General features: G+C 62.1%; 59 protein-coding genes, 1 pseudogene and 2 CRISPR repeat arrays (1 of these 62 running past the window's edge). Of the genes and pseudogenes, 15 read left to right on the top strand and 45 right to left on the bottom strand.

Features of this window, described 5'->3' with window-relative positions; translation table 11 throughout:
- From ALVIN_RS15865 to ALVIN_RS15855, 3 genes are all read left to right on the top strand, one after another.
- Positions 1–252 carry the 3' end of a 3-keto-disaccharide hydrolase gene (locus tag ALVIN_RS15865; protein ID WP_148217637.1) on the top strand. The gene continues 327 nt to the left of window position 1, outside the view, so the window shows 252 of its 579 coding nt (coding positions 328–579); the start codon falls outside the window, past its left edge; the stop codon is at positions 250–252.
- Between the two features lie 90 nt (positions 253–342).
- Entirely contained in the window at positions 343–591 is a 249-nt protein-coding gene (locus ALVIN_RS15860; RefSeq protein WP_012972345.1) for a WGR domain-containing protein, read from the top strand.
- A gap of 44 nt (positions 592–635) precedes the next feature.
- Positions 636–1,316, top strand: a complete 681-nt coding sequence (locus tag ALVIN_RS15855; RefSeq protein WP_012972344.1) for a M15 family metallopeptidase — start codon at positions 636–638, stop codon at positions 1,314–1,316.
- A gap of 148 nt (positions 1,317–1,464) precedes the next feature.
- Here ALVIN_RS15855 and ALVIN_RS15850 read toward each other — a convergent pair whose 3' ends face one another.
- The 3 genes from ALVIN_RS15850 to ALVIN_RS15840 form a co-directional block, all read right to left on the bottom strand.
- Positions 1,465–1,860 (bottom strand): lysozyme inhibitor LprI family protein, encoded by a 396-nt coding sequence (locus ALVIN_RS15850; RefSeq protein ID WP_012972343.1) that lies wholly within the window; start codon positions 1,858–1,860, stop codon positions 1,465–1,467.
- Positions 1,861–1,883: 23 nt separating this feature from the next.
- The gene (locus ALVIN_RS16760; RefSeq protein WP_012972342.1) at positions 1,884–2,930 is read right to left on the bottom strand and encodes a COG3904 family protein; all 1,047 of its coding nucleotides are present in this window, start codon (positions 2,928–2,930) and stop codon (positions 1,884–1,886) included.
- Positions 2,931–3,081: 151 nt separating this feature from the next.
- Positions 3,082–3,561: a cupin domain-containing protein gene (locus ALVIN_RS15840; protein WP_012972341.1), complete on the bottom strand. Its 480-nt coding sequence runs from the start codon at positions 3,559–3,561 to the stop codon at positions 3,082–3,084.
- On the opposite strand from ALVIN_RS15840, the gene ALVIN_RS15835 reads away from it, so the two are divergent.
- Positions 3,560–8,830 (top strand): RecQ family ATP-dependent DNA helicase, encoded by a 5,271-nt coding sequence (locus ALVIN_RS15835; protein ID WP_223295316.1) that lies wholly within the window; start codon positions 3,560–3,562, stop codon positions 8,828–8,830. The two genes, ALVIN_RS15840 and ALVIN_RS15835, sit on opposite strands and share 2 nt — an antisense overlap.
- An 11-nt stretch (positions 8,831–8,841) precedes the next feature.
- Here the strand turns inward: ALVIN_RS15835 and ALVIN_RS17320 are convergent, their stop codons facing one another.
- The 6 genes from ALVIN_RS17320 to ALVIN_RS15815 all read right to left on the bottom strand — a co-directional run bounded on the left by ALVIN_RS17320 (position 8,842) and on the right by ALVIN_RS15815 (position 17,157).
- Positions 8,842–9,708: a hypothetical protein gene (locus ALVIN_RS17320; protein WP_148217636.1), complete on the bottom strand. Its 867-nt coding sequence runs from the start codon at positions 9,706–9,708 to the stop codon at positions 8,842–8,844.
- 63 nt (positions 9,709–9,771) lie between these two features.
- On the bottom strand, positions 9,772–11,118 hold the full coding sequence (locus tag ALVIN_RS17315; protein WP_012972338.1) for a restriction endonuclease subunit S: 1,347 nt from the start codon (positions 11,116–11,118) through the stop codon (positions 9,772–9,774).
- Positions 11,115–12,578: a class I SAM-dependent DNA methyltransferase gene (locus ALVIN_RS15830; protein ID WP_012972337.1), complete on the bottom strand. Its 1,464-nt coding sequence runs from the start codon at positions 12,576–12,578 to the stop codon at positions 11,115–11,117. Before ALVIN_RS15830 ends, ALVIN_RS17315 begins: the two co-directional genes overlap by 4 nt.
- The gene (gene hsdR / locus ALVIN_RS15825; protein WP_012972336.1) at positions 12,575–15,961 is read right to left on the bottom strand and encodes a type I restriction-modification system endonuclease; all 3,387 of its coding nucleotides are present in this window, start codon (positions 15,959–15,961) and stop codon (positions 12,575–12,577) included. The genes ALVIN_RS15830 and hsdR overlap by 4 nt, the downstream gene beginning before the upstream one ends.
- A 48-nt stretch (positions 15,962–16,009) precedes the next feature.
- A complete protein-coding gene (locus ALVIN_RS15820) occupies positions 16,010–16,924 on the bottom strand; it encodes an HNH endonuclease (protein WP_012972335.1) in 915 nt (304 codons plus the stop codon).
- Between the two features lie 41 nt (positions 16,925–16,965).
- Complete coding sequence (locus ALVIN_RS15815) at positions 16,966–17,157, bottom strand: hypothetical protein (protein ID WP_012972334.1); 192 nt, start codon at positions 17,155–17,157, stop codon at positions 16,966–16,968.
- 162 nt (positions 17,158–17,319) lie between these two features.
- Between ALVIN_RS15815 and ALVIN_RS15810 the strand changes: the two genes are divergently transcribed.
- Genes ALVIN_RS15810 through ALVIN_RS15780 form a run of 7 tightly spaced genes read left to right on the top strand, consistent with a single transcriptional unit; the run spans position 17,320 to position 20,804 of the window.
- Positions 17,320–17,937: a 3'-5' exonuclease gene (locus tag ALVIN_RS15810; RefSeq protein WP_043796456.1), complete on the top strand. Its 618-nt coding sequence runs from the start codon at positions 17,320–17,322 to the stop codon at positions 17,935–17,937.
- Between the two features lie 37 nt (positions 17,938–17,974).
- Positions 17,975–18,409 (top strand): DUF4124 domain-containing protein, encoded by a 435-nt coding sequence (locus ALVIN_RS17310; protein ID WP_012972333.1) that lies wholly within the window; start codon positions 17,975–17,977, stop codon positions 18,407–18,409.
- A gap of 50 nt (positions 18,410–18,459) precedes the next feature.
- Positions 18,460–18,639 (top strand): hypothetical protein, encoded by a 180-nt coding sequence (locus ALVIN_RS17695; protein ID WP_043796454.1) that lies wholly within the window; start codon positions 18,460–18,462, stop codon positions 18,637–18,639.
- Between the two features lie 26 nt (positions 18,640–18,665).
- Positions 18,666–19,064: a YbaK/EbsC family protein gene (locus ALVIN_RS17690; protein ID WP_223295315.1), complete on the top strand. Its 399-nt coding sequence runs from the start codon at positions 18,666–18,668 to the stop codon at positions 19,062–19,064.
- Positions 19,061–19,627, top strand: coding sequence for a DUF2939 domain-containing protein (locus tag ALVIN_RS15795; protein WP_012972331.1), 567 nt, complete (start codon positions 19,061–19,063; stop codon positions 19,625–19,627). Before ALVIN_RS17690 ends, ALVIN_RS15795 begins: the two co-directional genes overlap by 4 nt.
- A 1-nt stretch (position 19,628) precedes the next feature.
- Positions 19,629–20,348, top strand: a complete 720-nt coding sequence (locus tag ALVIN_RS16755) for a ProQ/FINO family protein (RefSeq protein WP_012972330.1) — start codon at positions 19,629–19,631, stop codon at positions 20,346–20,348.
- Between the two features lie 3 nt (positions 20,349–20,351).
- Positions 20,352–20,804 carry a hypothetical protein gene (locus ALVIN_RS15780; protein ID WP_012972329.1) on the top strand — a complete coding sequence of 151 codons (453 nt, stop codon included), beginning with the start codon at positions 20,352–20,354 and terminating at the stop codon, positions 20,802–20,804.
- Positions 20,805–20,820: 16 nt separating this feature from the next.
- Here the strand turns inward: ALVIN_RS15780 and ALVIN_RS15775 are convergent, their stop codons facing one another.
- The 12 genes from ALVIN_RS15775 to ALVIN_RS15720 all read right to left on the bottom strand — a co-directional run bounded on the left by ALVIN_RS15775 (position 20,821) and on the right by ALVIN_RS15720 (position 29,259).
- Positions 20,821–21,480, bottom strand: coding sequence for a hypothetical protein (locus tag ALVIN_RS15775; protein ID WP_012972328.1), 660 nt, complete (start codon positions 21,478–21,480; stop codon positions 20,821–20,823).
- A gap of 8 nt (positions 21,481–21,488) precedes the next feature.
- On the bottom strand, positions 21,489–22,157 hold the full coding sequence (locus tag ALVIN_RS15770) for a hypothetical protein (RefSeq protein WP_012972327.1): 669 nt from the start codon (positions 22,155–22,157) through the stop codon (positions 21,489–21,491).
- Between the two features lie 7 nt (positions 22,158–22,164).
- A complete protein-coding gene (locus ALVIN_RS15765) occupies positions 22,165–23,361 on the bottom strand; it encodes an RtcB family protein (RefSeq protein WP_012972326.1) in 1,197 nt (398 codons plus the stop codon).
- Positions 23,362–23,398: 37 nt separating this feature from the next.
- Positions 23,399–23,689, bottom strand: coding sequence for a YebG family protein (locus tag ALVIN_RS15760; RefSeq protein ID WP_012972325.1), 291 nt, complete (start codon positions 23,687–23,689; stop codon positions 23,399–23,401).
- 107 nt (positions 23,690–23,796) lie between these two features.
- On the bottom strand, positions 23,797–24,441 hold the full coding sequence (locus ALVIN_RS15755; RefSeq protein ID WP_012972324.1) for a class I SAM-dependent methyltransferase: 645 nt from the start codon (positions 24,439–24,441) through the stop codon (positions 23,797–23,799).
- 197 nt (positions 24,442–24,638) lie between these two features.
- Positions 24,639–24,995, bottom strand: a complete 357-nt coding sequence (locus ALVIN_RS15750; RefSeq protein WP_012972323.1) for a DUF1622 domain-containing protein — start codon at positions 24,993–24,995, stop codon at positions 24,639–24,641.
- 33 nt (positions 24,996–25,028) lie between these two features.
- The gene (locus tag ALVIN_RS15745) at positions 25,029–25,466 is read right to left on the bottom strand and encodes a hypothetical protein (protein WP_012972322.1); all 438 of its coding nucleotides are present in this window, start codon (positions 25,464–25,466) and stop codon (positions 25,029–25,031) included.
- A gap of 53 nt (positions 25,467–25,519) precedes the next feature.
- On the bottom strand, positions 25,520–25,822 hold the full coding sequence (locus ALVIN_RS15740; protein ID WP_012972321.1) for a hypothetical protein: 303 nt from the start codon (positions 25,820–25,822) through the stop codon (positions 25,520–25,522).
- 43 nt (positions 25,823–25,865) lie between these two features.
- Positions 25,866–27,017 carry a hypothetical protein gene (locus tag ALVIN_RS15735; protein WP_012972320.1) on the bottom strand — a complete coding sequence of 384 codons (1,152 nt, stop codon included), beginning with the start codon at positions 27,015–27,017 and terminating at the stop codon, positions 25,866–25,868.
- A gap of 13 nt (positions 27,018–27,030) precedes the next feature.
- Positions 27,031–28,188 carry an HNH endonuclease domain-containing protein gene (locus ALVIN_RS15730; RefSeq protein ID WP_012972319.1) on the bottom strand — a complete coding sequence of 386 codons (1,158 nt, stop codon included), beginning with the start codon at positions 28,186–28,188 and terminating at the stop codon, positions 27,031–27,033.
- Positions 28,185–28,697: a hypothetical protein gene (locus tag ALVIN_RS15725; protein ID WP_012972318.1), complete on the bottom strand. Its 513-nt coding sequence runs from the start codon at positions 28,695–28,697 to the stop codon at positions 28,185–28,187. The genes ALVIN_RS15730 and ALVIN_RS15725 overlap by 4 nt, the downstream gene beginning before the upstream one ends.
- A gap of 52 nt (positions 28,698–28,749) precedes the next feature.
- Positions 28,750–29,259 carry a hypothetical protein gene (locus tag ALVIN_RS15720; RefSeq protein WP_012972317.1) on the bottom strand — a complete coding sequence of 170 codons (510 nt, stop codon included), beginning with the start codon at positions 29,257–29,259 and terminating at the stop codon, positions 28,750–28,752.
- Between the two features lie 82 nt (positions 29,260–29,341).
- On the opposite strand from ALVIN_RS15720, the gene ALVIN_RS15715 reads away from it, so the two are divergent.
- A complete protein-coding gene (locus tag ALVIN_RS15715; protein ID WP_012972316.1) occupies positions 29,342–29,926 on the top strand; it encodes a class I SAM-dependent methyltransferase in 585 nt (194 codons plus the stop codon).
- Between the two features lie 79 nt (positions 29,927–30,005).
- Complete coding sequence (locus ALVIN_RS17850; RefSeq protein ID WP_190275548.1) at positions 30,006–30,167, top strand: hypothetical protein; 162 nt, start codon at positions 30,006–30,008, stop codon at positions 30,165–30,167.
- 1,025 nt (positions 30,168–31,192) lie between these two features.
- Here the strand turns inward: ALVIN_RS17850 and trfA are convergent.
- Positions 31,193–31,972, bottom strand: coding sequence for a plasmid replication initiator TrfA (trfA, locus tag ALVIN_RS15705; protein ID WP_263053334.1), 780 nt, complete (start codon positions 31,970–31,972; stop codon positions 31,193–31,195).
- A gap of 379 nt (positions 31,973–32,351) precedes the next feature.
- On the opposite strand from trfA, the gene ALVIN_RS15700 reads away from it, so the two are divergent.
- Entirely contained in the window at positions 32,352–32,846 is a 495-nt protein-coding gene (locus tag ALVIN_RS15700) for a DUF4124 domain-containing protein (protein ID WP_012972313.1), read from the top strand.
- Between the two features lie 58 nt (positions 32,847–32,904).
- Here ALVIN_RS15700 and ALVIN_RS15695 read toward each other — a convergent pair whose 3' ends face one another.
- Positions 32,905–33,846: a DNA/RNA non-specific endonuclease gene (locus tag ALVIN_RS15695; protein ID WP_012972312.1), complete on the bottom strand. Its 942-nt coding sequence runs from the start codon at positions 33,844–33,846 to the stop codon at positions 32,905–32,907.
- Between the two features lie 134 nt (positions 33,847–33,980).
- Between ALVIN_RS15695 and ALVIN_RS15690 the strand changes: the two genes are divergently transcribed.
- Positions 33,981–34,298, top strand: coding sequence for a helix-turn-helix domain-containing protein (locus tag ALVIN_RS15690; RefSeq protein WP_012972311.1), 318 nt, complete (start codon positions 33,981–33,983; stop codon positions 34,296–34,298).
- A gap of 5 nt (positions 34,299–34,303) precedes the next feature.
- Here ALVIN_RS15690 and ALVIN_RS15685 read toward each other — a convergent pair whose 3' ends face one another.
- From ALVIN_RS15685 to ALVIN_RS15585, 22 genes and pseudogenes are all read right to left on the bottom strand, one after another.
- Positions 34,304–34,654, bottom strand: a complete 351-nt coding sequence (locus ALVIN_RS15685) for a hypothetical protein (protein WP_012972310.1) — start codon at positions 34,652–34,654, stop codon at positions 34,304–34,306.
- 49 nt (positions 34,655–34,703) lie between these two features.
- Positions 34,704–35,000, bottom strand: coding sequence for an H-NS histone family protein (locus tag ALVIN_RS15680; protein ID WP_012972309.1), 297 nt, complete (start codon positions 34,998–35,000; stop codon positions 34,704–34,706).
- Between the two features lie 77 nt (positions 35,001–35,077).
- Positions 35,078–35,800: a CRISPR direct-repeat array (repeat unit 36 nt; unit sequence GTCTTAATCCCCTCGAAAGCGGGTCTCAATGCGGAC).
- A gap of 263 nt (positions 35,801–36,063) precedes the next feature.
- On the bottom strand, positions 36,064–37,104 hold the full coding sequence (gene cas1, locus ALVIN_RS16750) for a CRISPR-associated endonuclease Cas1 (RefSeq protein ID WP_012972308.1): 1,041 nt from the start codon (positions 37,102–37,104) through the stop codon (positions 36,064–36,066).
- The gene (gene cas2, locus ALVIN_RS16745) at positions 37,101–37,472 is read right to left on the bottom strand and encodes a CRISPR-associated endonuclease Cas2 (RefSeq protein WP_012972307.1); all 372 of its coding nucleotides are present in this window, start codon (positions 37,470–37,472) and stop codon (positions 37,101–37,103) included. The genes cas1 and cas2 overlap by 4 nt, the downstream gene beginning before the upstream one ends.
- Before the next feature lie 26 nt (positions 37,473–37,498).
- Entirely contained in the window at positions 37,499–37,783 is a 285-nt protein-coding gene (locus ALVIN_RS15665) for a CRISPR-associated endonuclease Cas2 (RefSeq protein ID WP_012972306.1), read from the bottom strand.
- 94 nt (positions 37,784–37,877) lie between these two features.
- Positions 37,878–38,396: an SHOCT domain-containing protein gene (locus tag ALVIN_RS15660; protein ID WP_012972305.1), complete on the bottom strand. Its 519-nt coding sequence runs from the start codon at positions 38,394–38,396 to the stop codon at positions 37,878–37,880.
- Between the two features lie 79 nt (positions 38,397–38,475).
- Positions 38,476–38,793, bottom strand: a complete 318-nt coding sequence (gene csx16, locus ALVIN_RS15655) for a CRISPR-associated protein Csx16 (RefSeq protein WP_012972304.1) — start codon at positions 38,791–38,793, stop codon at positions 38,476–38,478.
- A 507-nt stretch (positions 38,794–39,300) separates the two neighbouring features.
- Complete coding sequence (csm6, locus tag ALVIN_RS15650; RefSeq protein WP_012972302.1) at positions 39,301–40,428, bottom strand: CRISPR-associated ring nuclease Csm6; 1,128 nt, start codon at positions 40,426–40,428, stop codon at positions 39,301–39,303.
- A 45-nt stretch (positions 40,429–40,473) separates the two neighbouring features.
- Positions 40,474–41,106, bottom strand: coding sequence for an EcsC family protein (locus ALVIN_RS15645; protein WP_012972301.1), 633 nt, complete (start codon positions 41,104–41,106; stop codon positions 40,474–40,476).
- 140 nt (positions 41,107–41,246) lie between these two features.
- Positions 41,247–42,272 (bottom strand): radical SAM/SPASM domain-containing protein, encoded by a 1,026-nt coding sequence (locus ALVIN_RS15640; RefSeq protein WP_012972300.1) that lies wholly within the window; start codon positions 42,270–42,272, stop codon positions 41,247–41,249.
- Positions 42,262–42,834: a hypothetical protein gene (locus tag ALVIN_RS15635; protein ID WP_012972299.1), complete on the bottom strand. Its 573-nt coding sequence runs from the start codon at positions 42,832–42,834 to the stop codon at positions 42,262–42,264. The genes ALVIN_RS15640 and ALVIN_RS15635 overlap by 11 nt, the downstream gene beginning before the upstream one ends.
- Positions 42,835–42,849: 15 nt before the next feature.
- Complete coding sequence (locus ALVIN_RS15630; protein ID WP_012972298.1) at positions 42,850–43,035, bottom strand: hypothetical protein; 186 nt, start codon at positions 43,033–43,035, stop codon at positions 42,850–42,852.
- 45 nt (positions 43,036–43,080) lie between these two features.
- The gene (locus ALVIN_RS15625) at positions 43,081–44,826 is read right to left on the bottom strand and encodes a radical SAM protein (RefSeq protein ID WP_012972297.1); all 1,746 of its coding nucleotides are present in this window, start codon (positions 44,824–44,826) and stop codon (positions 43,081–43,083) included.
- Between the two features lie 233 nt (positions 44,827–45,059).
- Positions 45,060–45,563 (bottom strand): IS630 family transposase, encoded by a 504-nt coding sequence (locus ALVIN_RS18100; RefSeq protein ID WP_263053333.1) that lies wholly within the window; start codon positions 45,561–45,563, stop codon positions 45,060–45,062.
- Positions 45,564–45,669: 106 nt separating this feature from the next.
- Positions 45,670–46,077 (bottom strand): annotated as a pseudogene (locus tag ALVIN_RS18095) (helix-turn-helix domain-containing protein); the annotation flags it as partial.
- 275 nt (positions 46,078–46,352) lie between these two features.
- Positions 46,353–47,008: a CRISPR direct-repeat array (repeat unit 36 nt; unit sequence GTCTTAATCCCCTCAATTCGGGTCTCAGTGCCGAAC).
- Between the two features lie 159 nt (positions 47,009–47,167).
- Complete coding sequence (gene cmr6, locus ALVIN_RS15615) at positions 47,168–48,202, bottom strand: type III-B CRISPR module RAMP protein Cmr6 (RefSeq protein ID WP_012972296.1); 1,035 nt, start codon at positions 48,200–48,202, stop codon at positions 47,168–47,170.
- 2 nt (positions 48,203–48,204) lie between these two features.
- Positions 48,205–48,609: a type III-B CRISPR module-associated protein Cmr5 gene (cmr5, locus tag ALVIN_RS15610; protein ID WP_012972295.1), complete on the bottom strand. Its 405-nt coding sequence runs from the start codon at positions 48,607–48,609 to the stop codon at positions 48,205–48,207.
- On the bottom strand, positions 48,606–49,484 hold the full coding sequence (gene cmr4 / locus ALVIN_RS15605; RefSeq protein ID WP_012972294.1) for a type III-B CRISPR module RAMP protein Cmr4: 879 nt from the start codon (positions 49,482–49,484) through the stop codon (positions 48,606–48,608). The genes cmr5 and cmr4 overlap by 4 nt, the downstream gene beginning before the upstream one ends.
- Before the next feature lie 38 nt (positions 49,485–49,522).
- On the bottom strand, positions 49,523–50,821 hold the full coding sequence (locus tag ALVIN_RS15600) for a type III-B CRISPR module-associated Cmr3 family protein (RefSeq protein WP_012972293.1): 1,299 nt from the start codon (positions 50,819–50,821) through the stop codon (positions 49,523–49,525).
- Entirely contained in the window at positions 50,818–52,635 is a 1,818-nt protein-coding gene (cas10, locus tag ALVIN_RS15595) for a type III-B CRISPR-associated protein Cas10/Cmr2 (protein WP_012972292.1), read from the bottom strand. The genes ALVIN_RS15600 and cas10 overlap by 4 nt, the downstream gene beginning before the upstream one ends.
- A gap of 3 nt (positions 52,636–52,638) precedes the next feature.
- Positions 52,639–53,883, bottom strand: a complete 1,245-nt coding sequence (cmr1, locus tag ALVIN_RS15590) for a type III-B CRISPR module RAMP protein Cmr1 (RefSeq protein ID WP_223295314.1) — start codon at positions 53,881–53,883, stop codon at positions 52,639–52,641.
- A complete protein-coding gene (locus tag ALVIN_RS15585) occupies positions 53,855–55,000 on the bottom strand; it encodes a putative CRISPR-associated protein (protein ID WP_012972290.1) in 1,146 nt (381 codons plus the stop codon). Before ALVIN_RS15585 ends, cmr1 begins: the two co-directional genes overlap by 29 nt.
- Between the last annotated feature and the right edge of the window lie 22 nt (positions 55,001–55,022).

Raw genomic sequence — 55,022 nt, 5'->3', positions numbered from 1 at the left:
GATCGGCATCCGAAACAGGAATGGCGCACCGGGGCGCTGGTCGGGATCAGTCCTCCGTTGAACCATGTCGACACGCTCGGGCGCTGGAACCGGCTGGAGATCCTGATCGAGGAGAAGCGGATGCGGGTCTGGATCAACGACACCCTGACCGCCGACTGGATGACCGAAGCGCCCCGCACCGGCCGTCTGGCTCTCCAGTTCGGCGGCGCGGGCGCCGTGCACGTTCGCCATCTGACCCTGGAGCAACCCTGAGTGCCACCCGTCGCGTCGAATGCCCAATCATTGCCCAAGGAATCTAAGCGGAGCCGCCCGAACGCAGAGACGGTACCGAGCCGGCCGGTCATGTCCCGCTCTGATCGCGCGCCGTCTCCATGCCGTTGGATTCACCCCGAGAAGCAGCGTTACTACAGCGTGGTCCTGGTCCGCGACCTGTTCGGTGACTGGACGTTGCTCCAGTGCTGGGGAGGGATCGGTTCGCAGCTGGGCGGACAGCGCATCGTATGGGTCGAGTCGCATGAGGCCGGACTGAAGCAGATCGCGGCGATTGGAAAGCGACGCCGGCAGCATGGCTATCGGGAGACAGTGGCCTGAAGGCCGGACAGGCGACAACGCCGTTCACACAGGAAATCCGAACGATGCAAACAGCCTACGCACTCGATGACTATCTGGCCCTGTCGCCCTTCGACCGGTTACGCACCTACCTGGATGAACCTGCCGCCAACATGATCCCGACCGTCGAAGGCGGTGAGCAGCTGGTCGATCTGCGCGAAGTCGATACCAATCGGCGACTGGTCTTTGCGCCCCAGATGACCGATTTCCGGATGCGTGCCGGTGCGGCCCTCCGGTTGCTCCAGGCCGCCGAAGCCTTGCACCTGTTGGGCTATCAGCTGTTCATCCTGGAAACCCTGCGCCCGAAAGCCGTGCAACAGCAGCTGTTCGAGGACATTTCCCGGCAGTGCGAAGCCGATTACCCCGATCTGGATGCGGCCGAACGCTATCGCCTGATCACACAGTTCATTGCCGATCCGCACCGCTCCATCCCGCCGCACCTGACCGGCGGCGCGGTGGATCTGGCGTTGATGCAGAACCAGGAACTCGTCGACATGGGATCGGGCGTCAATGCGCTTGAGGAACGCTCACACCTACTGTCCGAACAGATTCCGCCGCTCGCCCAGGCACAGCGCCGATTGCTCCTGCTGGCGATGCTCCAGGCCGGCTTTGCGCCCATGCCCTCGGAATGGTGGCACTATTCCTATGGCGATTGCTATTGGGCGGCGTATGCGCAGCAACCGCAGGCGATCTACGCTCAGGTTTGAGCGGGCGATTCAAACTGGCCTGGCCGCCATGAATTCGATAGCGACCAGCAGCAGCACGGTCGCCACCACGCCCCAGCGCCGCCGAGCGCGATATTGCGCTTGCGCGGCAGATGGAGCGGTTGGCGGCGACCGCTGAAATGCACGTCACTCAGTGACCGTAGACTTCGGCCAGACCTTCCAACTCCTTCGCGCGTTCGGCCGTTTCCCGCAACACGCAGTCGGCGGCCATCACACGATGGAGCGTCCCACCTTCGGGGTCGAGGTAGAAGTCGCAGTTCGCATCCCGATACTGAATCCACAACCGCTGCGCCGACTGAAGCGCTTTCCGGCGTTCAGCCGACAGCTGAGCCCTCAGCTTCTGATACGCGCCGTTGAGCCGCGCGTCCTGCGTGTTCAGTTCTTCGCCAATGCAGTCCAGCATCTCAACGGTCACGCCGCCCGCTTGGTCCATGCAGCTTGAGTAACGTGTCGTATAAAGCTCGTTGTTGGCATGCGAGATCATGCAGGTGCTGAGCAGGACGGCGGACAGGGCCAGTCTACGCATGGGATAAGGTCTCCGATGTGGTGTCAGGGCAAAACCGCCCCGATGAGCTTCAATTCCATCGCCCGACCGGGATCGATCCAGCGGATACCATCGCTGGGCATGGTCGCCGCCAACGCCACGACCTCGGCATCCACCCCCATGCTCTGGAAGTAGCGGATGTAGTTGCCGACCAGACGCTGACCATCCTCCAGGCTGCCGCCACCACCGGGCGTATAGGACTGATGCAGGCCGATGCGTGCTCCATCGATAGCCAGCCGATCCACGCCGCCGGCCAGCGCAAAGGTGCAGGCACTGGCGCACATCTCGCCCGCGATCGTAACGAGGTTGTGGCTGCGCAGATAGTAGCCGACCATCTGCGCTTCCGAGACCAGCCCGCCGACGCTGTTGAGTCCGAGTGCCGACGCGCCGGTTTCCTCCAGTGCCGCGATGATCCGTTGCCCATCCCCAGCCTCGAACTCGCCCGCGAACATGACGATCACCGTCCCGTTCTCCAGGTCGATGCGCGAGAGCTTGTCGGGCGCCGACGGCTTGGTGGGGGCCAATGCCTGCTCGGCGTTGGGACGGCTGCGGCTCGGTTGCAGTGTGGTCTCCTGGAGCATGAGCCGACAGTTGCCGTAGGCGTTGTTGAACGCCAGGGCCGTGCCCGTGAGTCCCACGTTCAGATTGCCCTGGTCGGTGCGCACGCGCAGGATCTGGCCGCGCTTGAGGTCGTAGAGCGCCTGGTCCGAGAGCGGGAAACCGATCAGCGGCGTGCCGTCACCGGCATCGATGGCTTCGACGTCGAGCGTGTTGTATTGGCTCTGGTCGATGGTGAAGGTCATCGACTTGACCTGATCGTTGCCGATAAGACCGAAGTAGGCGGTATCGCAGTCGTCATCGGGCAGAAAAGCAATCGCAATGGCCAGCCCATTGTCGAAGAAGGTCTTGGCGACGTTCCCCTCCCACTGCCATTGTCCACGTCCGCCCTGATAGGTTGGTGGATCGAGCTGGGCCGTGGCCGCGAACGCGGTCAAGGCCAGAATCAACCCCGGCAGGAGCCGAGCGATGGGGTGGCGGTGCATCGAGAGCATGTCTGGAGCCTCCAAGCGGATCATGCGTAAGAACCGCGCCCGGACGACGTCCGATGAGGGGTGCGGGAGCCGGATGGAAGGATACACACGAAGCCGCGATGGCGTCCGAGAACCCGGTCACGATCCATCAGGCGCGCGACCGGCTGAATCCTCAGTGTTGATGGCCAGCCGCTCCATCGGCCAGTTCCATGATCGGCTGCTCGACGTTACCCGCATAGAACACGATCAGATCGACCGGCTCGGTGCCCGCGTTGTAGCCGAAGTGCAGCTCCCCGACCAGTTCGATCAGCGCCTCGCCGGCTTTCAGGTGCAGGATCTCGCCGGCCTTGGACTCGACGGTCAGCTCACCCGAGAGCAGCACGCCTGCGTTGATGACCGGATGCTGATGCAGCGGCAGCCGGGCGCCCGGCGCGATGCGAAAGCGCAGAAGGGTGATCTCGGGTTGCTCTGGTCGATAGGCCGGGAGCGGATGCCCGTTCCAGCTTTGGCTGGAGCGCGCGAGCCGCTGGACTTCGACGCCGGGAATGGTGGATTGGTCAGCCGCCACGGGAGCGGCGATCAGGCCGCCGAGCAGGCTGAAGAGCAGGCACGCGCGGACGTGTCTCGAACACCAGGATGACAGTTGGCTCATGGCAGTCCTCGATGCGGGCGATGTCCGGCGGATCGTACTCCCGATCGCCGCATCAACGCCACGTCCTGTAATATTCCTGAGACAAATCGCCTGGACCCTGCCCGTTGCTCAAGGAGACTGGATGGAGCCGACCGCGCCCTCCGAACCCGCTTTGCTCTGCCTCGATATCGAAACCGACCGCCACGACCGGCTGAAGCTGCGCGAGATCGGCCTGTACCGTCCCGACACGGGCGCGAGACTGAAGCTTTCCGGCCAGGATCGGAGTCTGGTCGCCAAGGTCGATGCGCTGACCGACGGGGCGACCGGCCTGCTCGGTCACAACATCATCGCCTTCGATCAACCGGCGCTGTCCGTGCTCCATCCCGATCTGGCCCTCCATCGCCTGCCGCTGATCGACACCCTCGAACTCTCGCCGATCGCCTTCCCGCGCAATCCCTATCACAAGCTGGTCAAGGACTATCGGCTCTGCACCACTTCGCGCAATGATCCGGTGCGCGATGCGGAACTGGCCTATCAACTCTTCCGCGATGAGTATGCGGCGCTGAAGGCGCGGGCGGCTGAATCCCCCGACGAGCTGCTGTGTCTGCACGCGCTCATGGGCGGCGAGGAAAACGCCGGTCTGGCCCGGATCTTCCGCGCCGTGCGCCACAGCGCGCCGCCATCGCTGGAGGAAACTGTGACCGCCTGGACACGGGCGACAGCGGACCAGGTCTGTCTCACGGCGCATCGCCGGCTTATTACAGACTGGCTCCCGGATCCCGCGTGGCGCAAGCCGCTGGCCTATACGCTGGCGTGGCTCGGCGTGGCGGGCGGAAACTCAGTCCTGCCGTCCTGGGTGCGGCACGCCTTTCCCAAAACCGGTGAGGCCATCGCCGCCTTACGCGATCGGCCCTGTGACGATCCCGCGTGCGCCTGGTGCCGCGAACAGCATGATCTCGACCGGCTGTTGCCCCTCTACTTCCCCGGCATCACCCGCTTTCGCACCAAGCCCGCGACGCCTGACGGACGCTCGCTGCAACGGGCCATCGTCGAGAACGGCTTCGGCGGACGACCCACACTGGCGATCCTGCCCACGGGCGGGGGCAAGTCGCTGTGCTTCCAGCTGCCGGCCCTGGCCCGCTACGAGCGCACCGGCGCGCTGACGGTGGTGATCTCGCCGTTGCAGTCGCTGATGAAGGATCAGGTCGATAACCTGATCGCGCGCGGCCTCACCTGTGCCGGCTATCTCAATGGGATGCTGACCCCCATCGAGCGCCGCGCCATGCTCGACCGGCTGCGGCTGGGCGATCTGGGGCTGATCTTCGTCGCCCCCGAGCAATTCCGTAGCACCGCCTTCGCTCAGGCGCTCAGCCACCGCGAGATCGCCGCCTGGATCTTCGACGAGGCGCACTGTCTGTCGAAGTGGGGCCACGACTTCCGGCCCGACTATCTCTACGTCTCCAAGTTCATCAAGGCCACGCAGAAGGATCGCTGTTCGCCGGTCTTCGGCTTCACCGCCACCGCCAAGCCCGATGTCGTCGACGACATCGCCGCGCACTTCCGCGAGCGGCTGGGCCTGGAACTCGACCGGCTCGAAGGCGGCGTGAGCCGGGACAATCTGGTCTATGAGGTGCACGCGGTTCCGGCCCAAGCCAAGCTTGGTGAGGTGCTGCGCCGGCTGAAAGAGGCGCTGCGCGAAGAGGGCGGCGCCATCATCTTCTGCGCCCGCCAGAAGACGGCTCAGGAAACCGCTGAATTTCTCACGCAAGCCGGGATCGACTGCGCCTACTTCCACGGCGGCCTGGATTCCGACATCAAGCGTGCGGTGCAGGAGGATTTCATCGCCGGCCGTCGGCGCGTGATCGCCGCGACCAACGCCTTCGGCATGGGCGTCGACAAACCCGATGTGCGGCTGGTGATCCATCTCGACACGCCGGGATCGCTGGAAAACTACATCCAGGAGGCCGGACGCGCCGGGCGCGATCAGGAGCCGGCCCAATGCGTGCTGCTCTACGATGATGCCGATCTCGACATCCAGTTCAACCTGCTCAAGCGCTCGCGTCTGAGCCAGAACGACATCCGGGCCATTCTCAAGGCCATCCGGGCCATCGAGCGCAAGGATCGCAGCGAGGGCGAGGTGGTCGTCACCACGGGCGAAATCCTGCTGGAGACCCCGGAGTCACACCGCATCGAGGCCGACGACCGGCAGGCCGACACCAAGGTCCGCATCGCCATCGCCTGGCTGGAGGAAGCGCGCCTGCTGGAGCGGCAGGAGAACCACACCCGCGTCTTTCCCGGCAGTCTGCGGGTCACGGCCCTCGATGAGGCTGTGGCGATACTGCGCAAGCGGCTCGGCCCTCAGACCGAGATTGCGCCCTATGAAGCCATCCTGCGCGAACTGATCGAGGCCGGAGACGATGAAAGCCGCTCGACCGACGATCTCATGCTGGCCACCGGGCTGGATTCGCGCCGGCTCCGGGCCATGCTGCGCGAGCTCGACCAATGGGGACTGCTCGCCAACGAAACCGAGATCGGCGTCACCCTCTATCGCGACCCGGCCACGCGCGACCGGCTCGACGAACTCACGCGCCTGGAAACGGCCCTGATTGCGCAGTTGCGCGAGGCCGCGCCGGACGCCGACCAGGATGAAGGGTGGCAGATCCTCAATGTGCGCCGCCTCTGCGACACCCTGCGCCGCGAGACGCACACCGACCTCGATCCCCAGCGCCTGACACGCCTGCTCAAGTCCTTCGCTGAAGCCTTTGGCGACGGAGACGGCGACGGACAACGGGCCTTCCTGAAGCTGCGCCCGGCCGGGGCCGACAACCGCTACATCAAACTGCTGCGCCCCTGGAGTTCGATCGAGTTGATCAGCGAGCGCCGCCGACGCTTCGCTCAGGCGCTGGTCGAGTATGTCTATCGCGTCCGCCAGGGCAACAACCTACAGGTGGTGTTCAAGCAGCGTGACCTTGAGGACTCTTTGAAAGGGGATCTCACGCTCCAGGATCTGGAGATCAAGGATTGGGACCGGGCGCTCTCGTCCGCCCTGCTCTATCTGGACGCCAACGAAGTCCTCAAACTTTCGCGCGGCAAGGCGCTCTTCCGCTCGGCGATGAACATCACGCTCAACAGCGAGGCCCGCCGCCGCCAGTTCAGCAAGGGCGATTACGCCGAACTCGACCTGCACTACCGCGACAAGATCGTTCAGGTGCACGTCATGGGCGAGTACGCGCGGCTCGGGGCGGTCAAGGTCCAGGCCGCGATGCAGTTCATCGCCGATTACTTCCGCCTGGAACGCGGCGAGTTCATCCGCCGCCATTTCGCCGGACGCAAGGAGATCCTGGAGATCGCGACCTCGGAAGCGGCTCATCGGCGCATCCTGGTCGATCTGCGCAACCCCGCCCAGCAAGCCATCGTCGCCGCCCCGCCCGAGGGCAGTCTGTTGGTGCTCGCCGGTCCCGGCTCGGGTAAGACGCGCGTGATCGTGCATAGGGTCGCGTGGCTGTTGCGCCAGGGCATGGCCCATCCGCAGGACATCATGGTGCTCGCCTACAACCGATCGGCGGTCTCCGAGATCCGCCACCGGCTCTGGGCGCTGGTCGGGCCGGAAGCCGTCGGCGTCAGCGTGCAGACGGTGCATGGTCTGGCCATGCGCCTGACCGGCACCAGCTACGCCGTGGCCCTGGAACGCGGTGAGAAGATCGACTTCACGACCGTGCTGCGCCAGGCCACGGCGCGGCTGAAACAGGCCGAGCGCGAGGATGTCAGCGAATCGACCGAGCGGGATCGGCTCTTGGCCGGACTGCGCTTCCTGCTGATCGACGAGTATCAGGACATCAACGGCGAGCATTACGACCTCATCAGCGCCGTGGCCGGGCGCGCGCTCGACAGTGAAGAGGATCGCCTGTCGCTGATGGCCGTGGGCGACGACGACCAGAACATCTATGCCTTCGGCGGGGCCGATATGCGCTTCATCCGCCAGTTCGAGACCGACTACCAGGCCCGCCGCCATCAGCTGATCGAAAACTACCGCTCGACCCGTCACATCATCGCCTGCTCCAACCGCGTCATCGCCCCGGCGCGCGACCGGATGAAGACGGACGAAGCGATTCGCATCGACCACGCCCGACGCGAGCGACCGGCCGGCGGCGACCTGGAAGAGCGTGATCCGGTCACGGGCGGACGGGTGCAGGTGCTCGACGTCTCCGCCGATCCCCGGCTCGAAGCCCAGATCGCGCTGGCCGAGCTTCAGCGTCTCTATGCGGTCGAGGACACCACGCCCGAAGGACGCTGGGGGCGCTTCGCGGTGATCGCGCGGCAGTGGAAAGACCTGGAGCCGCTGGCCGCGCTCTGCCGACGGCGCGGTGTCCCGGTGCGGCTGCTGCGTGACGACCATCAGCCGGACCTCCATCGCACGCGCGAAGGCCACGGGCTGCTCGATCTGCTGCGCGGCGAACAGCGCCGCACGGCCAAGCGCCGGGTGCTCGTGCGCGCCCGTACCCTCTCGCGCTGGTTCCGACGCCGTTACGGCCTCCCGGTTGACGGACTGATCGAGCATCCCTTTCGCGCCGCGCTGGCCCAGTTCATCGCCGAGACCGAATCAGCCGCGCCCGAAGGTCGGCGCGTCGTCGAGGATCTGATCGAGGCGCTATACGAGTTCGGCAGCGGGGGCCGGACGATGGCCGAGTCCAGGGCCAATGGCCCGATGGTGCTGATGACCGCGCACCGCGCCAAGGGACTGGAGTTCGACCATGTGCTCATCCTCGATGGCGGGGGCTGGTCGAGCGGGGACGACGAACGCCGGCTCTACTATGTGGCCATGACCCGCGCGCGGCGCAGTCTGACGCTGTGCGAGCGGCTGGACGGGCGGCATCCCTTCGTGCGCGCGACCGAGGGGCTGGCCTTGCGCACGCGACCGACGGTGCCGGAGTTGGAACCAGGGCTGGATCACCGGATCTGGGTCGCCGATCCCTCGATGGTCTATCTGGACTGGCCGGGCCGATTCGCCCCGAATGCGCCGATCCATCGGGCGCTGGCGGCCCTGGAGGTCGGCGATCCGCTCGAACTGCGTCCGATGAACCGGCGCGACGGACAGCCGGGCTGGGAGTTGGGCGATCGCCACGGGGTTGTGGTCGCGCGGATGGCGGCGAAGTTCCAGCCGCCAGTCGGGGAGATCGTGACGGTGCGGGTGGCGGCGGTGTTGGTCAGGACGGCGAAGGGGGATGAGGGGTTACGGTGTGAGCGGTGGGAGTTGGTGTTGGCGGAGATTGAATACAGAGATACAAATTAAAACTATCAAATTCAAATGCTGTTTTCTATTCTTTCTTTTAGTTCAGCTATTCTTTCATTTGATAGCCTTGGAAATAATTTATCATCAATCAAAAATTCCAATTTACTTACGCCATTACTCCATACGCCTGGAGTTAATTTTAAAGAACACCATAAAGCAGCAAGATTTTTATCTCTAGTACAGTAGGATAAAGTGCTTGAACCCAACCCATTAGACAAAGCCAAAATTTCTAAAGCAAAAATATCAGATAAAGAATTGTAAGCATCTAATTCGGAGTAATTTTCTTTAGGCTTTATTATTTTTCTACCTATCAGCGGTTGACTTCCATCTTCTTTTTCGTAAAGGCAAGATAGCGCCAAGATTAAAGCTATCGAAAAACCGTTCAATCCGCAACTTTTATAAACTTCAACTATCTTATTTTCTATTTCAATGATTTTTTTCTTGGAAGTTCTATTTTTCAATAACTGAGAAACATCAACAAGAAACTGGCTTTCTTTTGAAAATCTATTTGATCTTTCAGAAATAGCCTCGAAAGCTGCAAAATAATTTATATCATCGTAACTAATGATTTTCGATTCAGGCAGAACAGATTTAATAAGTTCGCATGCATTGTCAAAACTAAAACGAAATTCTGAAAAAATTGGATGCCTCCTATATTGACTTTCAATTTCGCACAAAACAGGATTTAAAATCAAATCAGAACGATTCAAAAAGTTTAGCCAGTATTTGTTGTGATGATCTCTTTCACTTTTAATCTGAATGCCTTTTTGCTTCAAAAGATATAGCTTGCTTAACACGCATCTATCTAGCAAAACAACTCCGCTTGGAGTAAAGCAGGTAGGATACCAGCCGCCCATAACTAAAACATAAGCAGTCAATGGTTTATCAAAATTTATTGATATGTTTGCTGTTATATTGGCCATAGCTTGCGATATAAATTATCAATTTTTATTTTTCCGAATCTTTACCTGCTTTTCACGATCCGCGTAAATCTGCTCAAGTAACACCGATGCTGGCTCATCACTCGGATCTTGCGGAACCAGCTCGCCACGAAAGGCTTTAGCGAGGTTAGCTTGGTCAAGGTGATCGAGGAGGTGCGAAGCTTGTCGTTCCTCTATTACCAAAGAATCTAGCCAATCTAGCGTTTTTTCGATGCGAAAAACAATCTCTTTCTGCTCATCATGCGTTGGCAGCAAAAATGAAAAATCTGCAAGTTTTTTAGCATTTATATTAGACTGACTGACGCCATCCGATTTAACGCGCCAACAATAAGATCGCCCTAATGGACTATTAAGGCAGTAGTTCAAGTATTCGGGAACCAATCGATTTCCACATTTTATTTTTATCAGATAGCCCGCATAAATAGCAGGTCTCTCGCCTTTATAAATAGCGGTTTTGCCAACAAGCTCAGGACTGTTTGTTCGATTAAAAAGCACATCGCCAGCATTTAAGCTATATTTTTCAATTTCTTCGACATCTGATGTGTAAACAAGATCCTTCCAATCTATACGCATATTCTGAATATTACCCATTCTAAGAACAGGGACATCTCCAGATTTAGAAGATTTTGCAGAAGTACCATAAGATAATTTTTTGGCCACCTCGCCAAGCTTAACTTCTTTAGGCATTGGCAACCCCCTCTTTTCACGCCAATCCTTCGTCAAATCCCCGCGAAAAGCCGCCACCAAAATCGCTTTCTTGTAATTCTCGATCAGTCGCGGAATATGCGATAGCTCCTCACGCGCACGACGGGTACGCTCGAAGAGGCGATCCAGCTTGGCGACGATGCGGCGTTGTTCGGCAAGTGGCGGTAGAGGAAATGGTATCTTTGCAATTGTCTTTGATGACAAATGCTTTACGGTTATGGAATGAGTATGATCGTTTATCAGGCGCAAGTAGGCAGGAAGAACGTAGGAAAGAAATTTCTTATCCAAAAAATCCTCATGCGGCGTCAGCTTGCAAACACGCTGATTGAGCAAGCTGCGCTCTGAAGACCAAAGACGACAATTGAAATCGCCGTCCATACCGACCACCATGTCAAAAGGTTCCACCCAGTAACCTACCGGAATATCCCCACTGTAGAAAGTTTTGCAAAACCCAGAGGTTACATCACGAATACGAATTACTGGTGCACCTTCACTGTTGTTAAAGTGTTGGGATTTGAATGGAAATCCGTTCAAAATGTCACAGACATCCCCTAATGGGACTCGCTCCCACCAGTCAGCAGTAGCGTGCAGACGATCATTCGAGTCCGCGACCAAGTCTTCAACATCGTGACTAAAACTCACGCCGCCTCCTCCGGCACCAAAGCCTCCACCTCGATCTCCTCCGTCAATCCCTCAATCTCTTCCAACGCCGCGCGCAGATGGCCCATGATGGCCGCCGCAATATCCTCCGGCTCGGTCAGCCGCTCCTCGATGTCGTCGTTCTCATCGCGCAACCACGCAATGTCGAGGTTGTCGTTGCGTTCCTTGATCTTCTCGCGCGTGAAGCAACGGAAGCGCCCGCTTTCGCCCTGGTCGGTGCGCTCGGCCTTGCCGTAAGGATCATTACCGAAAGCCGCTTCGAACTCCTCGAAGTCCTTCACGGTCAGCGGGCGGGTCTTGCCGAAGGCGGGCATGTTCGCGCGCAGGTCATACACCCAGACGGACTCGGTATTGGCCTTGTCGGTCTGGCCGCGCGTGAAGAACAGCACGTTGGTCTTGACGCCCTGAGCGTAGAAGATGCCGGTCGGCAGGCGCAGGATGGTATGCAGGTCGCAAAGCTCCATCATCCAAGTCCGTAGCCGTCGCCCGGTGTTGTCCTCGAACAGCACGTTATCGGGCACGACCACAGCGGCACGTCCGCCTTTCTTGAGCGCCCGGACAATATGCTCGACGAATGCCAACTGCTTGTTCGATGTATCGCTCGTGATCGAGAAATCAGCCCGATTCGGCTTCCCGCCGCCCTTCTTGGTGCCGAACGGCGGATTACTGAGGATCAGATCGGCCTTGCCGAGTGCCAGCCCATCCGGCGAGAGCGTATCGGAGCATGTCACCGTCCCCTCGATGCCATGCAAAATCAGGTTCATCAGGCACAGGCGGTGAGCGTCGGGCACCAGTTCAGCGCCCTTGTAGGCGCTGTACTGCTGGAACAGGATCTCTTTCTCGTCGAGATCGAAGAACTTGTCGTTCTGTTTCATGTAATGGTCAGCAGCAACCAGAAAGCCGCCGGTGCCCGCTGCCGGGTCTTGGATGACCTCGCCGGGCTTGGGCTTCATCAGCCGGACCAGACAGTCGATCAGCGGGCGCGGAGTGAAATACTGCCCGGCGCCGGACTTCTTCTCGGCGGCGTTCTTCTCCAGCAGACCTTCGTAGAGGTTGCCCAAACCCTCTTCACGCGCCTCGAACCAGTCGAGCTTGTCGATGGCCGTGGTCAGCGCCTTGAGATTGGCGGGCTTGCGGAGCTTGGTGTTGGCGTCGGCGAAGATCGACAGGATCGTCTGATCGTGGGTCTTCTTGGTGCTGCCCAGATTGAGCAGCAGGTCGCGGTAATACTCAAGCTGGTCCAGGCCCGTGCGGCTGGCGAGTTCTTCCCAGCGATAGCCCAGCGGCAAACGGCTCTCGTGTCCGGTCTCCCGCATCATCTTGAGAAAGAGCAGAAAGGTCAGCTCCGTGACGTACTCGTTATAGGTCACGCCGTCGTCGCGCAGGATATGGCACAGGTTCCAGAGCTTGGCGACGATGTCGCGGGTCACGGTTTCGCTCACGCGGTCTTTCTCCACACTTCTTCGCTAAATTCGGTCAGAACGGCCTCAATCTGGCCGTCGAAAACAGTATTGAGGCGCTTGAATCCTCCAAAGCCCGCGAACGGCTCGCGGTCCAGCGCCTCTCGATCGACCACCAACTCGCGCTCGATCTGCTTGGCGATGCGCTGAATCCACTGGCGTTGCGGATCGGTCCAGGCGTGCTTGGACATCAGCCGCTGCGTGGCGGCGCGAACGCGCTCCTCAAAGGGTACCAGGGCATCGCCGATAGCCGCCTGCCGGATGAAGCCGATGATCGAGGCGGCGATCTCCTCGTTCTTCGCCTCCTGCCAAGCACGGCGTAGATTGGCCTCGGAGTAGCCCAGTTTATCCAATTCCAGGCGCAGTGCGCGCAGATCGGCGCGTGTCAGCGCGCTTGGACGTTGGGCGATCACCTTCAAGGCCGCCACTTGGTTCAGGTTGTTTCGGATATAGCCGACGAAGCCCTCAAGGAAGTCCTCGGGCTTGGCCGCCTCCCCGTAGCCGCGCGTCACGTCGATGACCTGATCGTCGTGCGTCGAAATCGGGACCAGCACGGGGCCGGACTCGGGCGTCCAGTCGAGCAGTGGCCCGATATTCGGGCGCTCGGCTACCCAAGCGGCAGTCTCGGCGAGCGGATTGTCGGCGAGCCGCTTCAGGGTATCCTCGGGAGTCTCGCCGGTCTCTTGCTGGTACTTCAGGCGAGCTTCATCCGTGAACCGGCTCAAGCGCCGGCGCAGCTTGACGAGGATCTGATCGCGGATCTCGGCGCGGTGCTCATCATCCTCGACGCTCGCCAGTTCGGCGAACAGTTGCTCCAGACTGATCGAAGGATTGACCACCACCGGACGCATGTCACTAAGCGCCTGGAGGTTGGCGTACAGATCGACCGCATCGAAGATCCTGAAGGTTTCCTTGCCGATCTCGTCACAGCGGCGCGTGGCGCGTCCGAGCATCTGGGCATAGAGGATGCGGCTGTTGACCCGGCGCAGAAAGACCAGATTGGTGATGGCCGGCACATCGACACCCGTAGTCAGCAGATCGACCGTGACGGCGATCTTGGGCAAGTCGTCGTTGCGGTACTCGCGGATCAGTTTCCCGACCTTGTCGACACTGCCGGTGATCTTGCGGATTGCGGCATCCTCGATCTCGCCGTACTGCTCTTTGAACGCCAGCTTGAGCTGTTCGACGACGATATCGGCATGGGCATCGGTCGCGGCAAAGATCAGCGTCTTGCCGGGCAGGGCCGGATCGATATGCTTGGCCAACTCCTGAGTCACCACCTTGTTGAAGTTTTCGGTGATGACGCGCTTGTTGAACGCCTCGACCTCGAAATCGACCTGATCGGGCAGATGAGCCAGTTCGATTTCACCCGTCTTGGTGTTCAGCAAATGGACCGACTGCCCCGGCTCGAAGTGGATGCCGTTCTGGGCCAACTCGGTGACGATGCGGATCGGCGGCTCATGGTCGATCAGATGACCGTCGACGACCGCCTCGCGGTAGGAATAGGTGTAGATCGGATCGCCGAAGATCTCGACCGTATGCAGGGCGGGCGTCGCGGTCAGACCGATCTTGACCGCATCGAAGTGCTCCAGGACACGGCGGTACTTGGAGATGTAATCGGCTTCGCTGCGAAAGTTCAGTTCCCCGTCCGACAGCTCGCGGTCGAGCAGATAGCCGCGATGACACTCGTCGATCATGATCAGGTCGTACTGATCGACCGGCGGAACATCGGCCGGATCCTCGTTGTAGAGCACGCGGCGCACCAGTCCCTGAATGGTGCAGATATGGACCTTGGTCTCGGGTTCGGGAGCCGTGGTCTCCAGTCCCTTGATGTCGAAGATGTCGGCAAAGGTCTTGGTCCCGACCACACGGGTCGAAGCGAACTCCGAACCGGTCTGCTCACCCAGGGCACTGCGATCGACGACGAAGCAGACGCGCCGGAAGCGCTTGGCCGTCAGCAAGCGGTAGAGCAAGGCGATCGAGAGCTTGGTCTTGCCGGTGCCGGTCGCCATCGCCACCAGCATCAAGCGAACCCCATGCGCGAGACGGGATTCCACGGCCTCGATGGCGTTCTGCTGATAGAGGCGCAGAGCAAACCCGAAATCCATGCCTTGGGTGCGAAGGCTTTGCTCGGCGGCCTCGATGTCGATCTCCATCATGGCCTTCAAGCCGTCCGGGGTCGGCCAGTCCGCCAAGGCGCGGCTGAGATTGGTCGACTTGCGGACATCCCGAAACCAGATACCGCTGTGGGTCTCTAGCTGCTTGAGATAGGGGCGTCCGTTGGTCGAGAAGACGAAGGGAACCTGATAGTCCGACCAAGGGCCGCCGACGGGCTTGGCTTCGTTCGCGTCGAGTTGGATGTCGCGCGCGTAGCGTTCAGCCTGATCCAGCGACGACGACACATTCTTGCGCTTGCGTTTGGCCTCGACAGTGCCGAGACACTGCAAGCCGAGAAAGAGCGCATAGTCGGCGGGACCGCTCGTGGTCGGCCATTCGGCGATAGCCATCGCCTTACCGGGAGTCGGGCGCGCGCCCTGGCTGTAGCGTAGTGTCTGGGTGTCGGCCTCCCAGCCCCGTGCGCGCAACCGCTCATCAATGATGGCTCGTGTGGCCTTTTCATCGAGATCGATCCACTTGGCGGCCTGTTCAGCGCGCTTACGCTGTTGCTGCCGAACCTGGGTCGATGCGGACTCGGCTTCCTGCTGAAGTTTGAGTAGATCGGCCAGAGCGGCGTTCTTCGCGTCCTCGGCTTCCTGAGCCAAGTGTTCCCACAACGCCCGCTCTTCGGCGAGCCGCTGGGCGCGTTCCTCGGCACTCTCACGCTCGCGGGCGGCGGCTTCGCTCTGCTCGCGCGCCTGTGTCGCTGCATCCAAGAGTCCTGCACGCTCTTGCCGTAGCTGCTCCAACTCCTCGATGAGCGCCTGAGATGCGGCTTGCGGGTTCTCCGGCGGTCGGAAAGGGCCGGGCTTGAAGTCGGCTTCCGGCCCGAAACTGCGATGGAACCAGATGGCCAACTGGCGCGCGATCTTGAGCGCAGTCAGCGCCTCACGATGATCGTCGAGGATGGCATGAGCGGCGCGATTCCCGGCGATACGAAGCTGATGAAAGAGATCCATCACCTCGGGCGGGGCCGCGCGCTCCAGCTTGAGGCGGCGCAACAGGTCGGATTGTGGCTCTTCGGGCGAGGTCAACAACCCCACACGCGCGGCGGTCTGGCGTCCGAGTTCTTCACCGAACTGGCGCAGTTTCATCAGGCAGGTGTTAGGATCGTCGGCGAAATAACGCTCGGCCAGCGCTCCGAGACGGTCAAGCTGGTGTTCGTAGGACCGAAGGAAGCTGAAGTTGCTGGAGGTGAGTTCGGTCATTCCTGATCTCCGTGGAAACGATCAATGCAGCGTCGATACAAGTCGTTTTCAGCGATTTGCTTCAAACATCTCAAACCTTTCCGCCAAATACTCCCGATTCGGCCAATCCTTCTCCTGTCTCGGCAACTGAATCCGTTGCCCGTGAAACGCCTTGATCCCACGCTCCAGCGTCGGCCCGTCCTGCTGCGCAAGCACAGCTTCAGCAATGTGGATGACGCCATCCGGATCGATCCCGAGAAGATGGCGATCGTAGGCCGTGTGATGCAGTGTCGAGAGACAGAGCCCATTGCTGACCTCCGGGCGTCCGCGCTCGTCGCGGTCGGGGATGATGTGCGCGGCCTGGAGCAGATCCGGGATCGGTAGCCCCGAGATCGCACAGCGCCGGTCATAGGCTGTCAGCACGCGCTCGCGGAACTCGGCCTGATGCAGCCGAACCTTGGCCTCGATGGTGCTGTAACGCCGGTCGATGGGCTGGGTGACAGCACGGATCTCGCCGGAGCGGGTGAACTCGAATTGGCTGCCCACGGCCACGCTATAGCGCAAGGCGAGAGCATCCCAGTCCATCAGGTAGCAGGGATAGAGAATCTGGTACAGCCCCGGAAGCAGGGCGTAGAAGTAGATCAGCGGGCTCTGATCCTCGAAGGACTCCCGCAACGCCTGATTGTCGCGGTTGTTGGGATCGTCGCCCTGGAAGGCGTAGCTGAAATAGCCGTCGTCCCCGAGACTGTCGTCGTAGCGCGCCGTGCGGCCCTTGCGGGGTCGACTCGTCTTGATGCTCAACACGCCACGCTGCATCTGTCGCGGTCGGTGAATCCCGCGTGCCTTGCCCGAAAGGTAGACGTGTTCGCCCTCAATGTGAAAGCCGGCCTCGATCGCCGACCAGGGCACCACGCCGCTGAATCGATGCGCGAGGGCCTTGCAGTGCGCGAAGGCGGCTTGGCGGATCTGATCGTCGCGGTCCATCAGCCTGTCTGCTCCACTCCCTTGCTCCTAATCCAACAGACTCAGCGTGCCCGAATCCCGTCGGTCTGCGGAGACCGTGGCCCCAGCTGAAGCGGCTCGCCCTGATAGTGCTGGATCATCACCTCCAGCATGTTGGTCATGCTGCGCTGCTCACGCACAGCCGCCTGCCGCAAGGCGGCCTTGATCTCGGGTCGAACTCGAACGGTCAGCATTTCGGTCTTGACGGTCGGCATGTTGGTCGGTCTCCCAGACTAGCCATACAGCACCTGTAGTGCGACTATAGCGCACACGGAAAGGCTTAGGCGAGCTTTCCGACGAATGGCGAGCGATTGAGTTGACGCAGATCAATTGGCTCCGAGCCGTCCGATCCAACACGACAAACGAGGAACCTCCCGCTGCACACCATCGCCGTCATCGACTTCGAGACTACCGGGCTATCCCCGGCGCACGGCGAGCGCGCCACCGAGATCGCCGCCGTCCTGGTGCAAGAGGGCCGGATCGTCGACCGCTACCAGTGTCTGATGAACGCGGGTCGGCGCATCCCACCCTTCATCAAGGCGCTGACCGGCATCAGCACCGCGATGGTCCGCCAAGCGCCGCCCGCTGAGCAGGTCATGGCCGAGGTCGCCGATTTCGTCGGCACCGTTCCACTGGTGGCCCACAATGCCGGCTTCGACAGCCGGTTCTGGGATGCCGAGTTGAGCCGGATCGGTCGCCGGCGGTGTCAGTCCTTCGTCTGCTCGATGCTGGTGGCCAAGCGCCTCATACCTGAAGCGGCCAGCTACACGCTCGGGTCGCTGGTGGCGCTGGCCAGACTGCCGAGCGCCGCGCAAGCGCACCGCGCCCTGGCCGATGCCGAGATGGCCGCGCATCTGACGCTCTATCTGGAGCGGGAGCTACAGCGCCGCTTCGGGCTGGCGACGGTCACGCATGAACTGCTGGAGCGGATTCGGAAGGTGCCCAAAAGCGGGCTTCAGAAGTGTGTGGAGCGGTATGGTTCGTCATGTAAATGAATGATTTGCACAAGAGACACAACACGGAGGCAAAGTAATGCGCAAGATCACAGCACTCATCGCTGTCATGCTGGCAACCAGCGGCGCACAAGCTCAGGTCTACAAGTGCGCCGATCCTATAACGGGTGAGACTGTCTATTCGCAGACTCAATGTGCTACTGAAGCGAAAACCGTAAACATTCAAGATATACAGGCTACACCAACAGTAGCCATCGCTGAAAATGACGCTCTTGCTCGTAGATGTGCAAACAGTATTCAATTCAAAGATCCAGATAGCGTTCGCATTGAAAAAGTCGGCGCTATGAGTGCTACAGTGATTGATTACGCAGGATCACGTATTGTTGCTAACGTTCTTCATGTTTGGATTAATGCTCGTAACAGTTATGGAGGTTACACAGGATCTAAGATGTACTATTGCTATCTTTCACAACACGATAAAAAGGTACTTTTTGTCGAATCACTTGGCGGTTGATCACTTGACGCCCGCCCCGGCACAGGATACTGCCACATGGAGTCCGGACGATGTCCTACGAACCCAATACCCGCGTCACTGTCGTCGACATCCAGATGCCGTTCTGGTCGATGGTCGTCTTCATGGTCAAGGCGGCCATCGCCTCGATCCCGGCCGTCTTCATCTTAACGGTCATCGCTTCGGTGTTCATGGCGATCCTGAGCACGCTGTTCGGCTCAGGTCCGCGCTGACCGATGAAGCCCCCGTCACCCAAGCCGTGCGCGTGCTGCGCGCCGCCGGTGTGCCTTTCGAGGGCCACCCCTACACCTATGTCGAGGGCGGCGGCACGGCCCAGTTCGCGCGTGAGTTCGGGGTCGACAAACACCTCGTCATCAAGACCCTGGTCATGGAGGACGAGCACCGCCAACCCCTGCTGGCCCTCATGCACGGCGACTGCCAAGTCTCGACCCAGGCGCTCGCCCGTGCCATCGGCGTCAAGCGGGTCACGCCCTGCGATCCCAAGGTTGCCGACAAGCATTCGGGCTATCAGGTCGGCGGCACCTCGCCGTTCGGCACCCGTCGCGCCATGCCGGTCTGCTGCGCGTGCTCCAGCCGCCCCTGGTCAGCATGGCCGTCTGACGCTCGCAAGCCCTGGAGACACCGGAGACCCGGATGAAACGCATCGCCTGGATCATCGGCTTGCTCGCCCTGCTGCCGGCGCTCTGGATCGGCGCCGGCCCTTATCTCGCCGTGGCCGACATCGAGCGCGGGATCAACGACAAGGATTCCGAACGGCTCGCCGAGCGCATGGACTTCCCGACCCTGCGCCAAAACCTCAAGGATCAGCTCAAGGTCACGCTCCTCAAGAGCGCGGCCAAGGAACTGGAGGACAATCCGTTCGGGGCGCTGGCCACGGGTCTGGCCACCACGCTGGTCGATGGCCTCGTCGATGCCTTCATCACACCGGCCGGTCTGGCCAGTCTGATGGACGGTGAACGGCCGTCCGTCGGCTCTCTCCCGTCATCAAGCACGCCGTCTAGCCCGACGCGGAAGCCGGATCAGGAACAGACACAGGACCGCGACCTCTTCAAGAACGCCCGCCACAGCTACGATTCGCTGAGCCGGTTTTCGGTCTGGGTTCCAGGCCAGGACGGCCGGGAGACGCGCTTCGTGCTGCAACGCGATGGGCTTTCGTGGAAACTGGTCAACGTGATCCTGCCGCTCGATGAGGCCACCTGAGATGACCGACACACCCAACCCGGAATCCACCGTCGCGCCCAACGCCAAGCCCCAGAAACCCTGGATCGAACTGGCCGCTCTCTATCCAGCCTGCTTCGACTGGAAACAGCCGCGCCCGCTCAAGATCGGGATTCGCGAAGACCTGATCGCCGCCGGCCATGACCAAAAGATGATCCATCGCGCCCTGGCAAAATACTGCGCACGCCGCCCCTATCTGAAGGCAACACAGGCAGGCACGCCCCGCCTCGACCTTCAGGGCCGGCCTGTCGGTGCCGTAACCGAAGCCGAAGAAGTCGTGGCCAAGGCCAAGCTCGCCGGCACCTGGACGCCGCCGAACCGTCCGGCCACCAACACCGCCTCCACCGGACAGCCAGCCCTCGACCTCCCCATCGACGCCTCACTCAGCGAGGACAACATCGTGACCGGACGCCTGGAACTGACCCTGAAGTTCTCCGACCTGCCCAAGCCGATGCCGGTCAAGAATGGGATGAAGATCGGCATCCAGACCGATTCGGCGCTGGTGGTGGCCACGCTCCCGCCGAAAGCCTGGAAGAAGCTGGAGAAGGCACAAGCGGAGTGGCCGCAGTGGGTGGCGGCGCTCACCGGGAAGCTGGGGACGCGGGCCGGGGCCGATGGCGCGGCCGTGGTGGTGCTGGAGAACCCGGCGTTGCAGGTGTTCGAGAAGAAAGCGAAGCCAACCACTACGCAACCGGAGTCCTGACCCATGCAGCCCTCTACCCTGCCCCGTGGAATCCGTTATCACTCGACACGCCATGCCTTCGGGTTACCGCTGGTGAGTGTGGCCATCGGTCCCGATCCCGAACAAGGCGAATGGCGCGGTCATGCGCGCGGTCTGCTGGCCATCGGTGATGTGGCCACGGGCTGGATCGCCCTGGGAGCCATTGCACGGGGTGGTCTGGCGTTGGGCGGACTGGCCATGGGCGGGATCGCCATCGGTGGTCTGGCGATCGGCATGGTCAGCGTGGGCGGTCTCGCGCTCGGCGCGCTCGCGCTGGGTGGCGCGGCCGGCGGACTCGTGGCCATCGGCGGAGCCGCTGTCGGATACTACGCCTTGGGCGGTGCGGCTCAGGGAGCGGCGGTCATCTCGGCCATGCAGCAGGACAGTGCCGCCGTCGACTTCTTCGCGCTGTGGGCGCCGTTCCTGCCGTTGCCCTGAGTGTGGCGACTGAGTCTCAGCGTCGATCGCGTTCGTCGACTCGACGCGCTCGCCGCTCGGCCAGCCACCACATCCCGGCTCCGAAGGCGCTACCCGCGCCCCACCACAACGCCACCGCTGTCAACCAACTTCCCGGCTCCGGCCAGTGATCCTGCTGGAGGCTGGGAATCAGATACAGCACCGCAAACAGCGGCGTCCCCCAAGCCAGTACGCCACGAGTCAAGATAAAGCGCCCTGCCCCCATCCGGCGTTCCGGCCCAAGCCTCGGCGGCTGGGCTTTAACCTCGGCGTCCCTCGCAGGGCGGTTCTTCAACCAGTGCTCCGGCACCGCCGAGCACCAAAACACCGCCCGCACCTGTGATGTCTCCCAGCCCAACAGCCAACGCGCGATCAGGGCGTTGAGCACCCAGCCGAGCAGGTATCCCAGCAGCATGCCCAGCACGAGCAGGCCCAACATCAGCGCGACCCAGAGGCCGCCATACGGATGATCGCGCACCGGAGCACCCGCCGGAACGCCCGAGACGGCTTCCAGCCAGGGGATGAGTTGGAACAGCAGTACGAAGGGCGCGAACAACCCACTGAGCGGCAGAACCCCCAGTGCTAAGCGGTAGCGCACCCGCAGACAGTCGGGAAGATGGAGGTTGAACGGCAAGGGAACCGGGCGAGCAGGTCTCATGAGGCTCCTCAATGAATATCGATGGCCCCCTCCAGCCAAGCGACCAGACAGCGAATCTCCAACCGCTCCGCCAAGACGTCGGCGCGCCGTCTGGCGTCCTGGAGCCGGCGATGCTTCGAGAGGATCGGGGCCACACGTCCGCCCTTCAGTCCAGCCGGATCCAAGAACACGGCATAGAAGCGTTCACGCCAGAGGTCATAGTGACGCGAACGGGAACGAACCCGTTCCAGAGCGGACTGGCTGGTGAGGTGACAGCGCGTCTTGCCCGCCGTCAGATAGACCCGTCGCCAGCCTACCACTACATATCCGACCAGACGCCAGGGATCGACACCGGCGCACTGCGCCTCGGTCAACAGCGGCGTGATCGAGCCATCACCTCCCTGATAGAAACGATCCGCTTCGGCCTCTATCTCGCCGAAAAACGGTGAGGGTGAATCAAGCCGCTGATCGCCGACCTGTACCGGATAGAGCACCACGGCTTCAGCGCCCGGCGCCAGATCGACGAGCTCGGCCGGCTCAGCCAGATACAGCTCCAGGGCCTCGCGCAGGATCGCCGCCGCCCCACGCTTCTCGGCCAGGCTCTCAGCTTGGCGCAGCGCCGTGCACTCACGGGCAATGACACGCTCCCACGCCTTCAGCTCAGGATTCGGACGTGGCTGTCGTAGATCGTGGGGCATGGCGGCTTCACCCCTTGATGCAGACCAGCTGCTTGAGGGTATGCACCACCTCGACCAGATCGGCCTGATTGGCCATGACCTGATCGATGTCCTTGTAGGCACCGGGGATCTCGTCGAGCACGCCCTTGTCCTTGCGGCAGATCACGCCCTGGGTCTGGGCCGCCAGATCCGCCGGCGTGAACTGCTTCTCAGCGGCCGTGCGGCTCATACGCCGCCCGGCGCCGTGGGCGCTTGAACAGAAGCTCTCGGGATTGCCCTGGCCGCGCACGATATAGCTGCGCGCGCCCATGCTGCCCGGCACGATGCCCAGCTCGCCGTTGCGCGCCCGGATCGCGCCCTTGCGCGTCACCCAGACATTGGCCCCGAAGTGATGCTCGCGCTCGACATAGTTGTGGTGGCAGTCGATGACCGCGTCGGTCAGTTCGAAGGCCGGCAGATGCCGTTCGAGCGCGGCCAGCACCAGGTGCATCATCTGTTCGCGATTGACGCGCGCATAGGTCTGCGCCCAGGACACGGCCGCGACATAGTCGTCGAAGTACGGCGTGCCCTCGGGAAAGTAGGCCAGATCCCGGTCGGGGAGCCGGATCATCCAGCGCTGCATCTCGCGTCGCGCCAGATCGATGAAATAGGTGCCCATGGCGTTGCCGATGCCGCGACTGCCCGAGTGCAGCATGACCCAGATCCGGTCGTCCTCATCACGGCACACCTCGATGAAGTGATTGCCGCTGCCGAGCGTGCCGAGCTGGTTGACCCAGTTGTCGAAGCGCTTGAACGCCTTGCGCAGTTGAGGATGCTTGTCGGTCAGCGCCGCCAGAGGGTCGGCAAAGGGTTCGGCGGCCTGGGTGCAGGCGCGGTCGTTGCGGTGCTGATCGCGTCCGACTGGCACGTCGCGGCTGATCTGATCGAAGACGCGCTTGAGCGCTGATTCATCGAGCTGATCGACTGTCAGTGAGGTGCGCGCCGCCGCCATGCCGCAGCCAATATCCACGCCCACAGCCGCAGGGATGATGGCCTTGTCGGTGGCGATCACGCTGCCGATGGTGGCGCCCAGGCCGGCATGAACATCCGGCATGGCGGCGATATGACGGTGGATGAACGGCAACCTGGAGAGGTTGACTAATTGCTCGCGCGAGAGGGTATCCAGTTCGTCGGTCCAAACCTTGATCGGCTTGTCGCCGTCGGTGATGACTTGCTTGATGGTCATATCGATTCCTGTCGCTCACCGCTCTAGAGATGGAACTTTACGCCGTCACGGTCTTGAGTCGCGTTGGTTGGTTGGGCTTGGTTTCAGGCTCCACTGGCTTGCCCTTCAGGATCAGCTCGACCTCGCGTGCATGACGCGCCAGATGCACTGTCAGCGTCTCCAGGTCTTCATCGGGCAGGTTCGGTAATACCGACCCGGCGCGCAGCCAGTCGGCCAGGCGCTCGGCGTTCTCCAGAATCCGGTCATAGGCTTCGGCGGCCTTCTTGTCGGCGGTGCGCAAGCGTTCCACTCCCCGGCGGTCACGGACGATGTATTCGATCTCGATCATGGTGCGGCCCTGTTTCGGCCATCAGTGTTCTGGGACGGGGAGTATAGCGCTCGGAGGGGCGCCCCTTGGACGCACAACAGATCCTGGAGGTGACGCGCCGCCTGGCCTCATCGCTCCGGAACTCGATGGTCATCGGCCAGTCGGGCCGTGACCCAGAGGAAGCATTCGCCGCCGATCGTGCGCCGCTCGGCCTGCTCGATCGCCAGTCCCGCCGTCGTCAGCTGTGTGGTCAGTTCTTCGGGGGTCGTGTGGCTGTAGAACAGGCGCTGGTCCATAAAGATCTTCTCGCCCTCGAACCGCTCCTGTCCCGTGTAGTCGGCCGTGGCATAGGTGAACAGCAGCCTTCCCTGCGGCTTGAGCCAGTCTCGCAGGCGCGAGAAGAGCGCCGTATGCTCCCTCCAGGGTAGATGGAAGAGGCTGTAGATCAGGCAGATGGCGTCGAAGTGAGCGGCCGGGAACTCAACCTCTCGCATGTCGGCCTGGATGCACTGCATCGTCGGGCACGCGCGCGCAGCCAGCTCCAACATGGCGTGGCAGAAGTCGACCCCAGTGACCGTCCAGCCGCGCTCAATGAAGGTCCGGGCGACCGGCTCTCCAGCCCCGCAACCGAGATCTAGCAATGCACCCTGTTTCGGCAGCCGTGCGAGAAAGGCGTCCAACACCGGATCCAGGTTAAATTGACCGCGTTGCCCATCATAGGTCGCCGCAAACGCCTCGTAGGCACGGCGAACGTCTTCGCGACTGTCCTGCATAAGAACACTGCCCGCAAGCTTCAAAAGAGGTTGCTGAAGCTATCATAGATCATACGCCGCGTGTTGCCACGATAATCCCATGCCTCAGGTCAGAGCGGCACAGGATCTGTTCAAGTAGCCTGTGCGTGATGCCGTGGTGTCCCATCCCCGGCTCATCGCGACGATTGAGCGGACCTAGCCGATGGTATCGGGCCAGATCACTCGGGTGACTGGCCCTCCCGCCCCCGCTGCCATGGCCAGCGCCCCTCCAGTTCCACCTGAAGCGCCATGCTCAGGAAGGTTCTAATCAGCACGATCAGACCCAGCACCATCACGCCATCTAGCGTCGGCGGCACCGCCACAGTGCGGATGATGTCGGCGGCGACCAGCAGTTCCAGACCCAGCAGGATGCCGCGCCCCAGATCCTGCCGCAGTCGGTGGTACGGATCGCTCTCGGCACGTCGCTGTATCAGATAGCGCCCGCCGGCGATCAGGATACCGGCGACGATGACCAGCACCCCGGCACCGTCGATCAGCAGGGCGATCCATTCGATGATGTCCTTGAAGTGGCTCATGTTTGTATCGGTTCCTCAATCCCACAGCCGGGGTTAACCGATCTGCGTCACGCGCGACCCGGCATACTCCAGCGTGAACCCGCCTTTCAGGTAGCCCCAGTTCGCCATGAGCGCGATGTCAATCCGGTCACAGGGCTGAAGCGCCTCGGCCAGAGCCGTCAGATCGAGGCCCCGGTCGAAGGTGAGCGGCACGGTCTGTCCGGCGATCTGCGCTGACCGCACCACACCGTTTCGGATCGCCAGAGCCGCACAGGTCTGACCTGAGTCCCGTTTGGAAACCGACACCATCGCGATACGATCCGCCGGCAGCGGAATGATGAAGGGCGATCCGCCGATAGCGAAAGACGCGGCAACCTGTTCAACGGCTCTCTCCAGTTGCCGGGCATCCCAGACCATCAGGCCCATGAGCACAAGCAGGGGCAAGCCCAGCAGCAGGCCGATCCATTTCAGAAGTTTGATGAGAATGCGCATGGCTGTCAGGCCTTCCCGCTGATGTGTCCAACGCCCGAGACCGATCCTGGTTTTCACTGCCCGACTGGCCCGCTCATTACCGGAACGCTGGCGAGCACGCCCAGGGCGATCATCCAGAAGAGCAGCGAGATGTAGCCACGGCGGAGCAGATTGACGCCAAAGCCAAGCAGATAGATCGACTGCGCCAACCGAATCGCCCCTTCCCCGACAACTCCGGCATCCAGCTCGGGCAGCGCTCCGTTCAGCCAGACTCCGAACTGAACCAGCCACCAGAGACCGGCCGCCACGCTGATGAGTCCGACACCGATCTCGAAGCGGCGAAACGGTTTCTGTATCGATTGTGGGATGAGGGTCATGCTTGGACGATCACTCGTTCAGCCTGTTTTCGCTGAGTGCGGATCAATGCACCACATAGGGTTTGGGCTTCACCGCCCCCGCTGCGACACTCCCGCCATTGACCAGCACCGGCTTGATCCAGGCCATGCGCGTCTCGCTCCGGCCTTCACCGTAACGCACCCGGCGGAAGTGTCCGCGTCGCCAGTGCGGGCGCACCTGAGCACCCGGCTCACCGTCTGCCCCTGCACTCCCAGCCTCATGCTCGGCCTCCACGCTCGGCCCGACCAGGATGTGATCGTAGGCCGTCCCCAGCTGCCGCTTGAGCCGCGCCGCCTTCTTCGGTCCCAGTCCCTTCAAACGCCGCTCCAGGTCCGTGCGCTCGCGTGTCGGGATCAGCTCGGCGTCGGGCAAATTCAGATAGACCAGCACCTTGGCCAGTTCGCTGATGATGGGGGCCAATGTCCGCCTCTCGGCCGGATCGAGCGGCATCATGCCCGGACTGGAGTAGGCGGCGGGGTCGTTGTAGAAGGTAATGTGTCGCTCAAGCACCGTGTTCAGGCACTCGTCCTCGTCCTGAATGAGCAGTAGCAGGTTCTGGGAAGCGTCATCAGCGGCATGAGCCTTACCGACCGGCGAGCCGGTGATGACGAGTTCGACGGCCCGTGCCGGTTGGCTGGGATCGAGCTTGAGCGCCCGATTGCGGACTGGGTTGGCCAGCGTCGGATGTTCGGCTGGTAGCTGATAGGAGCCGACATAGACGCCCTCGCACTCGTGCATTCCTGATTCACGGTTGGGCAGGCGCAACGGATTGGGACGGGCAAACTCGACATAGGCCAGCGGATAGGGGGCGCGGAAGAAGCGGCTGGGCAGTCCTCGATCCAGATCGCTTTCGGCCAGCAGTCCCTGGAGGGTCGGCGCGACCTTGAGGATCGGATCGCCATGTGCGCGCAGTCGGCCACGGGTGAGGATCAGCATGAAGGTTCCCATGCCCTGACCGCTGAAGACCCCGAAGTGATGAACAGCCAGATCATGCAGGCCGGGAACGATGTTGATGAGCGCTTCGGTCGGGGTGGTTTCGTCGATCAGGATGGGGCGAAGCTCGGCCAGCGGGGCGGCGTGCCCGAGAATCTGGCTGTCGACGGCCGTACCGGTCGCCGCTTCCAAGCGCACCGGATGCGGCAGGGCCATCACGCTGGGGTCGTTCATTGGGTCCATTCAGGTATTCCATTCAGGGGCTGTAGCGCCAGTCGGGCATGAAACCCTGATTGGCTGCCAGAGTCAGCAAAGGGCCGATATTGTGCGCGTAGGCGTTCTGAAGCTGATCGAAGTCCAGCAGCGCTTCCAGCGACGGCAAGTGCAGATCGGCCAGATAGTCTTCGACCGCCTTGCCGAAGCGCGCCTCGCCGAGTGACTGGCGTGCGATCAGGAGTCCCTGATGCTGCAAGGTCACGAATCCCGGAAGGTAGTCTGCGCTCGGGAGCCGGTTGGACTTGGCCGAGTTCACGGCGGACGGAGCCGGGATCAGGTTCCAGAGCTGGTCATGGGCCACGAAAGACCAGGGCAGATAGTGATCGAGGGCAAAGCTCGTGGCGTTCAGCAGCTCGCCGGAATAGATGCAGGTCAGCGGTGGATCGGTCGCCTGTTCCAGAATCCCGCGCCAATACTTCGTCTGCTTGGTCAGCGCCTCGCGCCTGGCCGGGGGGAAGAGCTTGTTCGACAGGCCCGGCGTGGTCGGGTTGCGCCGCTGCATGTAGTGCAGCCAGTGCCAAGCCGCCCAGCCCTCAATGATCGAGCAGTGGCGTTCCAGATAGGCGGCCCAAGCCGGGTGCCAGCGGATGGCCGAGCAACGCGAATAGTCGTCACTGTCGAAGCAATAGAGCGGGCGCGCCTTCTCGAAGTGGGCATTAGTGATCGCGGGCATGGCGCGCTCGAACACCATCCAGGCACCCCGGTCGACGCCCTGCAAGTGCGGCTCAAGGAAGGGAGCCAGCAGACGATAGGGGACGAACTCCATCAGCCGCCCGGCGTCCTTGAGCGTGGTTGCTTTCAAGGCTGCACGTAGTGCCTTGTGATCCAGAGTGCTGTGATTGGCGCTGCCCAAGTCCAGCTTCAGCCCATCGAGCTTCTGCGCGATCGTATCCTGAGCGCCGAACGACAGCTTGAAGAAGGTGTGTGGATACCACGCGATCACCAGCATCTCGACGATGAGCTCGTCGTAGGTGTAGGGCCGTTCGGTATCGAAGCGATGACGCTTGAGCAGATCCAGGAGCGCGAGGAAGAAGACGAACTTGTAGGAGTTCGTGGTGTGCCGGAACAGCCCCGAGAGCGCCCCGATGTTGAGGTCGGGCGCGGGCGGTAGCGTCTGATCCTGGATCGGATCGATCATGCTTCGGCGTATCCCATCGCCTTGAGCAGCGCCTCGATGCGCGCCTCAATGGCCGTCCAGGTCTCTTTCATCATGGCCCGCTGGCGATCCTCCAGATTGGCAAGGCTCAGACGTGGGTCGATGTCCTCCAGCGTGCCGCCATCCGGCATAGCCAGACACATGGTTTCGGCATTGAAGCGAGCCAGTTCGGGTGCATTAGCCTCGATCCAGCTTGGAATGTCATGCTCGACTGAGCGCTCCAGTGTCGGGCACTTCTCGCACAGATAGTCGAGCATACTGGCGTAGAAGGTGTCCATCGTCAGCCGGTAGCGCAGATCCTCGCCGGGAAACAACTCGGCGGCCAGGGCTCCGACGTTGGTCTCAGCGATAAACTGCTCGGCGGCCTCGTCGATGGTCTTGGCGTCCGCCGCGAGAAAGTTATCGAACGCCGCTGAAATCGGCTCGAACTCTCGCGTAGCCATGATCCGGCAGAGCATTTCGACGATATCGCGGGCGAGTTCCTGAGACATGGGGTTCCTGAGAGTCGGTGGAGGAAGCTGGATCCCGATTGTAGACAGTCGATCACGACTCGGCATAGCCAGAGACTGAGAGCAGGGTTTCGATACGCATCTCGATGGCCCGCCATGTAACCGAAAGCATGGCGTTCTGATCGGCATCCAGATACTCGAAGTCCAGGCGCGGATCGATGTCTTCCAGAGTACCGGCACCGGGCAAGGCCGCTTCGAGGATATTGCGGTTGATGGTTGCGATCCGGGTTGCGTTGCTGTCGAACCAGCTTGGAATGCCATGCCCGACCGAAGCATCGCAATGCGGACACTTTTCCCGGCAGTAGTCGATCACGCTGCCCTGAAAAACCTCCAGCATCAGGCTTGCACGTAGTTCCTCGCCCTCGAACTCGCGCGACCGCTCAGCAAGGCTTATCCGCGCCATGACCTCTTCAGCGCACACATAGATGGCGTCGGCGTCGAGTTGCAGCAGCGCATCGAACGCTTCCCAGATCTGATCGAAGTCGCCCGTGGCCATGATCTCGGGCAGGTTGGCAACGATGGTGCGGGCGCGTTCGTGATCCATGCGAGTCCTTGGCCTGTTCCGGCTGGTGGCGGTTTTGGGTGGACGTGTAGACGCGCCATTGTAGCGCGCCCACAATCCACACATGACCATCGACTACTACGACACCCACGCCGCCGCCTTTTTCGCCGAGACGCGCGACGTCGACATGGAACCGCTCTACGCGCGCTTTCTCGCCCACGTCCAGCCGGGCGGCCGGCTGCTCGATGCCGGGTGCGGTTCGGGCCGCGATACCCGTGCTTTCCTGGAACGCGGCTATGCCGTAACCGCCTTCGATGCTTCGCCGACACTGGCGACACTGGCCTCAGCGCATTGCGGGATCGAAGTCGAGACTCGCCGTTTCCAGGAAGTCGAATGGCTCGATACCTTCGACGGCATCTGGGCCTGTGCGAGTCTGCTGCATGTCCCGTTGTCCGAACTGCCCGAGGCCGTGCGTCGTCTCGCGCGCGCACTCAAGCCCACTGGCGTGCTCTATGCCTCGTTCAAGTACGGCTCGGGTGAACGTGAGCATCACGGTCGACGCTTCACGGATCTCGATGAGGATAGACTGACGGCGTTGGTATCCGGGATCGAGGGACTGGAGATCCAGGAGATCTGGACCACAGCCGATCGGCGACCGGGGCGGGAGTCCGAGCGCTGGCTGAACGCCTTGCTACAATATCTTGAGTGATCTACTCGAATTGCCTACATCATCATGTTGAGGAACAACCATGGATCGTAAACTTGTGTGCTCGAAGTGCGGGAAGAATATGCGAAGCTACGCAGAGGTTGGCTACGACGGCCCCGAGCGTGACGGCAAGCCGGATCTCGGAAACGAAGACTGCAACGTCCCGATGAACTGGATGCTGTTGTGCAAGTCATGTGCGGTCGAGTTCGGATTGCCGAACGATGCGGAGCTTGAGACGGCCTGAAACACAGCGAGTCGCGTCCAGTCGAGAGGTTGCCGTTCTACGTGTCCAGCCTCTGATCGGTCGGTGCTATCCCGTGCCACCATCGGTGCTATGCCCCGCCCTGGTTTTCCGACCTGCATCCGCCTGAGTGGCCTGAATGCCGCGATGTCCGGCGTCTATCCGGTCGGTGCTATCCCGTGTCTGCATGGGTTCTATCCCATGCCCATCGGCGCTATCCCGTGCCGCCATCGGTGCTGTGCCCCGCCCTGTTTTGCCGACCGGCATCCGCTGGATGCAGCCTGAGTGCCACGATGTCTGGCACCCATGCGCTCGGTACTGTCCCGTCTGCATGGATTCTATCCCGTGGTGCGATCTAGGTTGTCCGCCTGTTTGGGGGTCGACCATCGGTGCTATCCCGTGCCGCCATCGGTGCTGTGCCCCACCCTGTTTTTCCGACCGGTATCCACTGGATTCGGCCTGAGTACCACGATGTCCGGCGTCTATCCGGTCGGTGCTGTCCCGTGTCTGCATGGGTTCTATCCCATGCCCATCGGTGCTGTGCCCCACCCTGTTTTTCCGACCGGCATCCGCTGGATGCGGCCTGAGTGCCACGATGTCTGGCGCCCATGCGCTCGGTGCTTGGGATGCGCCCAATAGATTAGGAAGGGATTAAAAATAGATTAAAAGAAGATTAGGCGATTTCGGAAATCAAAAAAAGTTATTTAATTTCAAATGATTGCGTGTGATTTTTGCGATGCCACCATCGGCGCTATCCCATGCCACCATCGGCGCTATCCCATGCCACCATCGGCGCTATCCCATGCCACCATCGGCGCTATCCCATGCCACCATCGGCGCTATCCCATGCCACCATCGGCGCTATCCCATGCCACCATATGGCAACCTCCAATGACAGGGCAGAGCCATTTCGGCGCGCAATCAGGCCAGGATTGCGGTTTGTTTGCGGCTGAACATCGGCGCTATCCCGTGCCACCATCGGCGCTATCCCTTGCCTTAAGGTCTCGAAGTAACATGCGATTTCGATTTTATTTTGTTGATTTTTCTTTATTTTTCTTCAAAAGATGCTTGGATTGGCTCGGAGTTGGGATTTTGTTGAGATGCACGAGATCCGCTTCGTCGATGTTCCATGACCAGCCTGTTGCTTCTTCCAGTTTCGCCAGCGCCGCTTTCAACTCCGCTCGAAAGTGGTAGAGCTGTTTGATCTCGCTTCCCGAAAGCTGATGCAGGGTCTTGACCTTGAGCGGGAAGGGCTGGGCGTGGGTTGAGTAGAAGCCGTGGAGCCACTGAGCCAGCGGCTGCCGCTTGAGCTGCTGACGTTGCTGCCAGTCGATCTGACTCCAGCCATCCGGGCCGTAGAGCGCCACGATGGCTGGGTTCATCTCGATGCAGTATTCCCCGGTCTCATCATCGCGTCCGCCGTGCTGGATCATGGGACCGAAGTAGGCGAACTTGCCGTGCTTGGCTTCGATGACCGCAGAGGCTAGACGGCTGAAGGCGCTCTTGAGCCATTCGACGTCCTTTCCTCCCGTCGAGCGATGGATGTTTTTGAGGAAGCTGTGTGCTGTGAAATGGATGCGACAGCCGACACCCCCCTGACGGGCCAGATGCAGACACTGTTCCCAGACATCCAGATCGGCTTGATCGAGCCGGGGGCCGGTGTAGCGCACCTCGTAGCCGTCCAGGCTCGTGACGATTTCGCGATCCATGTAGCGCCTTGGGCCACGCTTGATCGCTCCGAATAGCGCTGAACGCAACGCCACATTCGGCACACCCCGAACCTGATCCGGCCAGATCGGTAGCGGCAACTGAAGGATCTTGGCTGTCTCTTCCGATTGGCGCTTCTTGGCGCGCTCGGCGCTGAGGGCTTCGAGTCGCGCAAGCGTACCCAGCATCGATTCCTTCGCGCATCCTGTTGGCTCGCTCGGCGCTGTCGACGGGTCATGGGCCGGCGACTGCTCCGGAGCAGTGTTGGGGCCGGATGGAGATTCCGGCAGTGTCTGAGGTCGGCGAGCCATCCTATGGTCCTCCAGGCGCCATGACGTGTGTTTTTTCGTCCCCGATCATACCGGATGGACACCAACCGGGCGACCCGAGATGACGCGCGCTGATACATGGCGTTGCCACGCCGCGTCGTATTCGGGCATCCTCCCGGCTGGAGTCGCCATTCAGAAGGAACGCCCCATCATGCGCCGCTTCGTGCTCATCGCCCCGCTGACCCTGCTCGCCGTTGATGCCTTCGCCGACACCCTCTATCGCTGCCAGGATGCCAAGGGCCGCGCGGTCTTCTCCGACGAGCCATGCGGTCCATCCGCCGAGATCGTCGAGCTGGAGGTCCACCGCCCGAGCGCCGCGCAACGGCGCGAGGCCCAGCGTCGGACGGCTGAAGCGGTGGCCATCACCGACGAGATCATGCGGCAACGCACCCGGCAACGCGCCCTAGCGCGCGAAGCCGAGATCCGGTTCTATCAAGAGCGGCAGCGTCAGATCGAACGCGAGAAGGCCGAGAGAGACGCCGAGCGCTCGCGCACAGGGAGCACGCGCTATATCGTCAGGGATCTGCGTCCACCATCCCCGCCGCCCTCGAACGGCATCAAGCCACCCAAACCTGATCGCAAGGATCTGAAACCGCCACCGAAGCGACCGCCGAAACCACGGCCACCACATCCACCAAGGCCCTGACACGAACTGGAGGCCGGACGATTCTATCGTCGCTGACCTCCATCTGACTCGGTTGTTGTCAGCGACACAGCGCCTCGCACGGCACCCCGTCACCATCCCCATCGAGCGACCGCACACCGCAGTTGTTGAGGTGATGCATCGCTTCCTCACAGCTCGACATCTGCTTGCAGTAGCGCTTGCTGCCGCACTCTCCGAATGCTGATGTGGACACGGCCCTCACCACAGGTGCCGGCTCGCTTGGCCCCGATCCGGCCACGGCCCCGCCGCCCAATGCGGGCTTGATCCCCGGCAGGAACTCGATGCCCGTGCGCTTCAACAGTTCCTCATAGCTGATTGGGCGTCTCATACGGGCCTCATTGGTGTTCTCGACCCAGTAAGCCCAAGCCTTGTTATCGGCGGCATCGTAGACCAGCTTGTAGAGATAGCTCGGCACCCAGACGCGCCCCGCTCCGATGGTCTCAGGCTTGGCGCTGAACACCGGCCCGGTGAACACGAACACGTCGCCCTTGGCGCGCATGGCGTACTGTCGGGCCGGCTTCTCGACGTTCTTGGCCCAAATGCCCCGGTTATTCTCGGAGGCTTGCGGGACCATGTTCGCCAGCGAGAACGACTGCGCCATCGCTTCGGGCGTGGGCATGTCGGCGGCTGGGGCCAGATGCCCCCGGTCAAAGCCCGATCCCTTGTAGTCGGCCAGACGGGCGCGGTGTGCGCTCGGTAGACGTGCCTCCTCATAGAACTTGTCGGTTCGTTCCTCATCCTGAGCGTCGATCAGCCGGGCGCGGTTCAGCTTCTCGACGACGAATACCGCCGTCTTGGACTCGCCGGAGTGCAGGATGGCGAAGTCCGACATGCAGAGATCGCGGATCTTGCCCGGACTCATGCTGACCTTGGGCGGGGTCTGGTTGGGGAAGTAATCGCGGCAGGCATCGAAAGCCGCGTGACTGGCTGTGCTGATGGACAGCAGCAGGATGGGCAGGGCAAAACGGATCGAACGGAACATTTACGGTCTCCATCATGTTGAAGGGACCGCGAAGGGTACGGGAAGGTATCACAGAGGGCGAATCGGGATGCCGAACGGCTGGGTTCGGATCTGTGTTGTATAATACTTAGTGTGATACAAAAGCGGAGATGAGCATGGCTAAACAGTACCGCAGCGAAGTGCTGGCCTCGATCCATGAAACGATGGAAGCCCTGCATGAGATGGGCGCGATCGACAAGCAGACCATGCGTGAATTCGACGACGCCTGCCTGACACCGGTCGAATCCTTTCCGCCAGAGGCGATTCGCGCCCTGCGCGAACGTGAACATCTCTCACAGCCGGTCTTTGCCCGCTATCTCAACGTCAGCAAAAACCTGATCTCCGACTGGGAGCGTGGTGTGAAACGCCCCGGCGGGCCGGCACTGCGTCTTCTGACCGTCATTGAGAAGAAAGGCATCCAGGCTATTGCCTGAACGCTTTAGCGTCGGAGCGGATAGAGGAAGGCGAGCAGCACCAGAAACGCCGCCCCGACATCGGCTGCACGCTCCCAGATCGGCTCGACCTGGATGGCGACCAGCAGCAGAAATAGAGCGATGATGGCTGAGATCACGCCCCAGAGGATCAGACGCCGACGCTGGGCGCGCGGGTCAGCATGGGATTGCGCGAACCGGACACCGAGAAACACCGCCACGGCTCCAAACAGGGCCGCGATCAGAAGCGCAGCGGGAGAATGCGTGCCCGATCCAGACTGGATCGCGTTCCATTGAGGCAACGCCAAAGCCGCGCAGAGTCCGAGCGCGGCATAGGCGAGTGGACGTTCGATCAGCACGGAGACTTATCGCCTCTCAGCCGAAAGCCGGATTGCTTTAGGCCGCCTCTTACGCCTCGATCAGATAGTCGTCCCGGTTCTTGTCCTTGAGCCAACTCGGGATCGGTCCCCTCCCCGTCCAGGTCTTGCCGGTCTCGGGATCACGATATTTCGGCGGGGCTTTCGACTTGGCTTTGCCTTTCTTCGTGCTGGAAAACAGGTCTTCCGGCGTCAATTGGAATGTCGTGATCAGACTCAACGCTTGCTCGATCGCCTGTCCGCGCGCGGCTTTACGTGCATTTTCAATCTTCTCGTCCAGAAGTCTTTTCTGCTCAAGCAGTTCTTGGAGTTCTTCTTGTGTCGACATGGCCTGTTCTGTTCGTTGTTGTCAGAGAGGCTGTATCAAAACACAAAGTAAACTCACTGACAACGATTTGCCTTCTTCTCTTAATCCCCTCGAAAGCGGGTCTCAATGCGGACGCTGAACCCAGAGTTCTGCCTAGCTTACTGCAACGTCTTAATCCCCTCGAAAGCGGGTCTCAATGCGGACCGTATACCAACCCAGCGATAACGAAGAGGAAGGTCTTAATCCCCTCGAAAGCGGGTCTCAATGCGGACCGATGGGAAAATGGTACATGGGAAAGTGGTAGGTCTTAATCCCCTCGAAAGCGGGTCTCAATGCGGACTTGCAAGAATGTGATTCCAATAAAAAATATCTGTCTTAATCCCCTCGAAAGCGGGTCTCAATGCGGACAATGAAAATCCGCCTCAATCGTCGCCACTACTAGTCTTAATCCCCTCGAAAGCGGGTCTCAATGCGGACCTAATTAATACCGATGTACGTAACCTAACTATGTCTTAATCCCCTCGAAAGCGGGTCTCAATGCGGACTGGGCACCAAGACCCAGGTCGACGCCGGGAACGAGTCTTAATCCCCTCGAAAGCGGGTCTCAATGCGGACGCCAGGGCCGGGACGTGCCAGGCCCCGCAGACCGTCTTAATCCCCTCGAAAGCGGGTCTCAATGCGGACGGCCACCGCTGGCGTGTCGGACCTGAACACGGCGTCTTAATCCCCTCGAAAGCGGGTCTCAATGCGGACACCATCGCTATTTCAACAGCGGGCACCGAGGCGTCTTAATCCCCTCGAAAGCGGGTCTCAATGCGGACTCCTTGTGGATAACTTTTGCTTGATAAATCAATCTGATAGACAAGCTCTAGCATACACATTGAGTCAACAAAAAAGTTAGGTCAAGTTTTGATCAAAAATACAACAGATATCAGGGGCAGAGTGGCCTTGCTGGCCAAGCTTGATAGTATCGAACTTGGCGCTTGGATCAAATACTGTGAACAGACACTAAAGTCGCCGTGCCAAGCCTATCGAGGCGCTATCCTTCCCCGCCCTGAGGGACGGGGTTTGCCGCGCAATTTGATCAGAACTCCAGTCCGAATTCATCGCCCTGGCTGCATTGACCGGTCATGACCGGCTTGAGCACCTGACGCAAGACTTCGGTCTGACGACGGCACAGCTGCGTGAGACTGACCACGGTGCCCGCGCGTTCATCCTCCAACGTCGCCTGCAAATCGGGCCAGTCCTGCCGCGCCTGTGCCCAGGCTTGATAGAAGCGCCCACGTGCTTCCTTCGACAACCGGCATCCATCTTCAGGGCTGGTGGTGAAATCCTCGGGCGTGAGAAGACGATCCAGCATCCCGAGTAGCACCAGATCGACAGAGGGACGTAGGGGTTCGATCAGATCGAGCACCAGGGATTCGCGTCCGGGAACCAGTTCATGCAGCAGTCCGCGCGCCGGATCCAGCCCCTGTTGCTGAATGACCGACAGCATCTCCCCGCCAAGCAGTGTATACCCGAGCGAAAGCAGGGCATTGACCGGATCACGGGGCGGACGGCGATTGCGTCCCTGGAATCCCCACGTCGGCGACAGCCACAGGGTCAGCCAGCGGAACCACGCCGCCGCCGCCGAACCTTCGAGTCCCATGACTTCCGTGGTGCTCGATGCCTGACCAAGTCGGGCGAGCGCCAGATCTTGCTGACGACGCACGGCGGTTCGGGTCTCGGGCGGGTCCGACGCTACGGGCAGACGCTCGATGACGCGCGCCTGAGCCAGGAGCTTGGCGGCGATCAGATCCCGCGCCAACATCAGGCGCCGCTCGACCTGTTCGGCGGCCCGATGCTGGGCTGCGCGCAAGACGCCCGTCGCCCCCAGCGCCGGCCCCATCCAGGCACAGACCCCACGCCCGCGTCCCGGTTGCATCACGGCCGGAATCCCTCGCTCGGCCAGTGCCCGCCAGACATCACAACCGACCAGGGCGCGTCCATGCACCACCACCAGCCCGAGCACGCCGAGCGGGATATGGCGCGGCTTGGTGCCGGGTGTGACCAGACGCAAGGCCCCGCCGTCGAGCGTCAGTTGCGTGTCGCGGTGGTCGATGACGAGCAGCAGTTGGGCGTTCATGATTGACTCCGGGTGAACGGAAGCACGGGGGGTGTCGGTGTGGTCAGCGCCCGCCAACCGGGCGCGCTGGGGCGTGATTCGGTGGCCGCTTCGCCATCGCCGAGCAGATGGCCCTGGACGACGCATTGCCCCTGCAACCAGAGTGCTGAGGGGGCTGCGACCGGATAGGCGCGCAGATCGTCCTTGGCCACATCCATCAGAGTCTCCAACCGATCGAGCAGCGCCTCAATGTCGGACTCGGTGCCTTGGACCAGAAAAACCGAGCGTTGCAGCGCGATCCCTTCGCGGCGCACGGCCCGATGCAACCGCTGCAAGCGGCGTGGATCGGCAATGTCATAGGCGAGCAGATACCAACCGGACTGGGACATGGAACGCCTCCGGATGTTGGATGGACTCAGGCAGCCAGCAGCAGGCCATCCTGAAGCGCCGTGGTGCGACCCTTGCCACGGGCCAGCACAGCGCGATGCCCTTCGACCCAGGTGAACAGCCAGGCATCGGTGGCCGGGTCGAGTTCATCACCGAGTTGCTCAAACAGCCGCCGGGCCTGGATGGCGTCGACCTGACATTCATGCACCGACAGCTGCCCATCGAGACGCCATTCGCGCAGGGTCTTGAGCGCGTGCCGACGCACACGGTCATCGCGGATGTCATAGGCGAATACGGCCAAGCGGCTCGACATCGAATCCCCCTGACACCGCCTGAATGGGCGGCGATGAATACGCTGGATGTCTCTGTGACGCCCCGCCCAGCGCACGGGGCGTCACGATGACGGCCTACAGACCGTCGAGGATCTCGGCGCGCTTGCGCCGGTACTCCGTCTCGGTCAGTGCGCCGGAGCGACGCATCGCGGCGAGCCGTTGCAGGCGCGCGTCGATGGCCGTCGCGGATTGGCTGGCGGCGCCCCCGGCGAGCGGCGCCAACCGCACCTGGATCGGGTTGGGCTTGAGGTCGTTCATGGCCCCGGTTCCGGCATCCACGGCCACTCCGATCAGACCGCCGACCAGCACGTTGCCGGCCATGCCTGCGCCCCCGGCCCCGGAGATCTGCGGCTGGACGTTGACCTTGACCGGCTCATAGCCCGCCTTGGCGATGTCGATCACCACAGCGGTCTTGCGCGAGAGCTTGAAGCTCGCCGGTGTCTGGCCGCTCATGCCGTTGGAGAGCGTGACCTGAGCGCCGGGCGGGTCGCTTTCGATGACCAGGGTGTCGGTGGTGCCGCGCGTGACGGTGGCGCAGCCGCTGGTGAGCAGGAGGGTGGAACCGAGCAGGAACGAGACGGGGAGGTGGCGCATGGACAGCTTCCGTGTTGAGGGTTCAGATCCGATGATTCGGTGCGCCTATGAAACCGCATCCCCCCGTCTCAAGCGGGCGTCACAAGCTTGCAGGTTCGTGGCCCGGTACCACGCGCATGACGCGATACTCCTCGATCCGCGCCCCACAGGCGCGCATCTGCTCGGTGCTCAGTTCCCGCCCGCGCAGTTCCGGCGGCAGATCCAGCGACAGATTCAGATAGCGCGCGCCGCGCGCGCAGACCTCGGCGGCCAGATTCACCGGCAGCGAGCCGATGACGCTATCGCCCGGCTGAATGAGCGCCGGGTCCAGATGCACGATGACGGCCTCGACCTCAAACCCCTCCTCGGCGGCCCAATCATGGGCGCCGGGATGGCGGGAGACGAAATAGGTGGCCATGGAATCCTCCGTGGTTCTTGGCGTGGATCGAACAGACCAAGGGCGTGGCTGAGGCGATGGCCGCCCGTGGCGGGCGGCTCCAGAGGGCTAGGTCAGGGCCTTCTGATCGTTGGTGAGGACGTCGATGGAGCCGCTCGCCAGGCCGGAGACGATGGTGGTGATGATCGGGACCAGGAAAATCATGCGAGTGCTCCAGGATACGAGTGAATGGATGTGGTCAGGCCGGAGCGCGGATCAGGGACGGCGCTCCGACGGCAGGAATTCAGAGGCGTGTGAAGCCGGTTTCCGATCGACCCGGACGGGCCGACAAGACCCCGGCGGTCACGCATCCGGGAAACGCCTCGCAAAGCGGGCAACGAGGGCGGCGAAGAGCGGAATCAGGAAAGGCATTGTGTACTCCTAGAGGATGGAAGGGATGTCTTCAGGTTGAAGAAAAGGATGCCGTATTTCGCTCTAACAACCGTGTCTCACAAGCTTGTGAGAGCGATCCCCGTGCACATGGGTGTCTCAGTCGCCCAGAATCTCGATCTGTTCCGCAACCAGCGGGAAGCTGTTGTCCTTGCCGCGCCCAATCCCGATCAGATAGCGTTCAGCCGAGCGTTTACCCAGAGTATGCGTCAGGGCTTTGTTGATATTGGCCTTGTGGGGCTGGAAGTATTCGTTGGGTTCACAGGACTTGGCGATCCGCCAGCCGAGCGACTCCTCGAGGCGCTGATACTCCCCGCCGTTGGGGTTGAAGATCCGGGTGGCGACATCGGACAAAAACTCGCGGGCTACCTCGGGCTGCGACCAGTCGGTCGTGGACTCTCCACGCCTAGCCCGTTCCGCCAGCCACAGCAGGATGGCAAACCGGGTCTTGCTCAACACGATCTCTTCGTCATCGGCCCAGACGCGCTGTTGCGCCACATCCAGCACCAGACGGGGTTCCTGAAGGCCACGGTTGGCCGTGGCCACAGCCATGGTGAAACCCGCCTGTCCGGTGCGCAGCCGCTCGGGCAGACCATCGCGCAGGCGCACGAAGGGGATATCCGCCAGATCCACGTGCGCGTGCCGGGCATCGACCGTGACCTCCTTGTCACCCCGGCGGCTGTGGATCGGATGCTCGTAGGGCGTCGGATAGTAGAAGTCGCGGTTGGTCTCATACGGATCGGAGACCAGCACATGCGACAGCCGGTCCTGGGGACGCCCGTAGAGCGAGAGCGCATAGCCGAGGTAGTAGCCCATGGTCTTGCGCCCGCCGGCAATCGAGACATGCAGTTCGCTGTTGGGGTCGGCGGTCAACGCGCGCAGGGTCTCGGTGATGAAGTCGGCGGCCAGGGTGTTGTCGGCCTGGGTGCGGATGTCGTCGAGCGGACGGCCTTCGGCGTCCTGAAGGACATGGATCTGCTCGGGCGTAAAGACGATCGGCGGTAGCCCATAGTCCTCGCACAGCCGATGGAACCAACGCTCACCGGCCAGCAGATTAAGCCGGGCGTTGTCGGCGCCGGTGGCGGTGGTGATCAGATGCACCTCATCCGGGATCCAGGGATCCTCATCCCGGCACGCCAGGGCATACAGCGTCTCGGTGACGATCTGCGGGGTCAGGCCGGTGACGGCCAGCAGGATGCGGCGGGGCGTGGTGTGCTGAGACATCATGGGTATCCTTTGAATGGTGGGTGTGGTCGTTGTTCGGTTGGGCGCTCAGTCCGCCGCGACAATAAAGGTCTCGCGGGCGATGTGACCAATGGTACGGGTGGCGACGGCATCGAGACTCCCGCCGATGACCCCACCGGCCACCGGAACCAGCTTGCCCAGGTTGATGACACCCTTCTGGCCGAACTTGGTCAACAGCCGGAACCCGACTTTCTGATTGATGGCCGTGATCGTTTTGGCGCTGATGCCCCGGATCGCCTGCTCCGTCAGCTTGCGTCCGGCGACGATGCCGGCACTTTTGATGATGTCCTTGGCGGTGTTTCCGGCCAGACAGGCATAGACCAGCACCTTCACGCGGTCGTCGTGGATATCGTATTCGCCCATCGCGGCTACGGCGGCGACCATACGCACCTGAATGTACACGACACTGGTGATATTTGCCGGTAGGGTGACCGGCATCGTCACGAGGCCGCCCAGACCGGTCAGAAACCCGGAGGTCGCGGCCTTGGCACTTTGCCAACGGATCAGGCTCTGGGCCTGGTCATGCCGCGATCCGTTCCGCTGCATGTAGTCGTGTGCCAGATCGCTCGCCGAATCCAGGCCAGCCACACCATTGACGGCCTTGTCATAGGCCCAGTCCAGGGCTTGCATGAGGGTGTCTTGGTTCAGTGTCTGGGCCATGCGGTGTTCTCCATCCGGTGTCGATCGATCAAAGAGGGTCGCCATCCGCTGAGGCGATGGCGTGTCGGTTGTTGTGTGGCGACCGATACGCTAACCCGGCTCAACGGATCGCGTGTCGGTCACAAGCTTGTAGCCGCGCTTCACAGCCCGGCCAGCGCGCTCAGGGTCGCTTCGGACAGCCCCGCCTGGCGGGCCAGCTGTTGCCGGTAGGCCGGCTGGGCCTGGGCCAGCGCCTCCAGAATGACGGTCGCGCGCTCGACATCGCCGAACACCTCGGCGCAATAGCCACAGGGGCCGGAGGCGTGCGCCGGATCCGGCCACTCCAAGTCGGGCGCGTGCGCCGTCACCAGCGCGCGCAGGGTGGCGAAGCTCTCGAACTTGAGCACCCGCAGCAGAAAGGAGCGCGTGATGGCCTGGACGATCTCGGTCGGGTCATCCCCGGCGCGGAGGTTGCCGAACACCAGAGGATTGATGGTGTTGTTGGTGGCGCAGCAGGGCAGCACGTCGCCGTTGGGCTGCACCAGAATGTCGTGCCCCAGACGCCGATAACAGCCCCAGGCGGCTGGATCGGTCGGCAGACCATAGCGCCGGGCGGTGGCGGCCTGCCCGACGGCGCGTCCGAAGGGCGCGATCAGCTTGTCCTCGCACACCACCTGCGCGGCCAGATCCTCGCCGAGCAGGGCGGCGACCGACGCGCCGGGATCGGCGAAGGTGCCCGTCACCGTCACCGCCAACCCCAGTTCGAGGGCGGCGCTCACGGCATGACGGATACGCTCCAGCGGCACAAACCGCAGATGTTCGGGATCACAGGAGGTCGAGTAGCGTTGCAGCCCCGCCTGTGCCAGGGTCGACAGGCGTTGGTGCGCTTCAGCGCGGCTCGTGGCCCAGTGCGACGAGGAGACCACCGCCCCGCCGAGTCCCGATTCGGCGGCCCGCTCCAGCACCGCCTGCACGTCGTCGAACAGCAGAAACGGCTCGCCGCCGGTGAAACCGACCGTGCCGATCAGGCCCGGCACGGTCGCGGTGAGACGCTCCAGCAGGGCCAGCATCTCGGTGCGGCGCAAGCGCTCGCGCGACGCTTCGCTGGGATCGCAGCAGAAGTCGCAGCGCGCCGGACAGGCGCGGGTCGGCTTGAAGACCAGGGCGTTGCCCGAATCAGGCCGCATGCCGGATCTCCACCACCTGACGCAGACCGTTGAGCCGGCAGTTCAGACGATGCGCCGTGCCGGGTTGGGCGCTGGGTGCCGTAACCTGACAGCCCAGTCCGTGGCCGTGACGCTCCAGCGCGAAGGCTTCGGCATGCACAAGCGTGGCGCGGTTGTTGAGCCCATCGAGGCTCAGGCGCTCGAGGCGTCCAACCTGGACGTCGGCCTGTTGCCCGGTGCCGACCAGCGACAGCGTGCCGAGATGGCGCGCGCGGCACTCGAAGCGCGAGGTGGCGCCCTCCAGGCGCACATCGATCCAGGCCAGCCCCTCGGAGATCACCGTCGTGCCCGCCGACTGCACGAGCAGGCGATCGAAGTCGGGCGGGACGTGCAGCGTCCAGTCGACGGCCGGCGGCACGCTGAAACCGAACCGGGTCTGCGTCGGTGCCGTCAGGGTCAGGCGCTCGGGGGTCTCGTGGCGCTGCGGCGGTTCAGCCTCCGCGCCCGCGACGATCAGGTCCGCCTGCGTGGCGGGAATCAGGTGCAGCCGGCCGGGGCCGACGCACAGAGCCAGGGTACGCATGGCTGAAGCTCCCGGTTAGTACACGATGGTGACGATGGAGGTCGAGCAGGCCAGTTCCGGACGCCGGGGCGTGGTGCCGGCGGTGAGGACGGCGCACAGGGCCGGGGCGGTGGTGCGTGCACCGACGTGCGCCCACAGCGGGGAGCCGTGTTGCGGGGCGCGCAGAGCGGTGGTCAGGCGGTGTTGGGGTTGGATCGACATCGTGAAGCTCCGTGTGGCTGGTGGTGATGGAGCGCCACGATAGCCTCAGTCCGCCGGTTCGGTGGGAACCACAAGCTTGTGATGGGTCATCAGCCAGGCCGGAACTGGCTGCGTCAGCGGGCGCAAGGGGCAGGGCGCGTCCTGGAGCGGACGGCAGCTGCGCACCAGGGCCATTTCGCCGCCCAGCACCTGGCCGAGGCTGAGGCTCAGATCGCCGGTGGGCTGACCGCCGGAGCCGTAGTAGTCGAGTTCCCAGGCCACCTGGAGGACACGGTGGAAGCCCTGCTGGGCCAGTTCACGCTGGTAGTCGGCGATGTCGGCGATGGCCGGGCTGTCCTCGCCGAAGGCGGTTTCGATGCATCCCGACCCGGCGGGATCGACACGGTGCTGCTGGGTGATCTCGGTGGCCTGATGGTCGTAGGTGTTGATGGCCAGCTTGCGCACATACTCGAAGCGCTCGAAGGCGTCGCTGCCGTCGCTGAAATAGGTTTCGCGCAACCGCCGGTGGCGTTGCAGCTCCAGGCCGTAGGCGTGCTCGATGTGGGCGACGAAGCGCGGGATGTCGTCACGCGCGATCGCGTAGTAGTAGGCCGTTTCCTGACGGGTCAGATAGTGGTCGCGGATGATGATTGGGCTGTGGTCGCCAAAGCGGTGCGCCATGTCGGCGATATAGGCTGCGCCCGAGTCGATCGCCTCGCTCAGGCTGGAAACCCGGAGATCGACCCCGTCCTCGGGATGGAGGAAGCAGGGGAAATAGCGCTGTTCGGCCGTGAAGTTCACATCGCGGTTGAGGCTACAGACATTGCAGCCACGGCTACAGGTACAGCTCTGAAGCTCGACGAGCAGCGGGGTATCGCGATAGCGGTAGACGGTGCGCCGTAGACCGGATTCCAGCGGCGTGAGCTGATCGCCCAGTTGATCGCGGAGCGCCTGGAGCCGGTAGTAGTAGGGATACAGATCTTTGAGCGTGCGGGTGATCAGCAGCTCCAGAAACTTGACTCGTCGCGCCCCGCACGCCAGGGCATAGGCAAAGATCCGGTCAATCTGCTCGGCTGAGGTGTTGAGGCCGTTGAGCAGGACGAAATTGAGCTTGAAGGGAATCTCGGCGGCGTTCAGCCGGGCCAGGTTGTGCTGAACGTGCGCCAGATCGTCGCGCGTTCCGGGGGTGTGGCTGGAAAGCGGATGCACGATCCGGTCGTAGCAGGCCGAATCCAGGCTGTGCATCGAGATGTTGAAGCGCACCCGCCCCGGATAGCGTTTCAGACCTTCGATGAAGGTGTCGTTCAAGACCCGGCCGTTGCTGACGAATTTCACGTCCGGCCGGTAGCCGATCGCCTGCATGTACTCCAGGGCGCGCAGAATCTGACGCCACTTCAGCAACGGCTCCCCGCCGGTGAAGGTGAGATCGTCATAGTCCAGTGCCTTGAGCTGGTCGAAGACCTTGAACAAGGCCGCTTCTTCGGTTTTCTGCCGCTCCCGATCCATGTCCAAGCCTTCTTCGTGACAGAAGAAGCAGCGGTAGTTGCATTTCTCGGTGATGGAGAAGCGCACCGAGCGGCGGTGCGGCAGGGATTTGATGTATTCGCGGGGTGCCGAGGGACGGTAATCCAGGCGTTCCAGCCGCTCGCGGGGAATTTCAACTCCGGGATCGAAGGCGAGTGTCATGGAGTGGATCGGCGACGATCCCAGTGACAGTTCCAGCTTCACCAGCTCGGGCAGCAGATCCTGATCGGGTGTGCGCTGAATCCACACCCGAAGGTCATCCGCCTGCCGCTCCATCCTCCAGTTCATCGGTTGCAGATTCTCACGGCGAAAGCGTATTGCCAAAACAGGGCATGCCTGTTGATGTCGTTTGGCCTTTCTATCCTCACGGATGGGGGGCTCAATCCGAAAGGCGCGGAGGGATAAAAACCTTCCGTGCCTGGCTAAGCTTAGAAAGTGTCCATCAACTGTTCCCCGACTTGAGCGGTCCTGTCCGGCAGCAATCGGGAAGTATACCGATCTAATACCAATTTTTCGTTTTTTCACTCGCCGACAATGGCGAAGTTTTCCGTCAGCAACGATCGTAAGTCACCACGATATTGGTTCGGGTGACAAAAGAAATTTTCGCAAGCGGCTTTGAAGTCACCGAACGACTCGAAATAGCGGTTATAGAGCACCGTCTTTTTGAAATACTTCCAGAATCGCTCGATCAAATTGAGATTTGGCGCATAAGGTGGGAGAAAGACCAGTTGCACGCGTGATGTCTCCAAGTGCTCACGAACCGCCTTGGAGCGATAGTAGCGCGCATTGTCGCAAATCACCGCCGCGTCTGGGTGCCGCTGCTCAAGTTGCTGCAATAGCGCGATGGTCGAGACGGCATTGATGCTGTCGTCGAAACGGACAACGGGTTCGAGGCACTTGAGGTCAATGGCACCGTTGATGTTGACGCGCCGCCGCCCGGTGTTGGAACGGATCTCGCGATCCTCGCCGCGCTTGATCCAGCCCTGGGCGATGACCGGATTGTGCGGCGGGTGAACCGCGTCCATGAATATAGATGGGATCGGCCTCGCCCTTGGTGTGCTTGAGGGTTTCGTACTCGGCGAGGAAGGCTTTCTGGGCCGCGGGATCGGCCTTGCCTGGGATGAGCTTGGGTTTCTTGTAGACGTAGCCCAGGCGATGCAGTAGCGCCGTCATGCCACTGGTGGTGTAGGCCACGTCAAAGGTGTCTTCGACCCACCGGGCGACAGCTTTGGCGCTGAGGTAGAGGTGGCGTTGCAGGTGCGCTTCCAAGCACGCCAATTGCGCCGCCTCAAGCTGGCAGGCGCTGCCACGAAACGCCACCTGCCCCAGCGATTTCAGGCCATCCTGGCGATAGCGCTTGAAATGATTGCGCACCGTATTCGGGTCGATCTGCAGCACCTCGGCGATTTGCTCAGCTGTCCAGCCGGTCGCGAGCAGAACCACCGCCTTGATCCGATCTGCCTCGCGTTTATCGCGCGTGCCTCGGTGGGCGGCACGCAGTTCCGCGAGTTGCTTGTCAGTAAGGCAGTAGTCAGACATGGCGAAGATTCTACAGATCTGGTCGATGTGTCACAAAATGTCCATCAGCGAAAAAATCAAATGAGAGCGGTATAGAAAATGGACAGTTAATTAAAAAAACCCAGTAACAAAGTCATTATCACCCATGACAATACTCCTCTTTTAAATTGTGGGTACGGGATTGTCACCCACGGTCTTAAACTGCGTTCAGTGTGAGATGCGTCATTTTGCTTTAGATTTTAGATGCGAATTTAGTCGCATGTTCAACTACAAAAAACGTTTCTCGAACTGGGCGCGGTTTAATCCCCTCAATTCGGGTCTCAGTGCCGAACCCAGTCATGGCCGTTATTAAGCGCTCAATCCCGGTCTTAATCCCCTCAATTCGGGTCTCAGTGCCGAACTTTTACGAAGACGCTTGGACGGGATGTAACAAGGGTCTTAATCCCCTCAATTCGGGTCTCAGTGCCGAACCCGGGAGTTCAAGAAATGGGCAGAGGACACGGTCTTAATCCCCTCAATTCGGGTCTCAGTGCCGAACGGGGTGTGATGGATATGTTCACTCGCGCTCATGTCTTAATCCCCTCAATTCGGGTCTCAGTGCCGAACCCTCAAGATCTTGGGCGAAGGAGCACACCATATGTCTTAATCCCCTCAATTCGGGTCTCAGTGCCGAACAACGGCAATGACCTGGAAGACATCGTTGTTTCCGTCTTAATCCCCTCAATTCGGGTCTCAGTGCCGAACTCTGCAAAAGAGGCTATGGATGCCTCCGAGGAGGGTCTTAATCCCCTCAATTCGGGTCTCAGTGCCGAACTGCCCTATTTGTGGAGCTGATATTTATAATGGAGTCTTAATCCCCTCAATTCGGGTCTCAGTGCCGAACTTTTCGATCAGTTTAAGCAGCATCGAACTCAAAGTCTTAATCCCCTCAATTCGGGTCTCAGTGCCGAACCCACCTGTGGATAATTTTTTTTCACTATCCGTTTCGCGTCTGATCGGCGACAATCGCCACATATCCATCACGATCTCCACAGGTTTTTCCGGCTGCTCGATCATAGACATTCAGGAACGGAAATGCAAGATCCACGCCGAACTTGCTTTCAAGCTATGATCATTCATCATAAAGCGCACGCGCCTGCTTGGCGGATTTGCCGGGTGGATTATCCCACCAATCGCGTTCTTTTTCCTGCCAGCGTGACCGAATATCCTCCAATGCCTCGGCCTTGAGTGCCGCATCCGTCAGTGCCGCCCATTCAGCCGCCAGCCCCTTGCTGCGCAATACTTCCTCGGAATTGGTCTTGTTCTGCTGGGCCAAGCGTTCAATCGTTTCATTCACCCAGGCACAAACCGGACCGGCGGGTTTCTGCGGATTGAAATCGAACAACCCATAACCGGTGCGGGTCTTGGCCCCGATGCCGCGTTTGGAAAGCGCGGCGATCAGCATCTGTTGGGCCAGATCCAGCCACGCCGGCGGCCCTTCCAGCACGAACAGGCAGTGCCCCTGAACGGCGATCTGGGCATTGGGGATGGGACTGTCGAAATCGGTGGCCGGCGTGCGGCCCTCGCTGCCGTAATACTCCAGATGATGGGTGGTGACGATCTCCTCGACCAACGGACGTTCCGCCGAACCCGGAACCCACCAGGCATCGTGAAAGCTCACCAGTCCCGACAGCCCTTGCGGATAGGGCGCCTCCGGCATCGGATCCGCCTCCGCACCGAAGAGTTCAGCGATCACCTCCGGATGTTTATCGGCAAACGGGCTACCGCACACATGCGCCCGCACCACACCCTTGACGCTGGAACCGGGGATATAGGGCATCCCGTAGCTGTGGCTGATCGCACACCCCGTTTCCAGCATCCCGCCGCCGGTCAGACCGATGAACAGGCGTGACTCCAGCGCCAGTTGGATCTGACGAAAGCGCAACGGATCGGCCGTCGCCGTCCGCCAGCGCTGATAGGCGTTGTGATAGAAGGGCGTGGGCGTGACGGCACAGATCCGTTGCAGGTGCCGGGTCTTGGCCTCGCGGCCCTCTTCGGTCTCCTGGTCATAGACCGGATAGCCGCGCTGAATCAGCAATCCAGGATGCGCCTCGCGCGCACTGTGATACAGCGGGCGCAGCGCCTCGCGCATGAGTTGCGTCGCCATACTCAGTTCTCCTCGCCGTTGCTGGTATCACCGGTCGCCGTGACGCGCAGCACACCCTGCACATAGCGCTTGATCCAGCCGGAGGCTTCCAGCGCCGCGCGGGTGAGCTTGAGGGTCTTGGCCAGATCCGCGCCGATGATCTCCCGATGCAGGGCCTCGCCGCTCGTGACCGTGAGCGTTCCGCCGGCGCGCAGCACCTCCTTCAGATCATCGAGCAGCATCAAATGCTCAGGGGCGCCGGCCCCCTTGGCGAGCAGAAACCCCGTGGCCTGAGCCAGACCGTTCTGCAGGATCATCCCCGGCAGCTTGTGGGCGATGGCCCCGTACTTCTTCTTATTGGGTTCATCCTTGCGGGCCTCGACACACGCATAGGCCGCTGTTGCCACCTGGTGGGCGCGCATCTTCATGCCGCCACCTCCTGCGTCAGCAGCCGCACCAGACCGCGTCCGACGCCGGCCTGTCCGCCGAGTTGCAGCAGCGCGGAGCCGGACGGAAGGGCCTGAGCGAGTTCATGGGCAGTCCGCTTTTGGTTCGGCTCATTGGAGTCGCTCAGCGCATACAGCCCCCACAACACCGACTCAGCGGGCAGATGCTCCTCGAACCAGAGCGCGCCCTTCTTCACCGTACCCGTGTCCTGGTCGATGCTGATGCGGGTGCGCAGTTCGGTCGCCGTCTCGCTCAGATAGCCGAGAATGTCATCGGGCAGGATGGCGAAGCGCTCGATGAAGTCACGCTGCCCCGTGGCATCGTTCGGGTGAATGAGTGCGGCGATGGTCATGGCCCACTCCTGCGTTCGGGCGTTGCGTTGAGCACCCAGATCGAGGTCTTCGAGCACCAGGGTGGTGTCGAGCAGGTTGACCGAATCGGTCGGAACGAGGGCGTGCTCACGATTGGCGGGACTGGGAATCTCAGGCGTTTTCAGTCCCACATCCGCCAGATCGCGCGCATAGCGGCGCAGAATGAAGGGCGCGGTCACATAGCACAGGATACCGGCCAGCGCCCGCACCGGCATGGCCAGCAGATGGGCATCGCCGACGGCCAGCGCCCCGGCGAAGCTGCCGGCGTTGTCCTTGACGGTTCGGGGACCGAACAGCGCGCGTTCGAGGTCGGCATCCCGCGCGCCGATCTCCTGACGCAGAACGCCGCGTAACGAGGAGCCGGGCACGATCGGCAGCTGGGTGGCGCGGGCGCGGGCGATCGGCAGGTCGACCACGCCGACCGACTGACCGGTTCCGCAGTGGAGCGCCGAGAGGGTGTGCAGATGAAAGAGTCGTGAGTGCATGATGTCGTCCTTTGGCCGGCAGTTCGTCGATGTCAGGTTCAGTCGATCTTCCAGGGCGCGGGGAGGGCCAGGCCGAAGCCGTCGCGCCGGTCCTGTTCCAGGTCACACAGGCTGGCCAGCCACAGCGGAGCCAGCGCCTCGGGGGTGGTCGGTTCGAGCAGGCGGAACCAGTAGGTCGCTCCGGCCCCCACCAGCTTGCGGGTCGGGCGCGGTTCTTTCTTGAGCAGATCCCAGCCCGAATGCGGCTGCCAGCGCTCGACGGCGGCGGCGACCAGTCGCAGCCGCACACCGGGAGCGATCGGCGGCTCGCCGGTCAGCGTTGCATCGAGCCAGCCGGGGCGATAGCCCGCCTGGAACACCCCAGGCGTGAGCAGCGTCAGGGTCAGACCGCCAGCCGTGTGGATATCCTGGAACCAGGTCGCCGGCGGAGTCGGCCAAGCCGTCTCCGGTTCCGGATGCAGACGGGCCAGACGCCGTTCCCCGCCCAGATGGACCAGTCCGCCGGGCAGCGGCTCGGCAAAACGTGCAAGGAGACGCAAGGTACCCGAGGCAGAGTGGTCGGGGGTCTGCTTCTGCTTCAGTGTTTGATTCAGCGTCGGATTGTCCGGCTCCAGATCCAGTCCTTCGGTCTGGAACAACCGTCCGGACTCAGCCGCCTGGGTCACGGCGTCGATGGCAACATGGGTGCGCCGATCCCCGGAGGGCGGGGACCAACCGCGCTTGGTCAGTTCCTTGTGGTCGAGCGTCTTGCCCTGACGAAAGGCGATCAGATCCTCCCAGTCCCACCAGGCCGGCCCCTTGCTCGCCTTGCCCTGGATCGTCTCGGACAGCCGCAGCGGGCGCAGTCCATCGGGCAGATCGGCGTTACAGCCATCCTCGAAGCGACTCGGCTCCAGGCGCAGACACCTAGCCTCCTTGTCATGCCCGAAATACTGGGCATCCGCCGGTTTGGGCGCGAGCCGCCGCACGATATTTCCCGTGTTGTCGACGCGGGCGAGAAACGGACTGGCCACGGCCAGTTCAGCGAGTTTGGGACCAAACGCCTGATCATTGGCCCGCGCCCACGCCGTGCGCAGACAACCGGCCAGGGTCGAGGGCGGCGGGAAACGCGGCGCATCGGCGCCGGCCTGATCGTCGAACGGACGCCCCGAACGCACGATCAGCGGGGCCAGCGGCTCCAGACTGACGATCGGACTGGGGGCAGCGGACTTGGGCGCCTCGCGCTGAACGCGGGCGGACTGGGCGGCGGGTGTCGCCTGCGCCGCGCTCGACTGGCCCTGCAGGCGCTGCTGCTTGTTGTAATTGATCTTGGGTTGCTTCTTGCCCTTCTTGCTCATTGGTCGCGTACTCCCAGATCGGCGACGGTGCGGGCGGAGAGCCAGCGCGCCAGAATCAATGTGTCGGCCAGTGTGGCCAGCGACTGGCGACGGGCCGCCGTCAGGATCGCGCGGCGCTGCGCCGTCTCCAGGGCTTCAGTCCCGCCACGGGCCTGGGCGCGGTCGAGCATCCGGGCGACCTCGGCTTCACGCATTCCTTTTGCGGCCGCACTGCCATCGTCACGCATCCAGGCCAGACGCCGGTCGATGGCGCGCAGATCGTAAGCTACGCGGCTCGACAGCTGACCATCGCGATAGGCGACGGTGAAGACCTCAAGCTCGGCGAGCGCTTCGCTGTCGTCCCAGTTGGCCCGCCATTCGAGCTCGCCGCCGGAGCGAATCCCCAGCACGATGGCCAGCGCATTGCGCGTCTTGTCGGGCGGCAATCCGTCGCCCTTGGCCAGATGCTCGGCGTGACCGGCTCGCTTGCGCAATGCACCCAGCGGTTCCATCAGATGGCCGATGGCCAGTCCGACGGAGAGCGTCGGATGCTCGGCGGCGTTGAGTCCGAGCGACTTGGCCACCGGCTGGAGTGCCTTCGCGAAGGCCTCGGCCAGTGTCCGCGCACAGGCCAAGGCTTCCGGCAGCGGCACCAGGGCGAGCACGTCGTCGCCGCCGGAATAGATGGCATGGCCATGGTGTTGGCGTACCAGTTTACGGACATCGGAGGCAAAGCCATGTAGCGCTTTGGAAATCTCCCGTGAATCCGCCGCCTGCCTGGCCCGTTGCAGCAGCGCCCCCATGCGGTCGCCGTCGGCCTTGAGGATCGCGGCATAGGGCACCGGGGCGCCCTTCTCCGCCGGCAGTGACTTCATGACCTTTTGTAGCTTCAAGAGCGCTTCACGCTCCTCCGGCTCGGCCGCGTCTTCGCCCTTGGCCGCCAGCGCATTGTCGAGACGGAAGTCGTAGAGCATCTGAGCATCGTATGGAAGCGCCTCGTAGGCGCCGCAATTGCCGCTGACACGGGTGGCCAGCCTCGACTTCACAATGGGTTCGTAGGCCGCGCTCAGGGCCTGTTGCTGCTCGGGCTCGAGCGTGCGGATCCAGGGATCGGCGGCCACGCGCGAGTAGGGGGTGAACTGCTCGACCTGGCCGGCCATCCGCTTCATCACACCCAGTGCATCGAGCTGCTCACCGCGCGAGAGGCCGAGCTGACGGCGAGCGCGATGCTCCTCATGCCAGTATTCGGGCAACACGGTTTCCAGTGCGCCATCGAGCGAGGACTTGGGCAAGCCTGGTGTCTTCAGAGGCGCAGCGGGACTAAAATCGCGCGTGGCCTTGCGTGCCGCCAGAGTCGCGCCGAGCTTGGCACCGGCCTGAGTGTAAGCGTCGTCCCCGGCGGGGATCTCGACCCAGGCAGCGAACCCTTCCAGCAGGTCGCCGATCTGCGCCTGCCAGACCTCATCACGCAGTTTGACCTTGAGCCGGCCGCGCGCCTGTTCACCCAGGTCGATCAGACGCTGGGCGGCGGCCTGTTTGGCCCGCTCGCACAGGGCACGGGCGGCGTCGGCATTCGGCAATTCGACCTTGGCACGCAGGATATTGGCGATGTTGGCACTGTCGCGCGGCTCCGTCTGCGGCTCAAGTTCCTCATCCGGCTTCTCGGGACAGGGAAAGATGAGACAGCCGGGTTCGGCCTGATGCAGCACCCGCGCGGCCGCCCGCGCCGACTCCGACAGCAGCCAGGAGCCGCACCAGAGATCGCGCGTGCGCCGGGCCGCCTCGATCAGGCTCTGCACCGGGCCAAGCGAAAGGGTCACGAGATACTGGGGCATGGGTCAGTCCTGCTCGAAATAGTCCATGAACGCCGTCAGCGGATCATCGCCGCGACCGGCCATCGGTTTGATCTGTTCTGCCAGACGCGCGCGTTCGGCGGGGTCGGCGGGCCAGGCGCGACGGAAGGGGCCGTTTCCGAAGCCGACGCGCAACTCGGTAGTGCGTCGTTCCCAACCCGGTAACAGCAGTGCCGACGGATGCCATTTTTGTCCGCTCCAGTAGGGACGCAGAATGAGTGGACTGGCCATGCGATCACGCTCGCCATCCGGGATCAAGGTCGAATCATTCGGTTCGCCCGCATCCTTGAAATGAAAGATGATCGGCAATCCGAACCAGGCGCGGGGATAAGCGCCATCCACCGGATGCTCGGGATCATGGTTTTTGGCATGTCGCCGCGTCTGACGCCGGATGGTGTCGGGCTCCGGCCAGCGGCTGCGTCCGGGCCGATTGCCTTGGCCGGGGTTGCGACCTAGATTCGGACCTTGACGAAACCGCTGTAGCTTTTTGACGGACGTTTCCCAAGCATCGATCTCGTTCGAGCCGCTTGGCGCCACACACAGGCGGCCACCGCATTGGGCCACCTCCTCCGGGGTCACCGGCTTGAGCATGCCGACCTGCACCGCGCCGAATCCGCGCCGCGTCCGTGCGCCCACACCACCGAAACTTGCCCACCAACGCAGCGCGGTCTGCACTTCGTCATACTGTTGTGATGTCAGATCTGAGGCACAACGCACGGAGAGTTCAAACGAATAGCCAGACTTCAAGAGTATCGGATCCGCGCCCGGATCGAGGATGAGTCCGTAAGCCGGCAAGCCAGCGAATTGGCTTTTCGCGCTGAGGTGCATCGCTTGAACGGGTTTGGCTTTGACCCGAGCGGCAACCCGGCTCGCGCTCGGACCGCTCGCGGCGATCCCGCCCCAGATCGCCGCTTCGCGCTGAAACATCGCCTCCGGCGAGGCGAAGGGACCGGCGACGATCCGCCACCAGAAGCGCAGCTGACCGCGAATACTCGCCGCGCGGATCGGCATCCCGGTATCGACTTCCGCCGCCCGAACCCCGCCGCCATACAGCGGCGTGACCAGCTTACAGACGTAATGGGTCCAGGGATCGGCGTTGGCCGCCGTGGTTTCAGACCACGCGCTCAAGGCAACGCTCGGATCAAGCTCCAGGGTAGATCGACGCATGTCAAAAGCTCCGTGTAGTGGTCTCAGCGGCGGATCAGTCTTCGTACAGTTCCAGGCGGACAAAGGGGGCATACTTCTCGCGGCGCTCGGCCACCACGCGCGCCCCGGCATCGGTCTTGCGGTTCTGGGTCAGCAGGTCGTCGTACTCGTCATGATCGACGATCCGCCACACCAGCAACCGCCAGCCTTCGACCGAGACCAGATAGCGGTCGCGGGTATGCTCGCCACGCTTGAGCCAGAACAGTCCCTTGCTCCATGACTCATGTTTACCGATCGCCAGTTGCTCGGGAGAGCGGGCCACGCGCGTGATGTAATCATCCGGGGCCGTGCCCTCGGTGGCGCGCATCTTGAGCAGATCATCGAGCGCCCGGCGCGACAGGAAGGGCACCAGGGCCGTGGGCCGCTCCAGCTCTTCCCAGATCAGGAAGCCGACCGGCGACAGACTGACTTGTCCCTGACCGACATCCTCGAACAGGGAGTCCAGAATCTCGCGTTCCTCGAACGACGGCAGCGCCTTGTCGAGCTCGGCGCGCGGGATGGCCGTCTCGTTCTGAATGCGCTCCAACAGCGGGCGCAGCGGTTCGAGCCGCGAGCGGGCGAACTCCACCGGCATCATCGGCAGCGGAATCAGGGCGCTGGATTGCTCGAAGATGTACTTGGCCGGCACCCCGCGCAGCATCCCGATCAGCACCGTGTAGGGCACCAGGCTCTTGAAGCCGCCCGTGGGGTTGAGCACGCACTGCCCGGTGCCGTTGGCGTCGATCTCGTGCAGCACCGCCTTGGTGAAATTGAGCACCCCGGCGGTGCGGAAGACGTGGGCATCGGTGACCTGCAAACCGGCCACGACCTCGATCCGGCAGAGGATCCCCGGACGCGCCTGCTCCAGGTAACGCTTGACGGCCCAGGCACAGGCCTGTCCGTCGGCGGTCTCGGAACTGAACAGCACCACGGTGTCCTTGTCGTTCACGCCCATGCGGGCCAGCGAATGGATCTCGGCGGAGAGGTCGCGCTTGAGGGCGACTTCATCGTCCAGGCGGGCGGTGCGGAAGGTGTCGTAGATGACCTTGGAAGCCGCCTCGACCCCGCCGTGTTCAGTCACCCAGGCGGCATCGAAGCGGGGTGTTTGTCCAAAGAATTTCTTGGCGGCACTGGTTCCGCAGGTGCACAGATAGACGGGCATGATCGACGGACTCCTGTGTGAA

The sequence above is a fragment of the Allochromatium vinosum DSM 180 genome, from assembly GCF_000025485.1.
In the GTDB taxonomy this organism is placed as follows: Bacteria; Pseudomonadota; Gammaproteobacteria; order Chromatiales; family Chromatiaceae; genus Thermochromatium; species Thermochromatium vinosum.
The sequence above is the reverse complement of the archived record's forward strand: the minus strand, read 5'-3'. Positions and strand labels throughout refer to the sequence as shown.

Excerpts from the sequence above, each read along its gene's own strand:
- ALVIN_RS15860 (WP_012972345.1), top strand. The coding sequence starts at position 343 with ATGTCCCGCTCTGATCGCGCGCCGTCTCCATGCCGTTGGATTCACCCC.
- ALVIN_RS15855 (WP_012972344.1), top strand. The coding sequence starts at position 636 with ATGCAAACAGCCTACGCACTCGATGACTATCTGGCCCTGTCGCCCTTC.
- ALVIN_RS15850 (WP_012972343.1), bottom strand. The coding sequence starts at position 1,860 with ATGCGTAGACTGGCCCTGTCCGCCGTCCTGCTCAGCACCTGCATGATC.
- ALVIN_RS16760 (WP_012972342.1), bottom strand. The coding sequence starts at position 2,930 with ATGCTCTCGATGCACCGCCACCCCATCGCTCGGCTCCTGCCGGGGTTG.
- ALVIN_RS15835 (WP_223295316.1), top strand. The coding sequence starts at position 3,560 with ATGGCAGTCCTCGATGCGGGCGATGTCCGGCGGATCGTACTCCCGATC.
- ALVIN_RS15840 (WP_012972341.1), bottom strand. The coding sequence starts at position 3,561 with ATGAGCCAACTGTCATCCTGGTGTTCGAGACACGTCCGCGCGTGCCTG.
- hsdR (WP_012972336.1), bottom strand. The coding sequence starts at position 15,961 with ATGACCGAACTCACCTCCAGCAACTTCAGCTTCCTTCGGTCCTACGAA.
- ALVIN_RS15820 (WP_012972335.1), bottom strand. The coding sequence starts at position 16,924 with ATGGACCGCGACGATCAGATCCGCCAAGCCGCCTTCGCGCACTGCAAG.
- ALVIN_RS15815 (WP_012972334.1), bottom strand. The coding sequence starts at position 17,157 with ATGCCGACCGTCAAGACCGAAATGCTGACCGTTCGAGTTCGACCCGAG.
- ALVIN_RS17310 (WP_012972333.1), top strand. The coding sequence starts at position 17,975 with ATGCGCAAGATCACAGCACTCATCGCTGTCATGCTGGCAACCAGCGGC.
- ALVIN_RS17695 (WP_043796454.1), top strand. The coding sequence starts at position 18,460 with ATGTCCTACGAACCCAATACCCGCGTCACTGTCGTCGACATCCAGATG.
- ALVIN_RS15795 (WP_012972331.1), top strand. The coding sequence starts at position 19,061 with ATGAAACGCATCGCCTGGATCATCGGCTTGCTCGCCCTGCTGCCGGCG.
- ALVIN_RS16755 (WP_012972330.1), top strand. The coding sequence starts at position 19,629 with ATGACCGACACACCCAACCCGGAATCCACCGTCGCGCCCAACGCCAAG.
- ALVIN_RS15780 (WP_012972329.1), top strand. The coding sequence starts at position 20,352 with ATGCAGCCCTCTACCCTGCCCCGTGGAATCCGTTATCACTCGACACGC.
- ALVIN_RS15775 (WP_012972328.1), bottom strand. The coding sequence starts at position 21,480 with ATGAGACCTGCTCGCCCGGTTCCCTTGCCGTTCAACCTCCATCTTCCC.
- ALVIN_RS15770 (WP_012972327.1), bottom strand. The coding sequence starts at position 22,157 with ATGCCCCACGATCTACGACAGCCACGTCCGAATCCTGAGCTGAAGGCG.
- ALVIN_RS15765 (WP_012972326.1), bottom strand. The coding sequence starts at position 23,361 with ATGACCATCAAGCAAGTCATCACCGACGGCGACAAGCCGATCAAGGTT.
- ALVIN_RS15760 (WP_012972325.1), bottom strand. The coding sequence starts at position 23,689 with ATGATCGAGATCGAATACATCGTCCGTGACCGCCGGGGAGTGGAACGC.
- ALVIN_RS15755 (WP_012972324.1), bottom strand. The coding sequence starts at position 24,441 with ATGCAGGACAGTCGCGAAGACGTTCGCCGTGCCTACGAGGCGTTTGCG.
- ALVIN_RS15750 (WP_012972323.1), bottom strand. The coding sequence starts at position 24,995 with ATGAGCCACTTCAAGGACATCATCGAATGGATCGCCCTGCTGATCGAC.
- ALVIN_RS15745 (WP_012972322.1), bottom strand. The coding sequence starts at position 25,466 with ATGCGCATTCTCATCAAACTTCTGAAATGGATCGGCCTGCTGCTGGGC.
- ALVIN_RS15740 (WP_012972321.1), bottom strand. The coding sequence starts at position 25,822 with ATGACCCTCATCCCACAATCGATACAGAAACCGTTTCGCCGCTTCGAG.
- ALVIN_RS15735 (WP_012972320.1), bottom strand. The coding sequence starts at position 27,017 with ATGGACCCAATGAACGACCCCAGCGTGATGGCCCTGCCGCATCCGGTG.
- ALVIN_RS15730 (WP_012972319.1), bottom strand. The coding sequence starts at position 28,188 with ATGATCGATCCGATCCAGGATCAGACGCTACCGCCCGCGCCCGACCTC.
- ALVIN_RS15725 (WP_012972318.1), bottom strand. The coding sequence starts at position 28,697 with ATGTCTCAGGAACTCGCCCGCGATATCGTCGAAATGCTCTGCCGGATC.
- ALVIN_RS15720 (WP_012972317.1), bottom strand. The coding sequence starts at position 29,259 with ATGGATCACGAACGCGCCCGCACCATCGTTGCCAACCTGCCCGAGATC.
- ALVIN_RS15715 (WP_012972316.1), top strand. The coding sequence starts at position 29,342 with ATGACCATCGACTACTACGACACCCACGCCGCCGCCTTTTTCGCCGAG.
- ALVIN_RS17850 (WP_190275548.1), top strand. The coding sequence starts at position 30,006 with ATGCGAAGCTACGCAGAGGTTGGCTACGACGGCCCCGAGCGTGACGGC.
- ALVIN_RS15700 (WP_012972313.1), top strand. The coding sequence starts at position 32,352 with ATGCGCCGCTTCGTGCTCATCGCCCCGCTGACCCTGCTCGCCGTTGAT.
- ALVIN_RS15695 (WP_012972312.1), bottom strand. The coding sequence starts at position 33,846 with ATGTTCCGTTCGATCCGTTTTGCCCTGCCCATCCTGCTGCTGTCCATC.
- ALVIN_RS15690 (WP_012972311.1), top strand. The coding sequence starts at position 33,981 with ATGGCTAAACAGTACCGCAGCGAAGTGCTGGCCTCGATCCATGAAACG.
- ALVIN_RS15680 (WP_012972309.1), bottom strand. The coding sequence starts at position 35,000 with ATGTCGACACAAGAAGAACTCCAAGAACTGCTTGAGCAGAAAAGACTT.
- cas1 (WP_012972308.1), bottom strand. The coding sequence starts at position 37,104 with ATGAACGCCCAACTGCTGCTCGTCATCGACCACCGCGACACGCAACTG.
- cas2 (WP_012972307.1), bottom strand. The coding sequence starts at position 37,472 with ATGTCCCAGTCCGGTTGGTATCTGCTCGCCTATGACATTGCCGATCCA.
- ALVIN_RS15665 (WP_012972306.1), bottom strand. The coding sequence starts at position 37,783 with ATGTCGAGCCGCTTGGCCGTATTCGCCTATGACATCCGCGATGACCGT.
- ALVIN_RS15660 (WP_012972305.1), bottom strand. The coding sequence starts at position 38,396 with ATGCGCCACCTCCCCGTCTCGTTCCTGCTCGGTTCCACCCTCCTGCTC.
- csx16 (WP_012972304.1), bottom strand. The coding sequence starts at position 38,793 with ATGGCCACCTATTTCGTCTCCCGCCATCCCGGCGCCCATGATTGGGCC.
- csm6 (WP_012972302.1), bottom strand. The coding sequence starts at position 40,428 with ATGATGTCTCAGCACACCACGCCCCGCCGCATCCTGCTGGCCGTCACC.
- ALVIN_RS15645 (WP_012972301.1), bottom strand. The coding sequence starts at position 41,106 with ATGGCCCAGACACTGAACCAAGACACCCTCATGCAAGCCCTGGACTGG.
- ALVIN_RS15640 (WP_012972300.1), bottom strand. The coding sequence starts at position 42,272 with ATGCGGCCTGATTCGGGCAACGCCCTGGTCTTCAAGCCGACCCGCGCC.
- ALVIN_RS15635 (WP_012972299.1), bottom strand. The coding sequence starts at position 42,834 with ATGCGTACCCTGGCTCTGTGCGTCGGCCCCGGCCGGCTGCACCTGATT.
- ALVIN_RS15630 (WP_012972298.1), bottom strand. The coding sequence starts at position 43,035 with ATGTCGATCCAACCCCAACACCGCCTGACCACCGCTCTGCGCGCCCCG.
- ALVIN_RS15625 (WP_012972297.1), bottom strand. The coding sequence starts at position 44,826 with ATGAACTGGAGGATGGAGCGGCAGGCGGATGACCTTCGGGTGTGGATT.
- ALVIN_RS18100 (WP_263053333.1), bottom strand. The coding sequence starts at position 45,563 with ATGGACGCGGTTCACCCGCCGCACAATCCGGTCATCGCCCAGGGCTGG.
- cmr6 (WP_012972296.1), bottom strand. The coding sequence starts at position 48,202 with ATGGCGACGCAACTCATGCGCGAGGCGCTGCGCCCGCTGTATCACAGT.
- cmr5 (WP_012972295.1), bottom strand. The coding sequence starts at position 48,609 with ATGAAGATGCGCGCCCACCAGGTGGCAACAGCGGCCTATGCGTGTGTC.
- cmr4 (WP_012972294.1), bottom strand. The coding sequence starts at position 49,484 with ATGCACTCACGACTCTTTCATCTGCACACCCTCTCGGCGCTCCACTGC.
- ALVIN_RS15600 (WP_012972293.1), bottom strand. The coding sequence starts at position 50,821 with ATGAGCAAGAAGGGCAAGAAGCAACCCAAGATCAATTACAACAAGCAG.
- cas10 (WP_012972292.1), bottom strand. The coding sequence starts at position 52,635 with ATGCCCCAGTATCTCGTGACCCTTTCGCTTGGCCCGGTGCAGAGCCTG.
- ALVIN_RS15585 (WP_012972290.1), bottom strand. The coding sequence starts at position 55,000 with ATGCCCGTCTATCTGTGCACCTGCGGAACCAGTGCCGCCAAGAAATTC.